Genomic DNA, 57671 nt, shown 5'->3' with positions numbered 1-57671 from the left:
CTTGCACCATTCTTACAATATCTTGTTTCTTCGTAATATCTCCTTGAACAATGTGAATTCTATCCACTTTGTTACTCCAGCGTTCCTTTAATCTCTCAACAGCATTTTTGTCGCTACGAAAATTAACTGTCACAGTATAATCATTTTCTAAAAAGTAATCAGTAACCTTAAGACCCAACCCTTTAGCTCCAGATGTTATAAAGGCATGACGCATAGCGATTCTCCTATCTATAGCGAAATAATTTATGTATTCATTCATTTCTTTCTTGTTTATGATCTTACTATTATTCACTATGATAGTAAAAAAATAAGCACACAAGTTTTTGTGTGCCCGTTATCCTTGCTTAATTCTCTTCTACTTCGTTTGATTCATTATTTCTATTATCACTAATGACTCCAACCCGATAAGAATCCATCAATTGTTCATGGACCATCATTTCTCCCTCAACATCATAAATCGTCCCGTGAAGTTTATGCTCTTTCACCATAAGTCCCCCTAATATATTTTGTAAGTCCAGCTTATTATTAACAATTTATGAAATTGTATGACAAGTACTTATTTTTGTCATAATATTCATGCTATAATAGCGTTATAGACATACAAACATATTACCTTAGGGGGAGTGAAACACAATGGAAAAAAACTACAAAAATATTCTAGTTGCTGTTGATGGTTCTGACGAAGCGAAAGTAGCGTTAAAAAAAGCATTTAATGTAGCAAAGAAAGAAGATGCAACACTTGTCATTGCGCATATTTTAGATACAAGAGCATTTGCTACTGTAGAACAATATGACCGTACAGTTGCAACTCGCGCTGAAGAATATGGTAAAGAACTTCTTGAGCAATACAAAACAGATGCAGAAGAAGCAGGTGTTTCAAATATCACAACAGTACTTGATTACGGCTCTCCAAAGGTGAAAATTCCTAGAGAATTAGCAGACAAACACGAAATCGATTTAATCATTACTGGAGCTACTGGTTTAAATGCTGTAGAACGTATTTTAATCGGAAGTGTATCTGAGTCTATCGTACGTAACTCTAAATGTGACGTATTAATTGTACGTCAATAATTAAATTTATATAAACAAGCTCTAGCTCAAGAAATCAGCAGTGTTGATTTCTTGAGCTTTTTATTTTATTACAAAAAACACTGAAAAAAGTTCAGTTTTCCCTTTTTTCAGTGTTTTACTTTTATGCCAATGTCTTTTCAATCTTTTCTTCTGCTAAAACTAATGCTTTCTTTACCTGTTCAAACCCTGTTCCACCAGCGCTATTTCTTCTAGCTACAACTGTTTTTGGTTGAAGAACTTCGAAAATATCCTCTTCAAATAGTTCGCTCGCTACTTTATAATCAGCAAACGGTAAATCTAATAAGAAGATACCTTTCTGGATGCATTGAAGAACTAATTTTCCTACTACTTCATGAGCATCTCTAAATGGCATTCCCTTGCTAGCTAAGTAATCAGCTAGTTCAGTTGCATTTGAAAAATCAGAGTGTGTCGCTTTCTCCATCACGTCTGTATTTACAGTCATCGATTCAATCATACCTGTAAAGATTTTTAGAGATCCTTTAATCGTCGTTACTGTATCAAACATACCTTCCTTGTCTTCTTGCATATCCTTGTTATACGCTAGAGGAAGACCTTTTAAAGTTGTTAATAACGAGAATAAATTTCCGTATACACGGCCTGTTTTTCCTCTGATTAACTCAGCCATATCAGGATTTTTCTTTTGAGGCATAATACTGCTTCCTGTAGCAAATGCGTCGTCTAATTCAATAAAACGGAACTCCTGTGATGACCAAAGAATGATTTCTTCACATAAACGAGATAAGTGCATCATCGCAATAGAAGAACTGCTTAAAAATTCAAGAATAAAATCACGGTCGCTTACAGCATCTAAGCTATTTTCATAAATTCCATCAAATCCTAATAGTTCCGCACTATAATGACGGTCAATTGGGAATGTTGTACCAGCTAGTGCACCTGCACCAAGTGGTGAAATATTCACACGCTTTAACCCGTCCTCTAATCGTTCATAATCACGCTCAAGCATCCAGAAATATGCTAATAAGTGATGAGCAAATGATACAGGCTGTGCACGTTGTAAATGCGTATATCCTGGAATTAATGTCTCAACATGTCCTTTCGCTTGCAATACCAATGCTCTTTGTAAGTTTTTAATCTCACTTAAGATTTCCTTCACTTGGTTGCGTAAGTAAAGGTGCATATCAGTTGCTACTTGGTCATTACGACTTCTTCCAGTATGTAGTTTCCCGCCAACAGGACCAACTTCATCAATAAGAAACTTTTCAACATTTAAATGAATATCCTCATTTTGAATGGAATATTCTAATTCACCTTTTTGGGCTTTCTCTAGGATTTTTTTTAACCCTTCAGTGATTTTGTTCACATCTTCGACAGGGAGAATTCCACACTTACCTAGCATTTTCACATGTGCCAAACTGCCCTCGATGTCTTCTTCAACTAGATTTTGGTCAAAGCCGATGGAGGCGCCGAATTCATCGACCCACTCCTCGGCTGTTTTTGTAAAACGACCTCCCCAAAGCTTTGTCACAGTTTTACCCCCTTCTTGTTAACTAAGCTGTGAACTTTTGTAGGTAATCCCCAAAGCTTAATAAAGCCAACAGCAGCAGCATGATCAAATTCATCTTCTGGTGTGTAAGTTGCTAGCTTTTCATCATATAAAGAAAACTCTGATTTACGTCCTTCTACAATAGCATGCCCTTTAAATAGTTTTACACGTACTTCACCTGTTACAGATTGTTGTGTTTCTTTTAGGAACGCTTGTAATGCTGGTTGTAATGGAGAGAACCATAATCCGTTATAGATAATTTCAGCTAACTTTTGACTTACTACTGGTTTAAAGTGAGCAACGTCTTTCGTTAACGTTAAATCTTCTAGCTCTTTATGTGCTTTAATTAATGTCATTGCACCAGGACACTCATATACTTCACGAGACTTGATTCCAACAAGACGGTTTTCTACATGATCAATACGTCCGATCCCGTGTTTACCTGCCATTTTATTCATTTCTAAGATTAGCTCATGTAACTCATATGCTTTACCATTTAATGTAACTGGAACACCTTTTTCAAAACCGATTTCCACATATTCAGCTTCATTTGGTGCATCCTCAAGTGCCACTGTCATTTCATATGCACCTTCTGGAGGAGTTGCCCAAGGATCTTCTAATACTCCACACTCATTTGCTCTTCCCCAAAGGTTAGCATCCACTGAATAAGGATTGTCTAAATCGATTGGAATTGGAATATTATTTTTCTTCGCGTACTCAATCTCCTCATCACGAGACCAGCCCCACTCACGAACAGGTGCTAATACTTCTAAATCAGGATTTAATGATTGAATAGCTACTTCAAAACGAACTTGGTCATTTCCTTTACCAGTACAACCATGTGCCACAGCATCTGCATTCGTTTCTTCAGCAATTTCTACTAACTTCTTTGAAATCAACGGACGAGATAAAGCAGATACTAGTGGATACTTTTGCTCATATAATGTATGTGCTTGTAATGCTGGTAAAACAAATTCTTCAGCAAATTCTTTCTTTGCATCAATTGTATAAGATTCAATCGCGCCAACATCTAATGCTTTTTGTTTAATAAAGTCTAAGTCCTTACCTTCTCCTACATCTAGACCAACAGCGATTACATCCCAACCTTGGTCCCCAAGCCATTTAATTGCTACTGATGTATCAAGTCCACCTGAATACGCTAACACTACTTTTTTCTTACTCATTTTAATAATTCCTCCTATAGGCTAGTGAATATAAATACTAGATTAATAATTTTTATACATTGCTATTAAATATAAAAGAGGTATAGCTCCTCTTTAGTTTGTGCATAAATTTAACTTTAAACTAATTAATATTCATACTTTATCAACTATCTGACTATTTGGCAATACCCTATTAAAAATTTTTTAAAAATACTTTCCAGTATGTTTAAAACAACTGCTCTATTCAAAGTTATAGCTTATTTGAATAGGAGGGTCTACTTGTAAAAAGTATACTTAAATTTCGTAATATTTGTGTGTTGCCTCTATACTTAATGAAATATTCATCCACATACTATGCAAAAAAGCTTAATAACTTTACAAAAAAAATAGCAACTCAAAAACTATTGAATCATGAAGCCATTTATTTTTGTTTCCAGTGTGCAAATCTGTTCAAATATTTGTCACTTTCATGTACAATAATAGAGTGGGGGTGTGAGAAGTGAATTTTGAATTTTTATATAACGACCGCCTAGGTATTAGTATTCCCGTTCTTCATAATGAATGGGACGACATAGAAACTGATACTCAAGCTAAGATTATTTTTCAATGGGAGCAAATTCGAGGTCAAATACCTGAAAGAATCTCCAATATAGAAACGATAATTAATAGAAAACAAGAACAACTATACAACGAAGATAACTTCCAACGCTCATGCGAATTAAATCGTGAAATAGCCGAGCATGCATCGATCATTAATGACCTATGGATTTGGTATCGCAAAAGTGAAGAAGTAACAGCTAAAGTACACCAATAAAAAAGATCCTATGATTTTATTTAAGAAATCATAGGACCTTTTTTTAATGCTGAATTATGGGTTATGAATGCTTAATTTCAATTCAAAACTCATCACTCATAATTTATAATTCCATTACTTGCTTTATCTAATAAAAATCTCTTCTGATAAAAATGATGTGCTACCTCAGTAACTTGTCTTGTAAATTGATAATTCATTGTTGCACCGAAAGCCATTCCAATTAGAGGTACTCCCTGTATAAGCTTCTTTCTTAGCATGACAATTCCAAGTGCTTTAAGCATTTGTCGAATCGGTTGTTGGAGCCATGATATATCTGTAACTTCCTCACTTCCACCATAGAACCACTCTTCTTGCTCTGTTGCCACATCATCAAATAATTGATTCCAAGCTTGATGCTGTAAATCTTTAGGTAATGATGATGCATGAAATACTTTAAGTGCAATCATCATTTCAGAGGGGTGTTTTAAATCATATCCGTATGTCAGCGCAATTTGCTGTATCGCTCTCATATTTATTGCGAGCATTGCAGGAAGATCAATTCCGAGTAAAAGAACTCCTCCCATCCCAGATAAACCACCTTGTCCAAAAGAAAACAACCTCTGTTTTGCCATCTGTTGAGATGCAATATAGTTTAGTTGCTCTATTGAAAGTTTTTTCATATCCAGAATATCCGTTATTTCCCCATTGAATACTCTCGCTTGTGACAATAAACGGTTTCTAGAATCTTCATTAAAGCGAGAATTTTGGATCAATGCATGAAGGTGAAACAATACATTATCAACAAAATCTAGTAGCTTTTCTTGTTTCTTTTCTCCTAGCTGAAGTAAGCCTGTTTGAAGCCATTTTTGATACGTCATTTCAAAATCTGTTGGTTCATAGTTAAAAAACTGTTGCTCCCAACTTTCTATCTCAATCCATAGCTTTTCTTCTCTTTCAGTCAACGCCACTTTCTATCACCTCACTATACTTTCTCTTTAGCAATGACCTTCCCTCTACGAAAAGTTGATATCATCGTATGTAATCGTTTCTCAACACGATGAAAAACAGTCCCTTCTTCAAACTTACCTAATTGGTCACGCTCTCCAGCTGTAATCCCAGTAAGAATTTCAATTCCTTCACTAATCGTACTTACAGCCCAAATGGTAAACAGTCCTTTTTCAATAGCTTCAATAACCTCATTGCGTAACATTAGGTTTTTCTTGTTTTGAATTGGGATGATCACACCTTGGCCCCCTGTAAATCCTCTAGCTTTACATGTATAGAAAAATCCTTCAATCTTTTCGTTCACTCCACCAATTGGTTGAATTTCTCCCCACTGATTCACAGAACCTGTTACGGCAATCCCTTGTTTAATTGGAATATTTGATAGTGAAGATAATATTGCATATAACTCAGTACTTGAAGCACTATCCCCATCAATCATGTCATACGATTGCTCGAACGTAATACTAGCAGACAATGGTAAAGGTCCATCTTGAGCAAACTCCCCTTGAATAAAGCCTGTTAATATCATTAAGCCCTTTGCATGGATAGGGCCACTTAAATAAGATTCTCGGTCAATATTAACTATTCCCTTCGGACCTATATATGTTCTTGCAGTAATTTTATTGGGCTGTCCAAATGAATAGCCACCTGTATTTAAAACAGATAAGCCATTAATTTGACCGACAACTTCCCCATCTGTTTTAATCATGATTGTGCCATCATCAATCATTTCTTTAATCTTTTCTTCAATTAAATTATTACGAGTAAAACGTTCTTTTAACGCTTTACGTACATGAGACTTCTCGACAAACTGACTATTTTCTTCATCTGCCCAGAAGTTTGCCTCAACTAATATCTCCGTTACATGATGAAAGCTAGTTGATAGTTTACTTTGATCCTCTGCTAGTCTTGTACTATAATCAATTACTCTCGCAAGTGCATCTCTAGTAAAATGACGTAAATCATTATTTGCACAGTATGAGGCAACGAATGAGGCATATTTCATGCAATGCTCCACGTTTCGCTCCATCTGTACATCAAAATCAACTTTCACTTTAAAATATTTTCCAAAGTCTTCATCATACTCGGATAAAATATGGTATAGCTGATGCGTTCCAATTAGAATTAGTTTTGTTTGGACTGGAATCGGTTCTGGTTTTAGGCCACTTGTTGCTGTAACTCCTGTTTCTTCTAATGGATTTTCTATTCGTAATTCTCCAGTTTTCATCATTCGTTTCAGTGCAAGCCATGAATATGGGTTACTAACTAGCTCCGATGCTTGGATAATACAATATCCACCTGCTGAAATATGAAAAGCACCTGGCTTCATTAATGTAAAATTAGTGACCACAGTTCCAAATGAGCCTTTATATTCAAACTTTCCAAACAGATTTCCATAAGTAGGGTTACTCTCATGAACGACAGGCGCTCCATCTGTATTGTTATGGTTGACAAATACATTCACTTGATATCTATGCTCGTCCTTCTTTTCCTGCTTTGGAGAAAGTAGAGACATAAGATCCTCTTCTTCCTTCTCTTGCTCATGAAAATCATTTCTACTGGCAATTACATCTTTTTCAACCTCTGTTAAATAGGCTACAACCTTCTCATTGGAAGCGTACTCATCTTGTAGTTCCTTTACAAGAAAATGAATATTTTCGTAAACGGATGACTTCTCTAATTCTTCTAGCTTTTCATCCAAAACCTTCTCTGCTGATTGAATAGCTCGTACAATCGTACTTAATTCTTTATTTAATTCTCGCGTTTTCTCTATTATCTCTTGCTGTTCTTCCTTAGTTAATTTGTGATACGATTCATCATCATGTGGTTCTTCACGGTCGTTTAAAGGAATTGCAGCAATACCAGTTTCACTTTTTTCAATTAAGAAACGTTCTTTATAAGCTATCTCTTCTAAGTATTCCCACTTTTTATCTACTTCTTCCCCATGTAATTGGATTAAATCAGCTTTTTGAAACTCATATTGCTTACTAGTTAAGGCTTTATCTATTTCTATAGTAATTTCCTCTAACAAACGTTCCATATGTCTTTGAAAAATAACCCCTTTACCTGGAGGAAGAGGAATTGCTATCGGTCTATCTGGAGTTTGAAAATTATATACGTACACCCAATCACTTGGTGTCTCTAATTCCTTTGCATGTTCTAATACCTTTGAATGAGCATACGTCGTTTTCCCTGTACCCGTTGGTCCAACTAAGAAAAGATGGTATCCCTCTTGTTTAACCTTTAAACCAAAATTCATTGCACGAACTGCTTTATCCTGCCCAATAATTTCTGCAGTCAGTTTTTCTACTTCTGCAGTTGTTTCAAATGGAAACTGGTTGCTATCAAATCTAGTCGCTAGTTCATACGTTTGTACTTTCGTTTTATGTGCCATGTCTAGTTCCCCTTTTTATTAACAGAAGAGGACCGGCTACTAAAAAACTTTCAAAAAAGATTCTAGGAGACAGCCTCTATCATCATTTAATTCATTTACTCTTTAGGATTTTGTTCTTTAAGAAAAACTCTACGTTTCAGCATTGGTGAATAGCTCCATCCGTCCTCTGCACTATCTTTGACTTGTAGTAACGCATTCATCTTTGTATCAAGCTGGTCAAGTTGAGAGAAAAAAATTGCTTCAGCAGTTTTTCCTAAAACTGTCCCCCCTAACTCTTCTCCATTGTCGCTATAATGACATAGCATACAATGCTTTACTGCTACTACTTCTTCATTGTTTGTCGAAATTCCTGCTTCATAAGCTGCCTCATTTACCATTTCTATCCCTAACACAACATGGCCAACTAGTTCTCCTTCAGTTGTATAATCAGGAGCAATCGGATCTGACAATGCTTTTGTTTTCCCTATATCATGAAGGATACAGCTAGCAAGAACACAGTCTTTATCTACATGTGGATAAAACGGTAATAATTGCAATGACCCTTGACACAAACTAACAATGTGCTCCAGTAACCCGGCATAATAAGCATGATGGTATTGTTTCGCCGCTGGAATCGTCGTCAACGAGTCCCGTACTTCTTTTTTTGCTAAAATGCTCTTTATCATACGACTTAACACTGGAGATTGGATTTCCTCTATACACATTCGAAGCTCCACCCATAAATCTTCACGAGATATATTCCCAGAGATTAATAAGTCTTGCACACGAATAGGATCTTCATCTGTTGCAAGACGAATTCTTTGAATCGTCAATTGTTTTTGATTTCGGTACATGGTAACTGTTGCATCAACTTTTACGACCGAACGCTTCATAAAAAGTTCCTTTTGCTCAGCTGACACATCCCAAATTCTAGCTCTTATAGTTTCCGAACCTTTCCCTAACGTAAAGGAGATATATTCACTTCCATTTGAGGCAATACTGACTTCCCTTTCTTTAATAATAAAGAAGTCAACCATACGCTCTCCTTCTTTTTTCTCTAACAAACTCGCCATTCCCATTCCCCCAGTTAGAGTTGATACTACCATTGTATGCAATACAAACTAAATAATAAAGGAAACTTAAAAAAACCTGACTTATGGATTTTACCGTTCCATAAATCAGGTTTATACCGCTCTATATCCTCTTTAGCTTGATAATCTCACTGTATCACGGGCAATCATTACTTCTTCATTTGTTGGAATAATCATCACTTTAACTGGTGAGTGAGGATAATTTATAAATGCTTCCTTCCCACGTACTTGGTTTAATGATGGATCCCAATAAACACCCATAAACTCAAGGCCACGAAGAACACGTTCTCTTATTACATCACTATTTTCACCAATTCCTGCAGTGAAAATAATTGCATCTACACCATACATACGTGCAGCATAAGAACCAATGTATTTATGAATACGTGAAGCAAAAACTTCTAAAGCAACCTCTGCTCGTTCACTTCCAGAATCCGCTTCCAGTTCAATATCACGCAAATCACTAGAAAATCCAGTTAATCCTAGTAATCCACTTTCTTTGTTTAAAATGTCAATAACCTCATATGCGCTTTTCCCTGTTTTTTCCATGATATATGGTATTAACGCAGGATCAATATCTCCCGAACGAGTCCCCATTGTTACCCCTGCTAAAGGTGTAAAGCCCATTGATGTATCAATTGATTTGCCATTTTCAATCGCAGCTATACTTGCACCGTTTCCTAAATGACAAGAAATCAAACGAAGCTGTTCAACCGGACGTCCTAATAGCTTTGCTGCACGAGCAGATACGTATTTGTGGCTCGTTCCATGGAAGCCATATTTACGTATTCCATAATCAGTATAATAATCATACGGAAGACTATATAAAAATGATTGCTCCGGCATCGTTTGGTGAAATGCGGTATCAAAAACAGCTACCGCTGGAACGTTAGGTAGCACGTCTTTAAATGCTTTAATCCCTACAATATTTGCTGGGTTATGAAGTGGCGCTAATTCTGACACCTCTTCAATCCCTGTTAATACGTCATCTGTAATCAATACAGAATCATTGAATTTCTCTCCACCATGTACTACACGATGACCAATTCCTTCAATCTCATCAAGAGAAGCAATAATCCCTTCGTTTGTTAGCTTTTCAAGTAATGTTTTTACTGCAAAAGCATGATCAGGAATATCAAATGTTTCCTTTTTCTTTTTTCCATTTACCTCAATTGAAAAGATACCATCTCCTAAACCAATACGCTCTACTACCCCTTTCGTTAAGACTGTCTCAGCTGGCATTTCAAGCAACTGAAATTTAAGAGAAGAACTACCTGCATTAATCGCAATTATTTTTGACATATTACGTATACTCCTTTATGTAAACAATGATTGTAAAATTCGTATGATCACCTTACCTATTTAAGCACCTGAAGTAGGGAATATCAAGCGTATTCAATACACTTTTTTATTTCTAATTGAAGTCTATCTATTCTGACAAACCTTCAACATACACCCTTCTTTAATATAACCAATCTTAAATTATTTACTTAAGAGTTATTTTAATGGCTAATTGCAAAGCATGAACGTTAAAGCAACTTTAATTAAGCATTAGGTTTTCAATTCATAATTCATAATTCATAACCCATAATTCATAATTATAGTTCGAACTCCTCTTTAAACCATTTATCGATTTGACGAATCATATCTGTTAGTGCTTCTTGTTTAGAAAAAGATGGTAGCTCTGCAAGTAACGCTTGCCTTGGTTGTGTTACACCTTCACCTTTTTTCTGTAAAAGAAAGATACTTTTCCCGAATTCTTGTGACTTAAACATAGAAGATGGTAACTGTAATAATCCTAATATATTCGTTTTCGTTTTTACATACGCTTGTAACTGGGCAGCCTGTTCACTTTCAAAAAGAAAGTTAGGAACCAGAAAGAGTAAGTAGCCTCCCTCTTTCGTTTGCTCTATTGCCCTTTCAATGAGTAAATGATGAGTAAAAGACTTCCCTTCCTCAGCCTTAAGAGTATAACCATTAGCAATTTCATCGTTAGGATAATAGCCTACTGGCAAATCTGATACGACAACATCAAATGTAGGCAATTTTATTGGTTTAATACTATCTTCATGGAAAAATTGAATTTCTTTCTCCTGTAAGTTCGAGCTGACAAATGCCAAATTAAGAAGTGTTTCATCTACTTCAAATCCATAGCTTGAAATGGTTGATTTTGATTGGTTTAAAATCGCAGCCAATAAATTCCCAGTTCCCACTGCTGGATCTAATAGACTAAAAGCTTTGTCATTCGCCTTTAGTTTATTAACTAAGTAGCTCATAAAGACGGCAACTGCATCAGGTGTAATTGCATGATGCGCTTGTGTCCCTTCCTTCATCCCCTTTAAAATTGCAAGCTGAAAGGATTTACGGATTCCTTCGGGAGCGATTGCTTGAACATCTACACTTTCTATTCGTTTCAAAAGCTCACTTTTTACTGATTCATCCACTTCTTGCTGTACAGTTCCTTGAAATAGATTTTCTCCTGCCTCAACCAACGCTTCTAAGTAGGTCATATTAAGCGTCTCTTTTAAAAGTTCCGCACTATCATCTAACGCCATAAAGAGCGTTTCTACATCTGTTCTTCCTTCCATTCCAATTCCTCCGTTCTTCACCTTATAATCTATCTATTACTACTATAGACAAAACTAATAGCATCTTACACTCATTTTCAAAACTTTACGCAATAGATAATTATAGTGGAAGGGAGAGGAGAAATGCAAATTATGAATGTAGGGATAGAATTATGAATGCTGAGTTATGAGTTATAAATTGTTTCATAATCCATAACTCATAATTCAGCATTAACGAAAAAAAGCCCCTAAAGGCTTTTTTTGAAAGTATTATTTTGCTGCTTTAACTGCTTCAATAGCTGCTTCGTAGTTTGGATGATCTGTTGCTTCTGGTACGTACTCTACGTATGCTACTTTATCATTTGAGTCGATAACGAATACAGCACGTGTAAGTAAACGTAACTCTTCAATTGCTACTCCATATGCTTTACCGAATGAAAGCTCACGGTGGTCAGAAACTGTTTGAACGTTTTCGATACCAGCAGCACCGCACCAACGTTTTTGAGCGAATGGTAAATCTACACTCACCGTTAATACTTTTGCTCCACCTAAATTACTAGCTTCTTCGTTAAAGCGTCTAGTTTGAGCGTCACACACACCTGTATCAACAGATGGAACAACACTGATTAAACGAACTTGACCTTTTGAATCTGCTAAAGTTACAGGAGATAAATCGTTTGCTAATACTGTAAAATCAGGTGCAGTGTCCCCTACTTTTACTTCGCTACCTAATAGAGTTATTGCGTTTCCTTTAAATGTTACATTTGCCATTTTATAATTCCTCCTAGTAAAAAGTGTTAATCACAAAATAAATACTATATGTATAGTGTTAAGATTTCAACTATTTACACTTAAAAAGTTTTACAGTTTCTACTTACCCCTTTTTGTCAGGTACAAACCTCTGTTCAAACTTAATAATTCCCATAAAAAAAGGGCAAATGTCTCTACATAAGCCCTTTTCCTCTATTTATTAAATTGGAGGATTGTTGTCCGTTTGATTAAACTGTTGATTCATAGGGTTTGTATTATTTGTAGTTGTCGTAGTCTTTATATTATTATTATTAGTTCCGCTCACCATTTGTTGTATTTTATCTACAACCTGTGGGGCAAAATCCATTAGTTTTTCATAAAGATGAGTGTTACCATCTAAATGAACCATCTTGATACCCGATGCACTCACAATTAGAAAAGCGATTGGTGTGATTGACACTCCACCACCACTACCTCCTCCAAATGGATGCTCAGTTTCAGTTCCATTGGTACCTTTCGTTTCAACGATAAACTCGCTACCACCCGCAGCAAAGCCAAAACCTACTTTAGAAACAGGTAAAATTACGCTACCGTCAGGCGTCTCTACAGGATCACCAACGATAGTATTCACATCAACCATTTCTTTTAAATTTTCCATTGCTGTCTTCATTAAACCTTGAATAGGATGTTCAGACATTTTTGATTCCTCCCTCTAGCATTTATAGATGCTCTTCTGCAGTTTTTAGATGAATTGGTCTTCTCTTCCAGTGTTTAACGATCAATAAACCTGCCTTTATAGCATGCCCTATGCGAAAAGAAATAATACATTTTAAATCAGTTTTGGAAATCATTGCCTGAAAATGTGGTTGTATCATAATGATAGGCTTTTCTTTTATTTTCATATAATTCCCTACAATACCTACAATACCACCCTTTAATGACCAGACAACGCCCGCTACAATCCCGGTATGAGAAGCATCGCTTACACCAATAAGGCTTTTCCATTCAAACTTGTGCACAGTAATATGTCCCAAAAACCTACGTACAATTGTATGAAATCCAACAACATGCTCAAGAAAGTCTCTCATCTTCCTTATTTCTTTTATAATATAATCTACTGTTATCTTTACCTTTTTTTCCTGTTCTACACTTCCTATTTCCTGTTCTTCCTCAACAATGATCGATGGAGAATTTTCATCAATCTTTATAAGAGGTGCTGAAAGTTTATAAAGACGGATTCCCCAAGCTTTAACGACGATATTTAATAAATCATCATCTGCATTATGAACATATGAAATAGTTACTGTAATTTTTGTTATGGCTAGAAATAGTAAAAGAAAAAGTATAATAGCAGCACTAATCCATATCCAAGTCATTCCATAACTCCTTTTTTATTACCATTATCGTCATAAGAATATAAAAATAAACCTGCTAGCAATAGCTAGCAGGTTTATTTTTATTTATTCCTCATGAACAACATACGTGTCCGCAATCATATCATGGATCCCTTGTTTATCTTTAGAAAATGCCACGACAAGATAAAGGAGATACATTAGAGCAAATACCTGAATAATAAAACGTCCAATCCCTTCTCTGAAAATGATAGCAGACCATGAGAGCCTCTCACTATCTTTTCCTATTACTTTAAGCCCTAAAACTCTTTTGCCTAGAGTTTGTGAAAAATACTTAGTTAACAGCGCAAAGTATAGGAAGGCAACCAAGCCTGTTAACACACTATTCACAGAGAAAGCCCAAACTGTGCTTTCCATTAATCCTAGCATACGAAGGATTGGATAAACGAGAATGCCATTCAAACTAAATACGACAATGCTATCTAAGGAGAACGCCCAAAACCTCATCCAAAATCCAGCATAGCGATAACGTACAGTTTCTTCTTTTTCCTGATCTTCTCTCTCTTCATAACGTTCTTCCTCAAGTAACTGATTTTTCTCATCATAGGTCATATCCATCAATTTCTCACCTCACTTTATCTTGTATATAAGTACATTAATGTAGGTGAATTCGTTCTGTTTAATAGCTCTTTAATCCCCAGTAAATCATGGTCTGCCGTTAACCATTTTTCAGCACTCATCATAAAAAATGAATTAAAACCAAAGGGGGTTTCATAACGAATTACATCTAGTCTTCCTCTATCAATTTCCTCCACGAGAAGGTCAACAGTATCATCAAAGCTTCCAATTTCATCAATTAAGTCTAACTCTTTTGCCTGTAAGCCACTATAAATACGCCCGTCAGCTAACTCCCTAACTCTCGCTTCAGATAGATTTCGTCCTGATGCAATTATTCTTACAAATTCATCATATGATTCATCTAGCATAGATTGAAGAATAGCTCGTTCTTCATCTAACATCTCTCTAGTTGGTGACATAATATCTTTATAAGGACCACTCTTAATTGTCTCTAACTTTATTCCATATTCATCAGCTAATTCAGAAACGTTAAGGCTTTGGAATATGACACCTAGTGAGCCAGTAATAGTCGAAGCATTTGCTACAATTTTATCAGCAGGTGCCGCAATATAATATCCACCTGATGCCGCCATACTGCCCATCGAAATGTAGATTGGTTTTTGGAATTCCTCTTGAACTTCAATAATTTTATCATGTACCTCTGCACTTTCTACCACTCCACCACCAGGAGAATTAACTCTAATAATAATCCCTTCAACATTCGGATCTTCTCCAGCATGTTCTAGCATTGAAAGAAATGTACGATGTCGGTAACTACTTGTATCCATGAAAAGTGGCGCATCATATGTCTCTTGAATTGTTCCATTTACATTTAATACAGCAATTTTCCCAGTTACTCCTGGATCCCCTTTTTCAATAACATGCTCAGACCACCTTGTATCTTCCTCTTCAAACATGGAGCCAAAATTAGTAAAGGCAGCCATTGAAAGCGTATTAATTGCTAGTGAACCTACCAATAAAACGAAAGCAACTAACAAAGCTATCCATCTTTTTGTACTCATTCGATTTCACTCCTCTTCTCTCTTCTTACAAAAACGAAAATTAAAAACAAAAGTATGTATTGACTAAACAAAGGTATGATAACATAAAAAAGCTTGATTAATCATCTAAAGTAACTAATTATAACAATTTTGTAGAAACTAGGTACTTCATTCACAAAACTACTATCCTAAGGGACAAAAGGATAAATTTAGAAAGGGTTGAGTTAACATGCCTCATCGTAACAAAATATATTTTTTCTATAAAGCCACTTCCACTTTTGAACAACAGATACATCCACTAAAACAATTAGCTAGAGATAATGGATTTGTTGTTGTGGATGATTACCTCGAAGCTGACATTATTGCAAGCGTTGGTGGAGACAATGCATTTTTACAAGCAACTCGTAAAACAGATTTTAGAGAAGACTGTCTTTATGTCGGTGTGAGTACTGATCACTTAGGTTTTTACACTGACTTTACGTTAGAAGATACAACTCAAATGATAGATGCGATCAAAAGTGACGATATCGAAGTTCGCCGTTATTCAACAATTGAAGTTACTCTTGATAATGAAAAGCCGTTCTATTGCCTAAACGAATGCTCAATTCGCTCAAACATTATTAAAGCATTTGTCTTAGATATCTTTATTGATGATTTACACTTTGAAACATTCAGGGGAGATGGAGTAATCGTATCAACTCCAACAGGAAGTACAGCCTATAACAAAAGCGTTCGAGGTGCTATTGTAGATCCTCTTCTTCCATCATTACAAGTAAGTGAAATTGCTTCTCTAAACAATAACGAATACCGCACTCTAGGAACTTCATTTCTATTAGGTGAAAATCGCACATTACGGATACAGGTAGTCCAAGACGGAAATGACCACCCGATTATCGGTGTAGATAATGAAGCCCTTAGTATTCGACATGCCCATGAATTGAAGTTGAAATTGTCTGGTAAAAGCATTAAAGTACTTAAGTTAAAAAATAACTCATTTTGGCATAAGGTACAAAGAAATTTCCTATAAACTAAAAGCTAGTTGATTCAATCTAATCAACTAGCCTTTTATTTCTATCTCTCATACATAATTGTATTATCAACAACTGTTTTTACTACCTTTGTATCTAATATTTCATCTGGCTCAATAGAGAAAAGGTCCTTATCCAAAAGTGTAAAATCTGCTACATAGCCAGGCTGAACTTTCCCCATTTTAGCTTCTTTTCCAATTGCATATGCACTACCAGTAGTAAAGAGGCTAACCGCTTCAAAAATTGATAGCTTTTGTTCAGGTAAGTATCCTTCATGGCTTTCGCCTGGCTTCTTTCTTGTAACTGCTGCATGGATACCTAATAACGGATCGACTGGCTCAATCGGCGCATCTGACCCACCTGCACAATGAAGCCCCTTGTCTAACAATGTTTTCCAGGCAAAAGATAATGGTAATCGTTCAAAGCCTAACCGTTCTTCGACCCAAGGAAAATCCGCTGCAACAAAACGGGGCTGGATATCTAATATCACTGGTAAATCAAACATTCTTTCAAGTAAGTCCTCTCGTGCTACTTGAATATGAATCAGTCGATCTCGTATTGTGCTGTTATTAGGATGAGTTTCAATTGCCTCAATTGCATACTCGAGTGCTAAGTCACCTATTGTATGAATCGCTACAGCCATTTTTCTTTCTCTTGCTGATCTTACCATTTCTTTTAATTCATTTAATGGATGAATCGCTACACCAGATGTCTCAGGTGCGTCATTATAAGGCTGACTCAACAATGCTGTTCTTCCACCAAGAGCACCATCTGCAAAGATTTTCATCGGTCCAAGTTCAATAAATTTACTATGCTCTCCAATTTTATATCCTCTAGTAAGTAAATCCTCGACAACTGTATGATGAACAAGCATATGAGTTCTTAGCTTTCTCTTCTCTCCATCAATAACCTTCTTAAACGTTTGTAGGGGACGTTCTACGTCACCATAATAACCTAAGTCTTCCGTGTGCCCTCCTACTAATCCAAGTGAAAACATATCATCAACAGCAGTTGTTAACGCCTTTTCTAAATATGCCTCTGTAACTTCTGGTGCTACTTCCTTAACTAACTCCTGTGCCGAGTCAAGTAAATAACCTGTAGGAGTCCCTACTCCATCACGGACGATCACACCACCATCTGGGTCGGTTGTCGTTTTATTAATTTTTGCCGCATCTAATGCTGTGCTATTGACGAGAACAGCATGTCTACAAACTCTCGTTAACATCATTGGATTATGAGGAGCAATTTCATCTAGCTCTTCTCGATGAAAAATTTTTCTGTCTGGAAAATTATTTTCATTCCAGCCTTCACCATAAATCCATTCTCCAGGTTGTGCATCACTTGATTTACTAACTAATAAGTCCTTCATTTCTTCTGCACTTGTGACATTAGATAAATCAAGTCGAATAAGCTTTTCTCCATGTCCAACCATATGTAAATGACTATCGATAAAACCTGGAAAAGCATATGCACCATCTATATCCCTCTGTTCCTCTATCTCATCTTTATATGTCTCTATTATTTCTTTTTCAGTTCCAACTGCTTTAATATATCCATCTACAACATAAACAGCTTCAACTGATTTACCTGGCTGCTCCATTGTATAAAAAGTACCACCAAACCATAACGTACCCACATTACCCCTACTTTCAACTCTTATTTTTCTCCTCCTTTTATCATAAAAGAAATTGTGGCCAATGTAAAAAAAGAGGTTAATCCAAGCTCTTACTCTCTCTTGGATCAACCTCTATCAACATCCTACCTACGTATAAAAAGTCCTTTATTAATACATTCTATTACTGTCTTAAATGGAATAGTCCTATTTTTATAACGAGCGCTCAGTCGTTATAAAATTGGAAAGAGCAACTTATGCCTGTAGCTCTTTCTCTTGTTGGCGAAGTTCCACTCGACGAATCTTCCCTGACGTTGTTTTCGGTAAGTCTGTTACAAACTCAACACGACGTGGATATTTGTATGGTGCAGTTAGATTTTTTACATGCTCTTGTAAATCAGAGATTAGACTTTCATTGTTTTTATCTTCTTCGTTACGAAGAACAATAAATGCTTTAACAACTGTTCCTCGAACTTCATCAGGACTCCCTACAACGGCACATTCCTTTACAGCCGGGTGCTTAGTTAACGCGTCCTCAACTTCAAACGGTCCAATTGTATAGCCTGAGCTAATGATAATGTCATCACTTCTTCCTTCAAACCAGAAGTAACCGTCCTCATCCTTCTTCGCTTGGTCACCAGTAATGTACCAATCACCACGGAATGCCATTGCTGTACGCTCTGGATCCTTATAGTACTCTCTAAATAAAGCTGGTGCACTCTTATGAACTGCGATATCTCCTACTGAACCTACTTCAACTGGATTTCCATCTTCATCAATTACTTCTACTTCATTTCCTGGTGTTGGTTTCCCCATTGAACCTGGTTTAACTTCCATACCTGAGAGAGTACCAACTAATAAAGTGTTCTCTGTTTGACCATATCCATCACGAACAACCACATTGAAATGCTCTTTGAATGTATCAATAACTTGACGATTAAGTGGTTCACCAGCAGAAACTGTACTACGTAATTGTGGCAATGAGTAATCAGCAATATTCTCGACCTTTGCCATTAAACGATACTCAGTTGGCGTACAACAAAGTACATTGATTTCATGATCTTGTAGTAACTGTAAGTACTTATTAGGGTCAAATTTGCCATGATGAACAAATGCGGTCGCACCTACACCGATAGTTGATAAGAACGGACTCCAAATCCATTTTTGCCAACCTGGTGCAGCTGTAGCCCATACTTTGTCTCCTTCTTTTACATCTAACCATTTTTTTGATGCTGTTTGTAAGTGGGCAAAAGCCCAACCATGTGTATGAACGACAGCCTTTGGATTTCCTGTTGTTCCTGATGTATATGGTAAAAATGCCATCTCACCACGTTTAGTCTTAGCTCCTTCATAGTAATCGCTTTCATTTTTCGACAACTCATCTAAAGGCGACCAACCTTCTGCCTTTCCTCCAACAATTAATTTGTCAGTTAGGCTCGGCATCTCTCCCGAAATTCCATTAACTTCTGAAATATATAAATGATATGAAATAACAGCTTTAGCTTCAGAATGATTGATGCGATAAGCTAGATCTTTTGAACGTAACATTTCTGAACAAGGGATAATAACTAGTCCAGCTTTTAAACAAGCTAAATAAGTAAAGTAAGCTTCTGGTAAGCGAGGTAGAATTAAAAGAACTCTGTCACCTTGTTTTAAACCTTTTGATAGTAATGCATTTGCTATTTTATTTGTTTGACTTACAAGTTCGGAATATGGAACATCTCTTTGCTCACCGTCTTCGCTAGTCCACATAATCGCCAAGCGATTTGTTGTCGCATACTTTTCCACTTCTTGTGACAAATTGTAATATTCAGGTGCAATTAAGTCTTCTCGTTTCATGTTCTTCCCCCTTATGTATAGTAGTTAAGTTTCGCCTCAATTTCTATTATACAGAAAAGATATACTTTTTTGAATATTATTTTTTCAAAAAAAATAAAGAGAACGGTATAAACCGTTCTCTCGATAGCCATTATATGATTGATTATTGTTGTTGGTAACCACTCATTTGTTGTTCAGCCATTTGTACTAAACGTTTAGTGATTTCACCACCGACTGAACCGTTTGCACGAGAAGTCGAATCTGGACCTAGCTGTACGCCAAACTCTTGAGCGATTTCATACTTCATTTGGTCTAACGCTTGTTGTACACCTGGTACAACTAATTGGTTTGAACTGTTGTTGTTTGCCATGTTGTTTCACCTCCTTTGTTACCTATAGACTTTGTTACAATCGATTGTTTAATACAAAATAAAGAATGGTAATTGTTTCATAAGTTAGAGTAAAAAGGTTGTACTTTACCTTTTGCTCTTCTTTGAAGTCTTCAATATCTTTCAACCCAAACAAAAAAAAGACCATAACTTGCTTAATAGCCAAGTCACAGTCATTAATCTTTTTATAGTAAGTCATCAAGTTGCTTTTCCAAATCTGTTGTTGATGATGTAGCTGTAATTGTTACTACTTCCGTTCCTTTTACAGCTTCTTCAACAGAACCTTCAATATCTATATATTGTTCGAACTTATTCGAATGATCTCTTGTCGGTTTTGTTTTTGACTCTGCTGGAAGGAAAATAGTACAACAATCTTCAAAAGGTAAAATTGAAATATCATACGTCCCAATTTTATTTGCAATATCGATTACCTCGAGCTTGTCCATTGCAACTAGTGGTCTTATAACAGGTAAATTTGTAACCTCATTAATCGCATTCATGCTGTGCAATGTTTGACTTGCTACCTGTCCTAAGCTTTCACCAGTGGCAATAGCGAGCGCTCCATTTTCTTTAGCTATGCGGTCACTAATTCGAAGCATCATTCTTCTCATAATCGTCATTTCATAGTTGGTGGGCATATTATCATGTACCATTTTTTGAGCTTCAGTAAATGGAACTAAGTGTAATTTAATGTCCCCTCCATACTCCGTTAGTACTTTCGCTAAGTCCTTAACCTTCTGCTTTGCACGTTCATTCGTATAAGGTGGACTATGGAAGTGAATTGCCTCAATTTCCACTCCACGCTTCATTGTTAAATACCCGGCAACTGGACTATCAATTCCACCAGATAGAAGTAGCATTACTTTACCACTTGTACCTACTGGTAATCCACCAGCTCCTTTAATAACAGCACCGCTTATATACGTCGCTGATTCACGTACTTCTACCTTTAACTCAATATCAGGATTATGAACATCTACAGTAATTCCATCAGTATTTTTTAGAATGTAACCACCAATTAAATGATTAAGTTTTTGAGAATCTATAGGAAATCGCTTAAATGCTCGTTTTGTCGTTATTTTAAACGTACGAATGGGTCCATCTGCTTCATTGATCGTAGCTAGTGCACCAGCTTGCATCGCTTCTAATTCTGTTTCTACTCTTAAAGCAAGACTAAAAGAATGGATACCAAATACCTTCTGAAGCTTCTTTATCACAGGCTCTTCCGGGGTATCATTTAACTCAATTGCCAAGCGACTAAATGTACGAATGAATTTTAAATCAGTAAACTCTTTTAACGCTTTTTTTATGTTACCAACAAGAGCTCGTTCAAACTTTGTACGATTTTTACCTTTTAGTGATAACTCACCATAACGAACTAATATATGATCATATTTCATCTTTTCTACCTCATTACTTTTAGAAATTCTGGTACAATTTTTTCTAACTCATTAATAAACTCTTTAATTTCCTTTTCTTCATTTTCAAAAGAAAAACTGACACGAATACCACTAAGGGCTCTCTTTTCCCCTAATCCCATTTCCATTAATACTCTGCTTGGTTCTGCTAATTTAGATGAGCAAGCAGACTTTGTTGAAACAAAAATGTCTTTCTCTGCTAACGCTTGGATTATAACCTCTGGTTTCACACCCTCAATCGAAAAGTTTATGATGTGAGGAGCTGAGGTATTAAAATCACTATTTATTTTCACTCCATCAATCGTTTCTAACCCATTGTACATTACAGCTTTTAACTGTTGGAGTTTATCAATTTTTTCAATTCCGTTTTCAAAGCTCAGTCGTAGCGCTTTTGCTAATGCAGCTATTCCTGCAACATTTTCCGTACCTGCTCTAATATTTAACTCTTGAACTCCGCCGTGAAATAAGGGTAATAGCTTCAAACTATGACGGACATACAAAACCCCTGTACCTTTCATGCCATGAAACTTATGCCCAGAAATTGTAGCAAAATCGATTTTAGCTTTCTTTAAATTCAAAGGTACCTTTGTTACACCTTGAACATGGTCAACATGAAAATAAAGCTTAGGATACTTGTGTAATAATTGACCTATTTCGTCAATTGGTTGAATCACACCTGTTTCATTATTTACATGAATGCAGGAAACTAATACCGTATCTTCACATATCGCTTCCTCTAACTCTTTTAGTGAAATAAGCCCTTCTGCATCTACGGATAGATACGTTACACGATATCCAATCGTTTCTAATTGTTTGTAGCTTTCTAAAACCGACGGGTGCTCTATTGTAGACGTAATGATATGGTTTCCACGATTTTTATGGGCACTCGTTATCCCCTTAATAACAATATTATTACCTTCTGTACCACCAGACGTAAAAATGACTTCTTTTGACTCCACTCCAAGAAGGCTTGCAATAAGTTCCCTTGATTTTGTCAAAATTCTCTCAGACTCAATCCCTAGCCTGTGCATCGATGATGGATTGCCAAAAAAAGTTTCTGATACTGTCATGAATGTATCAAGAACTTCCCGATATGGCTTTGTCGTAGCACTATTATCAAAATAAATCATTGCTTTACGACTCCTTTTAGTAAGTTGCATCAGTATATCTTAACATATTTATCATACGTATTAGAAAAAAATCTTTCAAAATAAATAAGACAAAAAACACACTCCGTTTATTTTAACCGATGTGTGCCTTTAATTGAAGTAGATATAATTCATACGTACTCTTTGCTATTAGTTTAGGATGGTTCCTCAATAATCTCCAATAATTCTTCCACCGAAATAATTCGATTTGGAGCTAGCTCTAAACCATCATGCCAATCTATTCCTTGTTGTCTAAACCGTTCTTGCAATGATTCTTCTCTATATACTAGTTCACTTTGATCTGTAATCAGTGGCTTTTCAAATTCAATGATTTCATGCAATTCCTTTGTTGGGTGAGTGGTCGCAGGTTCATTTACTGATACTAAATTCCAAATTATGATTGACCATACAGCAATGCAAGACATAGAAAATACAGCAAGTAATACTATTTTCATTTTACTCATTCTGACCACTCCTAACAAAATCGCTCTCTATAGCTACATTTTACCATAGAATCTAAGTAAAGTAGTTAGGTAAAAATTAGTAAAGAGAAGGCCTAAACCTTCTCTTCAACCGGGACTGCATTTAGTTTTTCAATGACATTTGGCTCATATTTTTCAATCGTACTTATAGCTATTTCAATAGCATCTTCGTAGTAAAAATTGCGGAAGCATTGTTCTGCCTCACCTAATTGTTCCATCACTCGTTCAGAACGGCTACGATAACGATTACCATATTGAATTAATCTTTCAGCTAAATCAGCCTTTTCAATCGTATCAAAAATTAACTGATTACTTGTATTCACATGTTCTTTCGCTTCTTCAACTTTCTCGTTCACTACTACCATTTCGAGAGGAATCTCTTCGATTTTTTCAGCAGCTTCAACTAACTTCTGTTCCCCTTGGACAATTTCATCAAGAACAGACTGAGGTAATCCAGGAATATTACTCTTTTGAATCATTCGTTTTCCTTCAAGAATCATTCCTTTTAGACCTTTTAATGTTTCTTTTGCTTTTAACTCGTCCTGGCGAAGTGTATCTAACGTCGTTTGACAGCTTTCAATCTCTAAGTGAACCTTTTCGAATTCTTTCTTAAAATCGTCTATTAAAATACGAATCGATGTGAACGATTGTTTATTATTTTCAGACACATCTACAATAACACCAAGCTTTAACTTTAAATCACTAAGTTGTTTTTCAATTTGCTCATGAAGTCTTAATTCCTCTTCTGAAATGCGGTAACTTTGCTGGACAGTTTCAGTTTCCTCCTGCAAATCAAGAAGTCTTTCTCTCGTATTTTCTAATTTTTCATGTAGAGGCTCAATGCTTTCTTCAACAACCTGTTTTGATTTTACTTCTTCTTCAAGTAGGTCATATAAGCCTTCGATTTCGTTTTCAATTTCAGTTGTTTTCTCTTTTATCCCATCTAATTGAATCTCTTCAATATCTTTCACTAATTGAGCACATTCATTTTTAATACGTGTTATTTCCTTTTCAAGGTTAAAATCTAAAATAACATAGCCTGCTTCTTCCATATCCTTCATTCCAATTTGAATATCCTTCAAATCTGCCGTTATATTTGTTTGTAATTGAACAAGCATTTTTGGAATTTCTGTCATTAAGCTATGCTCAGTTTCAAGTTCCTCCTTCATTGATAAAAGAAGTTCCCTGGCTTTAATATAGTTTCCTTGTTTTGTTGCTTCTTCAAAGGTAGAAAACCCACTATAAATAGTATCAAGTCGCTCATCGAAAGCTGTTGCTGTCTTTCCTAAGGAAGCACGATGAGTATTAAAGTATTTCTTCGTTTCACTGTAAAGCTTTCGAACATCCCCTATTTCCGTTCGATTCTGCTCTTCACTTTCTATTAGATGACTAACATCATCTAACATAGTTTTAAGACGTTCCTCTATTTCCTCTAGTTCTTGATTGACTTCTGTCGTAAGTAGTTTCGCCTTTTTGAATCGGTACTTGTTTGCATACTCCTCTATATCAAATAAGCCTTCTTCAATATCAGGTAACTTAACTCCAACAATTTCATCCCATTCTACTCGCCAATCTTCGAACTTTTCTTCAGTTTCCCCAGACATCTTCAAGCCTTTAACCCGTCCAATTTCATCTGTAATTGGTCGATTCAAGATGTCCATCTTCCATTCTTCTAAACGGTCAACTTCCGTATATATTCTTTTTCGCTGAATTGATCCGAAAATAAATAGAATAATAACGAGAGCGATAGCTGCAAATAACAAATACATCAGAGGTCTCCCTTCTCTTCATGCATTCCTTCAATATTTTGTCATAAGTATACTAAATTCTCTAAAATTTCGATAATTCCTTTAGTTTTCTACATTTTTTGCTATATATTATGATACCATGGAAAAAAGATTTTTGAATCATTTTTTGACATAACTACAGTAAGAATTATTTTTTTACTATAAGAGGTTGTGCAAAAAGGTTGGGTTTTACCTTTTGAACAACCTCGAAGCAATTAGCGTAGCCGCTGTATTCTTTTAAAAGCCTTACTAGGAGTGGTATCCTCCTATCAAGGCGCACAGCGTGCGAAGCCATTGCCACTACTTTTTGAACATGCTCTATAAGCTTTGGATATAACAATTTTTATTGCATTAACCATTATATATTTCCAAGAGGATGTGATTAATTTGATTACACATGATGGTCATATACATACACCTTACTGCCCACACGGAACAAAAGACGAGATGAACCTATACGCTGAACAAGCAATAAAAAAAGGGCTCCATTCGATTACATTTGCTGAGCATGCTCCTTTACCGAAAGGATTTATCGATCCAACACCATTGCAAGATAGTGCTATGAGTTTGAAAAATTTATACCCCTATCTAGAAGAGGCTCACAATTTAAAAGGAACTTATAAAGGCAAACTTAACATTTTAGTTGGATTAGAAGTTGATTTTATAGAAGAATATGAGAAGGAGACGACCGAACTATTAAATGACGTAGGTCACTTGCTAGACGATAGTATATTATCAGTCCATTTTCTAAAGAGGAAAAACTCTTATTATTGTCTAGACTACAGTCCTGATACATTTGCAGAGATGATCGATGAATGGGGTTCGGTTGAAAGTGTCTATCGAAAATATTACGAAACTCTTATGCAATCTTTACTAGCAGATTTAGGTCCTTACAAACCAAAAAGAGTGGGTCATATGACGTTAGTTCATAAGTTTCAGAAGAAATTTCCTTCATCATACAATTTCAATAAAGAAATTGTCGATATCCTTGAAACAATATCAAATAATAAAATGGAGTTAGATTATAATAGCGCGGGTGTGATGAAGCCATTGTGCGGAGAACCTTATCCATCCGAATCAATAGTTAATAAAGCAATTAATAAAGGAATCCCTCTCGTCTATGGGTCAGATGCCCATAACGCAAAAGGTATTCTACAAGGAGTAGAAAAAATTAAACAAGACGTTACCTTCAAAAAGTAAAATAAAAGTGGAGACTGACTCTACTTAACGAGACGGCCTCCACTATGAACATTTTTTATACGGAAACATGGACTTGTTGATAACCTCCCTGACAAAGGTCGTTATCAACCCACATAGTCAAATAGTTAAGATAATGCTTTAAAAAGTACGGTTCATGCGGAATAAGATGATAAACCTCACGAATATATTGAGGGTGTGTATATGGCATAGTCAACATTCCTCTTAATTGGATAATCATAAAATCAATCGGTTGGCGCTTAAATTCTCCACGTTCAATTCCCTTTTTAATAATCTGATAAAACATGTGCTTTTCTTTCATTAAATACGTACTCATTAACTCTCTAACTAAAACCGTATCTAACGTAATTTCCCGATGAACAAACCTGGCAAGATGATGATGTTCCTGTTGATATAGAAGAGTTTTGTTAAAAGCAGAAATTAAACATTCACGAGCTGATTGAGAAGGGAGCTTCATGACCTCTTCTTCTATCACTTTTACATACCCCTCTAAAAATGACGTCATGAGTTGTTCTAGTAATCCTTTCTTACTACCAAAATAATAAGATATTAATGCTCCATTCACATTAGCCCGATCAGCTATACTTCGAATTGACGTACCATTATAGCCTTGAACATTAAATAATGAAATAGCCGCATCCATAACCTTACTTTTCGTATTATCTACTGCACCGTTCTTCCCCATTGTAGACACCCCTTTTTGGTCTGGTATCTATTAGGTTCTTCTTTTCAATCTTTCCTCCTGTTAGAACCTCTCGACATTCAAAGGAAATGTTTCTACAAGAAGCGATAGTGTGTGATATGTTATACTATTTTTATCGCGAAGAAGGGAGAATTGATATGTTTAACGTCGAGTTATACAACGGAACAGCTGAAGAAAATTACAAAATGTTAATAAATCAAATCAAAGCTTTAACAGAAGATGAGTCAGATCAAATTGCAAACTTAGCTAATGCTACTGCCCTTCTAAATCAATTTCTGAATGAAATCAATTGGGTAGGCTTCTATCTACATAAAGAAGACGAACTAGTTTTAGGTCCGTTTATCGGATTACCAGCATGCGTACGAATCAAAATGGGAAAAGGTGTATGCGGAACAGCAGCAGCCGAACGGAAAACACAAAGAGTTGCTGATGTTCATCAATTCCCAGGGCATATTGCATGTGATGCTGCCTCTCTATCAGAAATTGTAATTCCGATTATTAAGAACGACGAATTAATCGGAGTATTAGATATAGATAGTCCCATTAAAGACCGTTTTACAGAGCTTGACCAAAAATATCTAGAGGAGTTTGTAATTCAACTAACAAACTCCTTATAAATAATCCTCTAAAAATTGTAAAGGACCGAGTCGCTAAACTCGGTCCCGATCTATAGCTAGTTAGTTAAACTGCTCTGCATTATGACTTGATTCTTACCAGACTCTTTCGCCACATATAGCCCTTCATCTGCAATATTAAAAAGAAGCTTTAACGTTTTCATGTTATCCTTTTGATTCCAATAGGACACTCCACAAGAAACTGTTACACGAGGACTTGTTTCTTGAGCTACACTTTTGACAATTCTTTCTGCTACTCTATAACCAACTTCTGGTTCAACCTTAGGAAGATATACCGCTAACTCTTCCCCACCCCAGCGCGCTGCGATATCATGATCTCGTATACTTCTTTTCATAATATTTGCGACCTGAATAATAATGTCATCACCAACTTGATGTCCATACGTATCATTAATTTGCTTAAAGTTATCAATATCTAGTAATAGGAAACAACCAAAAGCGTCTGTCTTCATCGATTCTTGTATGCATTGGTCCAAATAATTTCTTGAATATAAGCGAGTTAAATGATCAGTAATGACGAGCTTTTCTAACTCTTCATGTAACATTGAATTTGTAAAGGCAAGAGTTGAATGATGAATTAAAGACTGCAATAATTTAAAATTTTCAAAGGTAAAATGATAAGGTTCTTGGTGCATTACTAATACCATACCCTTTAGTTCACCTGACTGAACCATAGGAACAGCTAAAAATGAGCGAAACGGCTCAAGGGAATAATCATCATCCGCTTCTGCGTCTCCAATAAATAATGGGTCCTTTTCACGCTTAATCTTATCACTTAAAGGTGTAATCGCTTTACGTGATTCTTCCATATCAAAAAACTCTGTACTTCCCTCAAGGACAATTAAATCTCCATTTGAATGGAACATAATAAAGCCTACTTGCTCAGCTTTAAAAGACTCCTTAATCTGGTTAGTCATAAACTTAATTGTTTCTGATAACCGTAAATTTGAATTTAATTGATGAGATGTACTATTAATTAACTGTAAATCATTAATTAATTCTCTAGACTGTTGATAAAGCTCTGCATTTTCTAATGCATTCCCTCCGATATCAGCTAGCATCTCAATAAATTCAATCTCATGTTTAGGGAACATCATAGATGTCGGTGACTTTATTTGCATGACACCATATACACCTTGTTTCCCTCTTAACGGCGCAAATAAAATTGAACTTTTATCTTTCACAACATCTTGAATTTGAATCTTTCCAGTTAAATATACATTTTCAGCTACACTATTTTCAGCACCAGCCCCGTATTGCATCTGCTTAACTGGCAAGTGCTCACTCACTTCCCACTCGTGACTTAGAAGTAAATGCACATTAAAGGTAGGATACATTTCGCTTAATGCATAAATAATCTCTCCTAGTACTTCTCCAACATCCATAGACGAGTGAAACTTCTTAGTAACTTGTAAAAGTAATTCTCTTCTTTTTCTTTCTATTACTTTACGGTTATTATTGTACGCCTTGAAAAACAACCGACTTAATTCTTTAATTAAGAAAGAAAGCTTCTCTAATTCCTTCTTCTTAAAATCTCCTTTATCATAGAAGAACATCACAAGCCCAAATGGCTTCTCGCCTTCTAAACATAATGGAATAGCAGTAAAGTTTGGAACCTGCTTCTGCGCTAGAAATAACTGCTTATCATCAGTAAGCATCTCATTAGAAGTAATCGTATTAATTACTAATTTCTCATCTGCAGAAATGACATACTCATGGAACTGACTATAAAGCCCGTCATCCGAGGCTTCAATTGGCACAAACTCCTGACCTTGCTTACCATATAGTAAAATCGCTACTTCACTACTTTCAAATAATGGCTCAACATAGGTGATAAATGCTTTTGCTAGCTTTCTAAAATCTAATGTATAGTCCGTATCTTTCAAAATTGTTGTAATCACTTCGTTTATATTCTCAAAACTATCAAGCATACTTGACGCCTGATTCGTAAATAATTGTTTTGCTGTAATAGTTACTGCATACTGAAGTCCCCGTAAAAAAGGGCGAAGAACTTCATCGTTTACATACTCCTCTTCAACAATAATCCCTAATAAACCATTCCATTGGCTATTGTTATATGTTAATCGAATATTAATAAAATCAATTATGCAACCATTCCATTCAAAAGGAAACTCATTCTCAAAAAGATTTTGCTGGATTAATGAAACTGCTTCAATCATTTTAGAATTAAATCCACCAAACTCCCTAATTGTAACAATATTTCCTTCTTCATTAGCTAAAAATAGAATCGAAGATTGGAAATGTTCATCGATGATTTGACTATCTTCTATAGCGACATGGAGAAGTTTTGAAAAATCAATGGTATTTCGTTTATTATTCTTTATATTTTTCATCTTTGCACCACCATACGTTGTTACTAATTAGCCTTCTTAAGTCGCTTTGTATCCTTACTAAATAACTTACCTGTTCAATTTTTTCATATATATACATTATACTGGAAAAGAACATAATTTACTACATCCTTGCGACCAATAAAGAGAAATACTTATGAACAATTCTCTTCTTAGACAATACAGGAATACTTGACATCTACACCTTACGATCATATAATGATTTTTGTGTGAAATGAGACAGCCAAGGTAAACTTGATGTGTACCCTTATCATTTTGTTCCTCATTAATCGGCTGCTACAAAAAATGAGGTGCATCGTGTAACTTCTAGCTGTCGAAGCGAAGATGCATGAAAGCAAAATGAGCATGTCAAAGAGATTGCCATACGGTTGTTATTTTGCAACATCAAAATAACAAAGGAGGAGTCATTCATGGCTCGTTATACAGGTCCATCTTGGAAATTATCTCGTCGCTTAGGTATTTCATTAAGCGGAACAGGAAAAGAATTAGAAAAACGCCCTTACGTTCCAGGTCAACACGGCCCGAACCAACGTAAGAAAATCTCAGAATACGGTTTACAATTACAGGAGAAGCAAAAGCTTCGCCATATGTTCGGTATCAATGAGCGTCAATTCCGCCGCATCTTTGATGACGCTGGTAAAATGCCTGGTATCCACGGTGAAAACTTCATGATTTTACTTGAGTCTCGCCTAGATAACTTAGTTTACCGTATGGGACTAGCTCGTACTCGTCGTGCAGCTCGTCAGCTTGTAAACCATGGTCACGTAACTGTTGATGGAGGTCGCGTAGACATCCCTTCATACCGTGTTAAGCCTGGTCAAGCAATCGCTTTACGCGAAAAATCTAAAAATCTTTCTGCTGTAAAAGAAGCAATCGAAGTAAACAACTTCGTACCTGGTTATGTAACATTCGACGCTGAAAAGCTTGAAGGTTCATTCTCTCGTTTACCAGAACGTTCTGAGCTTCCAGCTGAAATCACTGAAGCATTAATCGTCGAGTTCTACTCTCGTTAATCTTCAATTCAAGGATGTCCATTTTATGGGCATCTTTTTTTATACCTTTTATTTTCACATCCACGTTTTAATCATATTCTTACTTACTATTTATATTCTAAAGTAACAAAAAAAGAACGGCAAATGCCATTCTTTAATAAACTAACTCAAAACAAATATAGTAGTAATTTAAAGGAGACCGCTTCTTTCACTGCACGTCAAACGTCAAGAAACCACATGACGTTTGACATCAAAACAAAGCAACGACTTCGCACATAATATTTACTAACCTTTACGGTGCATCGTTAGTATTTAATTAAGAAGTACTTCTTCTTCCCTCTTCTGATAATTGTAAATTGACCCTCGATACGATCTTCCGAAGTCATTTGTCGATCTAATTCTATACAACGTTCGCCATTAATGTAAATCGCTCCGTTTTGAATATCTTCACGACCTTGACGTTTAGAAGGAGCAATTTTTGATGCTATTAATAAATCTAACAAACTGATCTCTTCTTCTTTACATTCATATGATGGAACATCCTTAAAACCTTGTTTTATTTCTTCTGCCGATAGTGAAGAAATCTCTCCACTAAATAGAGCTCCTGAAATTCTAATCGCTTGTTTAAGTGAATCTTCACCGTGAACCAACTTTGTTACTTCTTCTGCTAAGCGTTTTTGTGCCGTACGCTTCTCTGGTGCTGTTTCCAATTCCTTTTCTAACTCATCAATCTCAGCCGGAGTTAAGAAAGTAAAGTACTTTAAGAACTTAACGACATCGCGGTCATCAGTATTGATTAAAAACTGGTAGAATTCATACGGACTTGTTTTCTCAGCATCTAACCAAATTGCGCCACCCTCAGATTTTCCAAACTTTGTTCCATCACTTTTGGTTACCAATGGAATTGTAAAACCAAATGCTTTTGCTTCTTCTTCTGTTGATTTACGAATTAATTCAAGACCAGCCGTAATATTCCCCCACTGGTCACTTCCACCTATTTGTAAACGGCAATTTTCATTTTCGTAAAGGTGAAGAAAGTCATATGATTGTAAAATCATATAGCTAAATTCCGTAAATGAAATCCCTGAAGTAATCCTTGATTCTACAGAGTCTTTTGCCAACATGTAATTTAATCCGAAGTTTTTACCAACATCTCGTAAGAACGTTATAATATCAAGCTTCCCAATCCAATCAAAGTTATTAACAGCCTTTGCTGCACTTTCACCTTCAAAATCTAAAAATTGAGAAAGCTGTCCCTTGATACGATCACTCCATAATTGAACGATTTCTTGCTCATTCAATGTACGTTCTGCCTTTTTCCCACTAGGGTCCCCAATTAGCCCAGTAGCACCGCCGACAAGAGCCAATGGTTTATGACCAGCAAGCTGGAACCTACGTAATGTTAATACAGTAAGTAAATGCCCAATATGTAAGCTATCTGCTGTTGGATCGAAGCCACAGTACAAAGTCATTTGCCCTTCTGATAATTGCTTTTCAAGACCATCAGCATCTGTTACTTGGTTAATTAATCCACGGTATTCTAAATCTTTTAATAATTCCATGTTTATCTCTCCTTTTTTTATAACTTTATAAAGCTTTTTGATTTTTTACTAGGTCCAGTAATCCGTTAAATATTTATCCCATCTGTTCATTTCATCTAGCTAGTTTACTTTGAGGAAATTAAAAAAAGCCCTCCAAAAAGGGACGAGAAATCTCGCGGTACCACCCTTCTTGAAGAACTATTATCTTCCACTCAATATGATAACGGTATAAGACCGTCCCTTACTACGAATTGAATATAAATCAATCTTCGTAAAGAATGCTCCAGGTTGTATTTCACAGCTTTTTTGTACTAGTTCACAGCAACCACTAGCTCTCTTAAACAGGGAAAAGCTTATTACTTGTACCTATCCTCGCATATTTTTCAATTGTTATATTTTTAACATATTCGTTATATGATTGTCAATATTCACCTAAAACAGATTCCGATTAGTTATAGGATGTTTCGACATGATATGCTATAATACTTCTATGTTTTAGGAGGTTCTTTATGAAAAATAAACTTGAAGAATTTAGGGCGAAACTTAAGAACGTGACTGACAAACTAGAAGAAAAAAATATATTCAAAGGTTTAGGTATTACATATCAAGTATTCTGGAATTTATTACTCGTATTTGTTGTTCTTGGGTTAATGGGTACCTTCTTTGTTGGTGGAGCTGGCGCAGGCTTTTTTGCATCCTTAGTAAAAGATGAACCATTACGACCTTATGAAGAAATGAAGAAAGACATCTATGACTATGAGGAAATGAGTCAAATCTATTTTGCCAACGATGTCTATCTTGGAGAACTTCCATATGAGTTAGAAAGAAGAGAAGTAAAGCTTGAAGATGTAAGTGAATATTTAGTACAAGCAATTATTGCTACTGAGGACGAATACTTTTATGAGCATAACGGAATAGTTCCTAAAGCAATAATGAGAGCTACACTTCAAGAAGTAGCTAACTCCTCAGTTCAAACTGGAGGCAGTACACTTACACAACAACTTGTTAAAAACCAAATATTGACAAGTGATGTTTCCTTTGACCGAAAAGCAAGAGAAATGCTTCTAGCAATGCGTTTAGAAACATTCTTTAATAAAGATGAGATATTAGAAGCCTACTTAAATGTTGTACCATTTGGACGTAATGCATCTCGTCGAAATATTGCCGGTGTACAGTCTGCAGCGCAAGGAATTTTCGGAGTTGATGCAAAAGATTTATCGCTTCCTCAAGCTGCTTACATTGCTGGTTTACCACAAAGCCCTTTTGGATATACACCTTTTACAAGTAATGGTGAAGTGAAACAAAACTTGGACCCAGGTATTAACCGAATGAAAACTGTTTTACGTAGAATGAAAGATTCTGGTTATATTACTGAATCCGAATACGAGAGTGCTTTGGATTATGATATCAGAGCTAACTTAACCACTAGAACACCTAGTTCAATTGAAGAATATCCATATTTAACAAACGAAGTGTTAAGACGTGCAACTGAAGTTTTAGCAAAACAAATGATGGTAGAAGATAATGTAATTGTAGATGAACTTGAAGGTGAAGATAGAGTTTCAACACTTACACAATATCGTGAACAAGCAAGACGTGATTTAAGAAGGAATGGGTATCGAATTCATACAACTGTCAATAAAGGAATTTATGATTCAATGCAGGAAACCGTTAAGGATGACCGCTATTTTGGGCCTGATCGTGAAGGTGAAAAAGAAGAAGTTGGTGCCATTCTAATCGAAAACCGTACAGGTGCTATCATAAGCTTTGTCGGTGGTCGTAATTTTGAAGAACAAGAATTAAACCATGCTACTCAAGCTTATCGCTCAAACGGCTCAACAATGAAACCGATTTTATCCTATGCTGCTGCAATTGATATCGGGGCAATTCATCCAGCATCAATTATCCCTGATACTCCTGCAACATATCCAGATGGAACACCTTTTGGGAACTTTGATAATAGCTATAGAGGTTTGATAACTGCTCGAGATGCGCTTAAGTATTCTCGAAATGTACCTGCAGTAAGAGCTCAACTGAAGATTCCTCATGAAAAGGCAAGAGAAACACTTCTGAAATATAACTTTAACCTTGAGGAAGGAGAACCATATCCTTCAGCATCTTTAGGTAGAACTAGAAACGATGTAACAGTTGAACAAAACACAGCTGCATACGCAACGTTCGCTAATGATGGAAACTTTGTTGAGTCCTACATGATAGACAGAATTGAAACAAAAGAAGGAGAAGTTATTTTTCAACATGAAATTAATCCAGTTGAAGTATTTTCTCCACAAACTGCATATTTAATGGTCGACATGATGAGAGATGTATTACGTAGTGGTACAGCGACTTACCTTCCTGGTAGAATCAAGTTCAAATCTGATTGGACTGGTAAAACAGGAACTTCAAATGATTTCCATGACGCTTGGTTTGTTGGCTTAAATCCGAATGTAACGATGAGTGTTTGGATTGGATATGACACACCTAAGTCTATTCAACAACGAGGTGTTGCTGGATTAAGCTACAGTCAACGTACTCAACAAATATGGGCAAACTTAATTAATTCTGCTTATGATAGTAACCCGGAATTAATTGCGTCACAAAGTAATTTTGAAATGCCAAATGGAATAGTTAGACGTTCAATTTGTGGTATCTCTGGACTTCTTCCTTCTGACTTATGTCAAGAGGCAGGACTAGTTAGATCAGATTTATTCAATGCACAATTTGTACCTACAAAAATTGACGATAGTCTTACTAGAGTAAAGTATGTACTTCTGAATGAACAACCTTATATAGCATTAGATTCAACTCCTGATGAGTTTACTTATACAGGTGTTGCAATCAAAGAAGAGTATATTCAAGAAAATCAACTAAAGGACTACTTACCAGAGTCATTGAACAATGTAATTCCAGATAGATTAGCACAAGAAAACGGTAAACAACCAGACCAAGTTTCAAATGTAGCACTCTCAGGCTCACAGCTTACATGGTCTAAGCATCATGAAAATGATATTGTTGGCTATCGTATTTATCGAACTGCAAGTGGTAGTTCAGGTTTTAGCTTAGTAGGAAGTGTACGTACTGGTAGTTATAGTTTCAACGTCAATAATGCCGGATTTGCCTATTATGTAACAGCAGTTGATGTGGCAGGTAAAGAATCAGCCCCATCTCAAACTGCAAAAGGTCAAGGCTGGATTGTCGAAGAAGATAATGATGAAGATAAAACAGAAGAAGACGACTTATTAGAATTACCAGAGAATAATAATGGTGAAAAAGAAAAAGAAAATGAGAAAGAAAAAGAAGAAAAAAAGAATGAAAATGATAATGGTCGTAAAGAAGATGACCAAAAGCCAGAAAATAGTAATAGGGAAAATAATCAATCATAGCAGTATCAAAAAGGCTGACAGTACCGGTACTGTCAGCCTTTTTTTGTATTTAATTAAACTCTAAACACCGAAAAGGGTGTCCCAAAGGTTGTATTTTACCTCTTGGGACACCCTCTTATTTCACTCTATTAGTCTTCCATTGTAGATAAGTCACCAGTTGGTAGGTCTAATTCCCAAGCTTTTAATACACGTCTCATAATTTTACCACTACGTGTTTTTGGTAGCTTATCACGGAATTCGATCTCACGTGGTGCAGCATGTGCAGCTAAGCCTTTTTTAACAAAGGTACGAATATCTTCTTTTAGCTCATCCGAAACTTCATAACCATCACGTAATGCTACGAATGCCTTAATAATTTCACCACGTACTGGGTCTGGCTTACCAATTACACCAGCCTCAGCTACTGCTGGATGCTCTACAAGCTTACTTTCAACTTCAAATGGACCAACGCGCTCACCAGCTGTCATGATAACATCATCGATACGTCCTTGGAACCAGAAGTAACCTTCTTCATCCATGTACGCTGAATCACCCGAAACGTACCAACCATCAATTTCAAAATAGCTATTGTATTTTTCAGCGTTGTTCCATACAGCTCTCATCATTGAAGGCCAGCCCTTCTTAATTGCAAGGTTCCCCATTCTGTTCGGAGGAAGAATATTCCCTTGATCATCAATGATAGCAGCTTCTACTCCTGGAATTGGTTTACCCATTGAACCTGGTTTGATTTCCATACAAGGATAGTTACAGATAAGCTGAGCGCCCGTTTCAGTCATCCACCATGTATCATGAATGCGTAGATCAAATACCTTTTTACCCCAACGAACTACTTCTGGGTTAAGCGGTTCACCTACACTTAAGATATGGCGTAATGATGATAAATCATAATCCTTAACAAGCTCGTCACCAGCACTCATTAACATACGGAATGCAGTCGGCGCACTATACCAAACAGTTACATTATAACGCTGTAACGTTTCATACCAATCTGTCGGGCTAAAACGTCCTCCACGAACTACATTTGTAATACCTGATAAAAATGGTCCGAAAATACCATATGATGTACCAGTTACCCAACCTGGGTCAGCTGTGCACCAATAAACATCATCTTCTTTAAGATCAAGTACCCACTGTGCCGTTTGGTAATGTTGAAGCATTGCGTTATGAACATGCAATACCCCTTTTGGTTTACCAGTCGAGCCAGATGTATAGTGAAGAATTAAACCATCTTCACGTTCAACCCATGTAATATCTAGTTCAGGGCTTGCTGTATTTAATTTTGTCATATAATCAATGTAAGGTCCTTCTTCTTTCACATTCTCTCCAATAACTAGAACCTTCTCTAGTTTCGGTAAGTCAGCTACTGGCACACGCTCTAATAGGTCAGGAGTCGTAATTAATACCTTAGCTTCACTATCTTCTAGACGGTCGCGCACAGCACCTTCCATGAATGCTTCGAATAATGGCCCTACAATAGCACCTAATTTAATAGCACCTAATACAGAGAAGTATAACTCTGGAGAACGTGGCATGAAAATAAATACACGGTCACCTTTCACTACTCCAGCATCTTTAAGTACATTACCTGCGCGGTTTGTCATTTCTTTCATTTGTTGATAAGTATATTTTTCATCTCTTGTTGCGTCACTATAATAGAGGGCTACCTTGTCCTTTTTCTCAGAATCAGCATGACGATCGATTGCTTCATACGCCAAATTAATTTTCCCTGTCTCACTCCAAGAAAAAGCCTTTTCTACAGTAGTCCAATCAAATGATTTAGCAATTTCATCATAACTTTTTAAGTTGTAATCTCCGTTTACTGTTGGAAGCGCTTGCACATTCATTTCACATCTTCCCCTCTTATGTAATTTCTTTTCGTAACTCATTATAATATATTTAGAATATTTCTTCAATTTAAAATTTAAATTTGTATTAATTTTACATGAAAAAACTTGGAAAAAGGCTTATATACTTGCTTTTTAAAATATTAAAAAATTTTGTGTACTTTTCATTTTACTTTAAAATCGGCCCACTAACTAGTGTATAATAAACTGAAAATAAACCTTTACTTTAAGAAGGGGATTACATTTACAAATGAAACACAATAAATCTTATTATAAGAAAGAATTACCCTATGAAGACCGAACAATAATTCTGGAAGGCCCTGTCACAGGGGCAGAAATCGAAAAGCTAGAGTATGACGAAGGATTAGTTGCCTTCCGCAGACCGAAAGAACAAAAAAAAGCCTTAATTGAAATTGCTGATTTACCAGAGGGTAGAATTAATATTGTTCGAGATGGTAACCGTATTGTAGGTTACGTAACATTTCTCTACCCTGACCCAATGGAAAGATGGTCAGAAGGGAACATTGAAAACCTAATTGAGCTCGGTGCAATTGAAGTATCTCCACAATATAGAGGAATTCAAGTAGGTAAAAATCTACTTAGACTTTCTGTTATGGACGATGCATTAGAAGATTATATTATAATTACAACAGAATATTACTGGCATTGGGATTTAAAAGGTAGTGGATTATCTGTTTGGGATTACCGTAAAGTTATGGAAAAAATGATGAATGCTGGCGGACTTATTTGGTATGCTACAGATGACCCTGAAATTAGTTCCCATCCTGCTAACTGCTTAATGGTTAGAATTGGTAAGCGAGTTAATCAAGATTCAATCGAACGTTTTGACAGACTTCGCTTACAAAACAGATTTATGTATTAAATCTTCCAGAGCAATCGCTCTGGAAGATTATCAAGTTTTACTAGTTCCCTACTCTAGTAAGGCTTACAGTCGCAATTATTGAACAAATTCTATTTTATAAGGATGTAAGGAGAGAGGTTAAATTGATAATCGAAGAAATTATGAACAGTGATACAATAACACTATCCGCTGACACATCCATCAAAGAAGCATCAGACGTTTTAACTAAACACCGTATACGTCATATTCCTATTGTAGATGAAGAGAATCATGTAATTGGAATCATATCGGATCGTGATATTCGCGATGCAAGTCCATCAATTTTTCACTCGGATGAGCATAAAGAAGATTTATTAAAGCCTGTCAGTACTATTATGATTAAAAACGTCTTGACAGCACACCCTCTTGATTTTGTAGAAGAAGTTGCAACTATTTTTTATGATAATAATGTTGGTTGTTTGCCAGTAGTTGAAGATGACAAGCTAGTTGGAATTATTACAGAAACTGATATTCTTCACACACTTGTAGAATTAATGGGGGCACACCAACCTAGCTCACATATTGAAATTAAAGTAGAAAATATCACAGGAAAATTAGCTGATATTGCTGCCATCTTTAAGAGGAAGAAAGCAAACATTACAAGTGTTCTTGTCTATCAGCATAAAGATCCAAACTACAAAATTCTCGTTTTCCGTATTCAAACAATTAATCCAATGGGAGTCATTGCTGAAATTGAAAAGGAAGGCTATCAAGTATTGTGGCCCAATATGCCAGGGATGACAGATGAGTAATAAGCCTAAATTTGTCTACTCTCAAGACCAAATGTCTTATCGGTTTAGCAATGACCATCCCTTTAATCACCAACGTTTAAATTTAACATATGATTTATTAGCATCCATAGGAGCTATCGAAGAGTCACAAATAGTGGCTCCTCGAGTTGCTACTGATGAGGAAATCGCTCTTATCCATGATAAAGCCTTTATTGAAGCAGTTAAAACAGCTGGCGAAGGTAAACTAAGCATCGGGATTGCTAACAATTACGGTATTGGAACTGATGACACACCTATGTTTAAAAATATGCATGAGGCAGCAGCATTGCTTGTTGGCGGAACACTTACAGCTGTAGATTTAGTAATGGAGAATAAAACTGATCACGCAATTAATCTAGGTGGAGGTTTACACCACGGATTTCGTGGTAAAGCCAGTGGCTTCTGTATTTACAACGATAGCTCGATTGCAATTGAATATATGCGACAGAAATACGGTGCAAAGGTACTTTATGTTGATACAGATGCACATCATGGTGATGGCGTACAATGGGCGTTTTATGATGACCCTGATGTTTGTACACTGTCTATTCACGAAACAGGTCGCTACCTCTTTCCTGGAACAGGTAATGTAAATGAAAAAGGCTCTGGCAAAGGATATGGTTTTTCTATTAATGTTCCAGTAGATGCTTTTACTGAGGATGAATCTTTCTTAGAAGCCTATGAAACTTCCATTCGTGAAGTAGTAGAATTTTTTAAACCAGATGTGATTCTCACACAAAATGGAGCAGATGCACATTATTATGATCCACTTACACACTTGTGCTCAACAATTAAAACATTTAGAGAAATCCCACGAATAGCCCATGAGATTGCCCATGAATATTGCGATGGACGGTGGATAGCAGTTGGTGGTGGAGGTTACGACATTTGGAGAGTCGTTCCAAGAGCTTGGTCTATGATTTGGCTTGAAATGACTGAAAAGTTAGACTTAGCTCAGGGGAAACTTCCAGAAGAATGGATCAACAAATGGAAAGAAAAGGCTGGAGTTGAGCTTCCTATGATGTGGGAGGACCCACCCGGAATATATCCTCCTATTCCAAGAAAGACAGAAATTAGTGAAAAGAACGAGAAAACACTAAACAAGGCCCTGTACCATATCCGGACAGAAATGAAAACGCAATCATAAATCTATGTGTTTATATAAACTAAAGAGGATGGGACATAAGGTCCGTTTTTGACCTTTTGTCCCATCCTCTATCCATTTATAAGTGTTTAACCATTTCTTTTACAATAAGATAAGATTGCTTAGCAGCCACTTCTGTAAATTCTGTAAAGCTCATAGTTGCTTCACCATTTGCTTTATCTGACATTGAACGAATAATAACATATGGAATATCATTTAACATCGCAACCTGTGCAACAGCAGAGCCTTCCATTTCAACACATTTCCCTCCAAACTCACTATGTAACACCTTTACCGTTTCTTCATTAGCAATAAACTGGTCCCCACTAACAATACAACCTTTTATTGATGATACACCTTCTAGTTTGGAGGCTGCCTTCTCTGCAATAGAAACGAGAGTAGTATCTGCCTCAAATACTGACGGATGTTCAAACATTGGAATTTCCCCTCTTTTAAAACCAAGTGGACTAGCATCTATATCGTGCTGTAATGCAGTTGTTGAAATGACAATATCACCGATTTCAAGTATCGGATCTAGGGCCCCAGCAACACCAGTAAAAATAATACAATCAACCTGAAACTTATTTACTAAAACTTGAGAAGTAATTGCAGCATTAACCTTGCCGACTCCTGATTTACATAAAACAACCTCCTTACCCTCAAGTACCCCTTCGTAAAAGGAAATTTTCGTTGTGACAGTTGTTTGTTTTAATTTTAAATCTTGCTTCATTAACTCAATTTCTTCATTCATTGCACCGATAATGCCTATTTTCATTTTAAAACATCCTTCCGAAAGTTCATTAAAAACAAAAATCACCCTAGAGGTGGTATAACCTCTTAGAGTGATTTTTATAAGTAGAGTTTATACAACGAGTAGTATGGTTAAGCTCCCTTTGATTGTCTAGAGATGCCTTTATATAACCAACTTCTAGTACGTTTCTCCATCTTCATATGTTGGATCAGAGATTACTAGAACAACTCTTCTATTCAACTGCAGGTTTTCAACTGTTGTATTAGGCACTACAGGTCTTGTATCACCATAGCCAGTTGCAACAAAGCGTTGTGGATCTAGGTTATGATTTGTTGTTAAATAACGAATCACACTACTTGCTCTGGCACCTGATAACTCCCAGTTCGACGGATAACGAAATGTAGAGATAGGACGGCTATCTGTATGCCCTTCTATTTTAACCATATTTGGAATTGCCGATAATAAAGAGCCTACCTTATCAAGAAATGGTCTTGCATCTGTTAATAAATCCGCTTCAGCGGTCTCAAACAGAGTACGTTCCTGAAGAACTAGCACAACTCCTCGGTCATCCCGTGTGGCTGAAATTAACTCTGTCATTTCATTAGTCTCTAAAAATTCCTGTACTTCTTCTAGTAATTCATCCATATCATCAGTATTCGAGCCTTCATCTGAATCATCAAAAGGGTCCTTACGTTCGTCTCCTCTATCGTCTCCAGGGGCCTCAAATTCTATTGCTGATGGCATGAAATCTAGTACCTGACGTTGATTAAATGATTCTGCAATTGCCCTAAATTTCTCAGCATCTACAACAGACATCGAAAAAAGTAATATAAAGAATACTAGGATTAAGGTCATTAAATCAGAAAAGGTTACCATCCATTTCGGTGCACCTTTTTCCTCTTCACGTCGCTTACGCTTCAACATTAGCATCCTCCGCCTCTTCATTTCCTTTAGCTTTTGAATTCTTAGGAACAAAGGCACTTAGCTTTTCTTCTAGTATTTTAGGGTTTTGACCTGATTGAACTCCAATAACACCTTCAACTACAATTTGTTTTACGAAAACTTCTTGTTCTGTTTTATTTTCAAGCTTTGAAGCCATTGGAATAAAGACAAGGTTTGCTAATACTGTTCCATATAAAGTAGTTAAAAGTGCAACTGCCATATTTGGTCCTAACGTAGATGGATCATTTAGGTTCTGTAGCATTAATACTAGTCCAATTAATGTACCAATCATTCCCCATGCAGGAGCATACTCCCCTGCCTTCATAATAATCGTACGTCCTTTACGGTGACGCTCTTCCATTGCCACAACTTCAGCCATCATGATATCCTTAATGACGTCTGGCTCAATTCCATCAACCGCAAGTAATACCCCTTTGCGAATAAAAGGGTCCTCTACATCCTCTATTCCTGCCTCTAATGCAAGGAGACCTTCACGACGAGCTCTCCCTGAAAGGTCCACAAATGTTGCAATTAACTGATCTAAGTCATGGTCTTCACGGCGAAATGCTTCTCTAAGTACCTTGGGAAGTAATTTAATATCTTCTAACGAAAAATTAATGACAATCCCAGCTGATAGCCCCCCAAGAACAATCAGAATAGAAGCAATCTGAATAAAGAATACAACACCAGATGGGCCTGCATTACTAAAAATAGCTAGTAATAATACAGTAACACCGAGGAACAACCCAATTGGTGTGAAAATATCAAACTTTTTCATAACTCTCTCCCTAACTACAGTTCACTATAGGTTATAGATCTTATCTCTATCTCTTTTGACTATAATGAGCATTATTTTACTGTGTTGAATTACGAAACTCGATACGATGCGGTAAAATGACAATATGCTCACTTACTTCTTCCTTATTCATATACTTTGTTAGCAAACGCATTGACACTGCACCAATATCATACATCGGTTGAACAACTGTAGTAAGTGTAGGTCTGACCATAGTGGCTAAACGCGTATTATCAAAACCTATCACTTCAAAGTCTTCAGGTACTTTATAACCTTTATCCTGAGCTCCGTGTATAACTCCAAGTGCCATTTCATCTGTAGACGCAAAAATAGCTGTTGGCTTATCTTCTATTTCTGTTAAGCTAGCCATTGCTTCTATTCCTGAATCATACGTATAATCCCCAATAACAACATAGTTCTCGTTAAATTCTAGACCTGCATCATCTAATGCTTGACGATAACCTGAATATTTTTGATAACCATTCACAGGGTCTTCAAGAGAACCTGAAAGCATAGCAATTTTTTTATGGCCACCCTCAATTAAAGCATTAACAGCATCATAAACGGCTTGCTGATAATCAATAATAACTGACGGAATTTCCTGCCTTGCATCAAGAGTTGCAGCTAATACCACTGGTACTGGTGCACGCTTAAATTCCTCTGCATGCTCTTCAGTAATCTGACCACCCATGAAAACAATTCCATCCACTTGCTTTTCAAGCAATGTATTAATCAGGTGAATTTCTTTGTCTTTGTTTTGATCAGAATTACATAGGATGATATTGTATTTATACATAGTTGCAATATCTTCAATTCCACGAGCAAGCTCAGCAAAGAAAATACTGGAAATGTCAGGTATAATAACTCCTACAGTTGTTGTTTTCTTACTTGCTAATCCTCTTGCTACAGCATTAGGGCGGTAGCCCAATCTGTCTATTGCTTCCATTACTTTCTTTCTTGTAGCTGGCTTTACATTCGGATTTCCATTAACTACGCGAGATACAGTAGCCATAGAAACTCCTGCTTCTCTAGCTACATCATAAATTGTTGTTGTATTCACTGTGAGCCTCCTCTAGTTTCAATATGTAACATTTTTTAATTACCTTTTTAAAAAAAATTGGGTATTTTAATAATGTTGTCGACAGTTGTCTCATATAATTGTATTGTTATCATACGATACATTAGGAAGGTCCGCAATTGCTTTACATTCCTTATATCGACAACTATTAGATTTTTTTTCAGTTATATTCATTAAATAATCTTTCCAATTTCTAATTCAATTAACATATGAAATAAAAATTTAACTCCTCCCATTAAATAAAAAATTCAACAAATGATTTGCAAACTCATTTAAACTTCTACGTAGAAAAGGGTGTGTCAAAAGGTAGTTTCTTACCCTTTGACACACCCTCTCTTATATTACTAGGGATTCTATTAGCCTACGTTTACTGATATTTACTCCTTGTATAAGCCTGATTCTTTTAGATCTTTTACAAATTTGTCGAATTGCTCAAAGTCCATTTGTTGAGCTGAATCAGATAATGCTACCGCAGGATCAGGATGTACCTCTGTCATAACAGCATCTGCTCCAATTGCTAATGCCGCTTTAGCAGTTGGTAACAATAAGTCTCTTCTACCTGTAGAGTGAGTTACATCAACAACAACAGGTAAATGAGTTTCCATTTTTAAAATCGGAACTGCTGAAATATCTAATGTGTTACGAGTTGCTGTTTCATACGTACGAATACCACGCTCACATAAAATAATGTTCTTGTTCCCTTTTGATATAATGTACTCTGCCGCATGGATGAACTCTTGTATCGTTGCAGATAGGCCACGTTTTAATAAAACTGGTTTATTTACAGAACCTGCTGCCTTTAATAATTCAAAGTTTTGCATGTTACGCGCCCCAATTTGAATTACATCAATGTAGTCTACAGCAACTTCAATATCCTCAGGACGAACAATCTCACTAATAACAGCCATGTCCTCTTCTTCAGCGACACGCTTTAAGATTTGTAATCCTTCTAGCCCTAAACCTTGGAAGTCGTATGGAGACGTTCTTGGCTTATAAGCACCACCACGTAATAGCTTTAAGCCTTTTTGCTTCATTTCTTTAGCAACTGCTGATACTTGCTCATAGCTTTCAACTGCACATGGACCAACAATTAAACGTTGTGTGCCATCTCCAATTTTTACTCCCTTAATATCAACAATTGTATTTTCAGGGTGCTTCTTACGAGATACAAGTAACGCTTTACTATTGTCATCTTCTTGTAGCTCTAAGCTAGCTTTGAATATTTGCTTGAATAAATGTTGAAGTGTTGAAGTCTCGAAAGGTCCTTTATTATTTTCAGCAATTAAATTTAGCATTTTTCTTTCTCTGACCGGGTCAAATCGATTAATTCCTTGCTTTGTCTTTACTTGACCAATCTCCTGTACTAAACTAGCTCTCTCATTAATTAAATCTAAAATTTGTAAGTTAACATTATCCAATTGGTCTCTTAACGTATCTAATTGTTCGTTACTCATAGCTCCCCACTCCTATTCTTGTTTAAAAGATTCTAAAATTATGGTACATTTCTAGTGATTAGGAATTATTATAAACGATTATATTCTGAATGTCACGAATTATTTCTTTATTAATTAAACGCTTTTAAGCACTAAAGTATTTTTGTATTAACAAATAAATCGGCATTACAGATAGGTTTTGATGATTGAGTGGAATTTCTCTGATTCTGTAGCCAGTCATATAACCATTTATGAATTCTTCCAAAAATGGATTTTAACTACCACTTTAGACGATCTTAAACATTTTTTCAACTATAATAAATGAGGTGTTTATATATGTCACTCGAAAACTCTTCTCCGATTTTCGCATTAGATATTGGTACTAGATCGGTTGTAGGTCTATTATTACAAAAAAATAAAACGAATTATGAAATTGTAGATCTGGAAGTGATTGAACATAATGAGCGTTCGATGGTAGATGGACAAATTCATAACGTATTATCAGTTTCAGAAGTTATCACCGAAATTAAGCAAATTCTTGAGCTAAGAAATGGACCACTCAAAAAAGTATGTGTTGCAGCTGCCGGTCGTTCACTAAAAACGAAAAGAGCCAAAGTCGACTTAGACATTTCATTAAAAACGATTTTTGAACCTAACGATATTCTTCATTTAGAATTAAGTGCTGTTCAACAGGCTCAATATGATTTAGCACTCGAACATGAAGATGATAAAAGCTTCAATTACTATTGTGTTGGTTATTCCGTTGTCGAATACCTACTAGATGATGAGCAAATAGGAAGTCTACTAGATCAGACAGGGAATAAAGCATCTGTTGAAGTCATTGCAACTTTTTTACCAAAGGTCGTTGTTGAGTCTCTAATTGCGGCTTTATCACGCTCTGAGCTCGAGTTAGAAGCACTGACATTAGAGCCTATTGCTGCAATTAATGTACTAATCCCACCATCAATGCGCAGATTAAATGTTGCCTTAGTTGATATTGGAGCAGGTACATCTGATATTGCCATCACTGACGAAGGAACAATTAAAGCTTACGGAATGGTGCCTATTGCAGGCGATGAAATAACGGAGGCAATTAGCGATCACTTCCTTCTCGATTTTCCAGATGCTGAAGATGTAAAAAGACAGCTTTCAACAAAGGATGAAGTGGTATTAACTGATATACTAGGCTTTGAGACAACTTATAAACGCGAGGAAGTGTTAGATGCTATTAATGTAACAATTGAGCAATTAGCAGCTGGAATTACTGAAGAAATCCTTCTATTAAATCAGCAATCTCCTAAAGCAGTTATGCTAGTCGGTGGAGGAAGTATGACCCCGGATTTAGCAAAACATGTTGCTCGATTTTTAGAGCTTCCAGAAAATCGCGTTGCTATTAGAGGCATTGATGCAATAAAATCTCTCGTTCATCAAGATAGAATTCAAGCAGGGCCAGAGCTTGTTACACCTATTGGAATTGCAATTGCAGCAAAAGAAAGTCCCATTGAGTATATAAGTATTACTGTAAATGATAAACCTTTACGACTTTTTGATATTAAAAAATTAACCATAGGTGATAGTTTATTAGCTAGTGGCATAGAGCTAACTAAGCTATATGGTAAACCTGGTTTAGCCAAAATGGTAACAGTAAATGGTCGCCTTATCTCCATTCCTGGAATGCATGGCCTCCCTCCAACAATACTTAAGAATGGTGAAGTTGCATCCCTTGATACTCCCATTTCATCTAATGATCAAATAACAGTTGAAAAGGGTGTCGATGGTGGACAAGCAAAAGCAACAGTTGGAGATATTATCGGAGAGGTTCCAGAAATAAATCTTACTATTAATGGCGATTCTATAAGAGTTCTAGCTGCCATTCATAAAAATGGTAAACAAACCCGAGTACAAGATATTGTAGAAGAACGAGACGAGATTACTGTAAAAGTTCCCGAAACGGTTCATCAAGTATTTGCAGTCCTACATCGTTTTGATGATATTGAAGCGTTAAAACCTTTCTATGTATACTTAAATAACAAAAAAGTTACCTTTTCAAAAGGAACAATACAGTTAACAAAAAATAATGTAGATGCTACTCTATCTACCCCTATTATTGAAGGAGATAATATCAAGGTTAATTCTAACATTATCGTAAAACCAACCATAAACGATTTAGTCGAGAAAGAAAAACTTCATGCAACGATGAGTATTTCAATATTCTATAATGATGAACCTCTAACCCTAGTAAAACCATTAATTCAAATTACTCGAAATGAAGTGCCTTTGTTGGAAAAAGAGCTATTAGTAAATGAGGAAAAGCTTTTATTAACCTATTACGAAAAGAGTCCTTTTATCTTTCAAGATCTCTTTAGAGAAGTGGATATAGATTTAACACCACAGCCAAATAAGAAGTTAGTCATTATGAAGAATGGCGCTAATGCCTCCTTTAGTGATGACATTCAAACAGGAGATAAACTAGAAGTCAAAATGATTCCTATCGAACCAACTCAGCAATCAATACTCTAGCTATAGTTCATAACAGAAAAAAGTCGCTTCTTTCAAATGAATGAAAGAAGCGACTTTTTTTATTAGTTACGGATTTGCCATTTTCCTGGTTTTCTGTGTGAGAAGAAGCTATTACGATTTTTACGATTTTCAATGCGCTCTTCACAGAAAAGATTCGCAGCTACACTTGTAGAAATTGATTTATTTTCAGATTGACGGTAAATTTCCAGCATAGTATTGTAGATTGCTTTTGTTTTTGTTAACACTCTTTCTTTGTTTGGCTCATATAACTCATCAGCTACTTGGATTAATCCTCCACCGTTAACGATGTAGTCTGGTCCGTAAAGAATGCCTTTCTCTTTTAACATTTCTCCGTGACGCATTTCAAGTAATTGGTTGTTTGCAGAACCTACAACCGCTTTTACTTTTAATGAATCCATAGTTTGGTCATTGATAATAGCTCCAAGGGCACAAGGAACAAACATATCAGCTTCCGCACTGTAGATTTCATCACCTTTAACAATTTTCACTGAACCATCTGATTGAGCTCCACGAGCTGCAATATCAGTTAGCGCTTTATCGTTAATATCAGTAACAATTAGGTGAGCACCCTCATCTAATAATGTTTCAGCTACTTTATAACCAACTTTACCTAATCCTTGGATTGTGAATGTTAAACCTTCTAATGAATCTGTTCCATTTAATACTTGATTTGTCGCTCTTAATCCGTAAATAACACCTGCTGCAGTTGGAACTGAAGAGTCTCCACTACCTCCGTAAGATTCAGGAATACCAACAATACAATCAGTTTCCATTTTTGCATGAACGAAATCCTCAGGTGTTGTTCCCATGTCAGTACCTGTATAGAAGCGTCCTCCTAAAGAACCAACAAACTGTCCAAACGCACGGAACATTTCTGGTGTACGGTCCTTCAGTGGGTCACCAATAATTACAGATTTACCTCCACCGAAATCTACATCAGCAGCTGCACATTTATAAGTCATACCTTTTGATAAACGAAGTACGTCCTCTAACGCTTCATCAACAGTAGCATACGGACGCATACGGCAACCGCCAAGAGCGGGGCCTAACGTTGTATCATGAATAGCAATAATTGCTTTTAATCCTGTTGCTTCATCATTACAAAATACTACTTGTTCATGCTCGCTAATACGTTCAAATGTCATCATTTTTCTGTCACCTCTAATTTTATTTTTCTCTCTGTGATAAAACCTCTATAATGCTCAAAAGCTTTCTAAATTAGTGCATTTATATATCTATCTCTTATTCTACTATTAAAATACACCTAATACATTTAAGAATACGATAATAATCGCTATTGGCGCAACATAACGAATTAATAGCAGCCATACTGCAAACCACTTCTTACCATTACTTGTACCGCTACTAATCTCATTAATCAACACATCTTTTTTAATTTTTAATGGAGCAAAGATAGCAATCAATAAAGCTCCTAATGGCATTAGTATGTTACTAACTAAGTAGTCAGCAGCATCAAAGATTGAAAGATTAAATATTAATACCTCTGACCAGATACCGAAAGATAATGCTGACGGAATACCCACTACGAATACTAAGATACCTGCAATCCATGCATTTTTCTTACGTCTGCTAGTTTCTCCTTTTGTTATTGAAGCAACGATAATTTCAAGCATTGAGAACGCTGAAGTTAATGTTGCAAATAAGAATAAGACTAAGAACATCGTTAAGAAGAATGCACCAAACGCCATTTGGTCAAATACTGCTGGTAAAACGATAAATAATAATGCAGGTCCTTCACCAGGCTCAAAACCAAACGTGAACACTGCAGGGAAAATAGCTAAACCAGCTAAAAGTGAAATAAAGATGTTCATTCCAACAATAGAAGTAGCCGACAATGGCAAGCTTTCTTTCTTAGATAGATATGAACTGTACGTTACCATTACTGATACACCGACACTAAGTGCAAAGAAAGATTGTCCCATTGCAAATAGGATTGTATCTGCTGTAACAGCAGAGAAGTCAGGCATAAGTAAGAATGAAATCCCCTCAGCTGCCCCATCTAACGTTAACGAACGAACGATAAGAATAAGGAAGAGGACAAATAGTGCTGGCATCATATATTTACTAGCTTTTTCAATACCTGATGAAACTCCTTTAGCTACAACGAAAATAACTAAAAGCATAAAGGCTAATTGTGCTAATACTGATTCAATTGGGCTAGAAATTACTCCTCCAAATATACCACCATATGCTTCATCCCCAAGACCAGTCAATTGACCAGTGGCACTTCGGAATAAGTAGGAGAGAACCCAACCACCTACTACACTGTAAAACGAAAGTAAAATAAAACATGTAACAACACCTAATCGACCGACTAAATGCCACATTGAACCTGGTGCAATCGTTTTATAGGCTGAAACCGCTTCCTTTTGTGTACTACGACCAATAATAAACTCAGCTAAAAGTAATGGTAAACCTACTAGTACCGTAAATAAAATAAAAATTAAAAAGAAGGCTCCTCCACCACTTGTTCCAGCAATATACGGAAACTTCCAAATAGCTCCTAAACCTATTGCCGAACCTGCAGCGGCTAGTATGAAGCCAAACTTAGACACCCATTGTTCCTTATTTTCCATGACGACCTCCTATTGCAACAATATTTTCTAAACCAACACTCTCAATCTCCTACTTTCTTCCCCCTTTGTTTCTATTAACACCCTTGTTGTTCTTTTGATGTTTTTAACAAAGTTAGCGCTTACATTAAAAAAGTAAGAACCTATTAAACTAGCAATTATGTGACGAGTATTTGTTCAAACGTCATTATACCGGTATATTAACACTCAGCTATATTAGTGTCAATTATTTGTCGTATTTTCACTATTTTTGCGTTAATGTTGTAAAATTTAGAATGTATGAATATTCAGATTAGTATATTCTGTGAATCTTTCGCCTAGGTAATAATGTCATCATATATTTCGCTCTTTAAATTATATTAATATATTTTTACCCGACAAAAAAAAGCGACATATTCGTTTTATTGAATACGTCGCCTTTCACTTACTTAGACCAGACTTCAGTTAATAATTTGCTTGTTACTTTCCAATGTGAATCATGCCATGATACAGCCCCATTACTAAATAATAGTACTTGTGGTGATTCATGTTTCACTTGATAGTCTTCTGCTATCTGATTTGAAAGCGGCCTAGCGTCTTGAACATTTAAGTAATAAAAGGTTTCCCCTTCATTCTCATCTGAGAATTTCTTGAACTCATTAAATGCTTCTGTACTAACTGGACATGTTGTACTATTTTTCAATAAAAATAATTTATTAGTACTTTCTACTAATTCCTTAAATTGTGTATAGTCATCTAACTTTACAAGTGACATTGTGTCTATCTCCTTCATTACGTATTACGAATTTCTTCCTGTTCAGAAATTGAATCATTTAGTTTTTGAATTTCTTCTCTAGCATTTTCTGCACTATCTATTGGATCTTCACTATTTGCAGAAACTTCAGGTGTTAATCCTTCTTCTACACTCTCAGTTTCTTCACCATTATCCCCACTTCTCACTGATTTTACCTTATCAACAACTTGAGAAGACTGATCAGACACAATCTTTACCCAATGTGAGGATTTATCTTTAGCAACAGTTGCTAATTCATTCCCTTTATTATACGCATTGTTTGTAAATTCAGATGTTTTATCTTTTGCCATTTGTGCTTGTTCATTTAAGTCGTGACGTAGTTCTTTTCCAGACTTAGGAGCCATTAGTAATGCTGCAGATGCCCCTACAATTCCCCCAATTAAAGATCCGATTAAAAAGTCTTTCGTGTTCATATCACTCATTTAAATCTCCTCCTTAGTTTGATTAACTACTACCTCTACTTCTTTATGTTTGTTTTTCTTGTGTTTCCATTTACTATACAAATCAATGGCAACATTTCCCCATTGAACTGCTTGAGCGATGTTATCAGAATTTTTTTCAGTTTGCTGAGAAACAGATTCAGATACATTACGTAAAGACTTATTCACTGTTTGAACAGAGTCCCCTAATTCCTTGACAGAAGAAAATATAGTATTCAATGATTCCGATTTAGCTTGGATATCTTCTGCTAGGAGATTAGATTTATGTAGAAGTTGTTCTGTTTCACTTGTTACACCCTGTAATTGTTTCTCTATACCATTCATTGTATTCGCAACATTATCTAGAGTACGAGTTGCCGCTTTCAATGTTTTAATTAAATAGCCAACAAGTACAGCGAATGCAATAGCAATTACAGCGACACTTATGTATATAATTTCCATATTAAAACACACCTCCCTTATATTTGTCTTGTTTCCCTTCTTCATGTGCTTTTAAACAGGAGATTGTTAATTACTAATTCTACACGGAAAGTCTAAATCCTTCCAAAAATTACGCTTTACTGTTATATTTTCTTGTTTTCGTATAGAATAATGGTGAATCTATGCTAGGAGGTTTCATCTATGAGAGATCCACGTATTTCAACATTGGCGAAAAACTTAATAAACTACTCAGTCAAGCTTCAAAAAGGAGAAAAGGTCCTTATTGAGAACTTTGGCTTACAAAAGGAACTTGTAAAAGCACTTGTTAAAGAAGCATACGAAGCAGGTGGCTATCCTTTCGTATCTTTAAAAGAACACCAGATTGACCGTGAATTATTAATGGGGGCATCAGAGGAACAGCTAACTATGACAGCTACCTTTGAAGCCAATGTCATGAAAGAGATGGATGCCTATATCGGTCTACGTGCAGGGGATAATATTGCTGAATTATCTGATGTACCAAGTGATAAGATGGCTTTACATGGTAAAACAGTAGGTACGAAAGTCCACCGTGAAATAAGAGTACCTCATACAAAATGGTGTGTTCTAAGATATCCATCATCATCTATGGCTCAATTAGCTAGCATGAGCACAGAAGCATTTGAAGATTTCTATTTTGATGTATGTAACCTTGATTACGGGAAAATGGACAAAGCAATGAATTCCCTAATGAACCTTATGAACAAAACAGATAAAGTTCAAATTAAAGGTGTAGATACTGACTTAACTTTCTCAATTAAGGATATTCCAGCTATTAAATGTGCAGGGCAATTTAATATACCTGATGGAGAAGTATTTACTGCGCCAGTTAAAAATTCTGTAAACGGGACAATTACATACAACACTCCATCCCCTTATCAAAGCTTTACGTTTGAAAAGATTTCATTCACATTTAAGGATGGAAAAATTGTAGAAGCCACAGCAAATGATACAGAACGAATTAATAAAATTCTTGATACTGATGAAGGAGCAAGATTCATTGGTGAGTTTGCTATCGGGGTTAACCCATATATTCAAAACCCAATGCAAGACATTTTATTTGATGAGAAAATTGATGGGAGCTTCCACTTTACTCCGGGTCAATGTTATGACGAAGCATCAAACGGAAACAAGTCTTCAATCCATTGGGACATCGTGATGATCCAACGTCCTGAATACGGTGGTGGGGAAATTTACTTTGATGATGTCCTTATCCGTAAAGACGGAAGATTTGTGATTCCAGAGCTAGAATGCTTAAATCCAGAAAACCTTAAATAACAAAACCGCAAAGCGCATTTTGTTGAAAGCAATGCGCGCAGTCGCTACATGTTTTTAAAGTTCAGCACCAGATGGTTTTCTTGTCTCTGTACGAGTAGTGTACGAATCCATTGTTCTTCTTTGAATATTCTTTCACTTTTACACATTGAAGTACTTTATAGTACACAAAGTAATCAAAAAGGAGTTGCCAACGCAACTCCTTTTTTCCTAATCTAACGTATCTTCGTACGCCTTTTGGAATTTTTGAATATCTCCTGCTCCCATAAAAAGCAATACGCTATTTTCATGTTTTTGTAATAACGTTACATCACGTTCTTTAATTAGGTCTGCATTAGGAATCAGTTTCTGTAGATCTTCAATAGTTAAGTTTCCTTCGTCTTCTCTAGCTGAACCAAAAATATCACATAAATATACCTTATCGGCAGGCTTTAGACTTTCAGCAAATTCATTTAAGAACGTTTTCGTACGCGTAAATGTATGTGGCTGGAATATTGCAATGACCTCTTTATCAGGATACTTTTGCTTTGTTCCTTGGATAGTTGCTTTAATTTCAGTTGGATGATGTGCATAATCATCAACTAAAACTTGTGTCCCTACAACCTTCTCACTAAAGCGTCGTTTTACCCCTTGAAACGTCTTTAATTGCTCTTGAATTACCTCAACAGATACATTTTCGTATTCACATAGGGCAATGACCGCCAATGCATTAAGTACGTTATGGTCTCCATAGCCTGGTATTGTGAACGTACCATAAAAATTATTTCGAACAAAGGCATCGAATGTTGTACCTTCTTTAGTTACTTGGACATTCCTTCCCTGGAAGTCATTATCCTCACCTAAACCGTAAAAGACAACAGGTACATTCGCATGTATGCCTTGTAATTGCTCATCATCACCACAAGCAACGATCGCTTTGTTTACTTGCATTGCCATTTCTTGAAAAGCAGAGAATACATCAGTAACATCCTTAAAATAATCAGGATGGTCATAATCAATATTTGTCATGATACAGTAGTCAGGCTTATAATTTAAGAAGTGGCGTCTATATTCACATGCTTCAAATACAAAGTATTTACTATCCTCTTCCCCTTTACCTGTTCCATCTCCAATTAAATACGATGTTGGATAAGCACCACCAAGAACATGGGATAAGAGCCCTGTAGTTGATGTCTTACCGTGAGAACCAGTAACTGCAATACTTGTGAATTTTTGAATAAATTCACCTAGAAATTTTGGATATAAATGAACATCAATATTTAATTCTCGTGCACGCTGCACTTCCTCATGCTCTTCAGTATAAGCTGGAGAAGAAATAATCGTCTGTCCTTGTTCTATGTTCTTTTTGTTAAACGGTAGAATAGGAATTCCCTTATTTTCAAGTGGTTTCTGTGTAAAGAAAGTTTTATCCACATCCGATCCTTGAACGGAAAGATTCATGTCATGTAGGATTTGCGCTAAGGCACTCATTCCAGACCCCTTAATTCCAATAAAGTGATATATAGTCATATGTTGGACCTCCATAGCCATTATGGTTTCAATCGTGTCCAAAACGATTTAATTTTGTTTTTGTTGTTCGTAAAAGTGGTGACCTTTATTGAACACTATTTGTATAGAAATGAGTCAATCACTACTTGCTGGACGAGAATTTGTAATGAAAAAAACGCTCATTTCTTCCTTTTTACTTTTATTAAGTATTATGTATTTAATATTATAAATCATGCATTTTCCTATTATAGCAGAAAAAAGCGTTGGCACCAATTGCTTCTTACTATTCAACAAAATATACTAAAGAAAGTGTAATCTGCTAAAGATAACATAATCAAATCTTACAAAGAGTAAATTTACACCTTCATCAAATAGTATATGTATAAAGAACAAGAAAAGACCCACCTTTTCAATAAAAGAGCAATTAAAAAGTCCAATCTAGACGATTCGAGAAGTGGTAATGGCTTCGCACATTACTTAAAAGCCGCTGAAAAAGTGAAAATCACACTTTTTTCAGCGGCCTCTTTCAATAAAGGTAGGTCTAAAATCTATGATTACATTTCTAATTCTAAACGTGGGTTACTTTTGTATTGTCTCCCTGCTTTAGCTTCTCTTTCACCATTCAATAATACATTATCTCCAGTAAACGCGATTGATATTTTTAAGAGACTGCTCCCAACACCGTATATATCTACGGGAACCTTCTTTTCTTCGTACTCAGAAATTCGCTCAGCATTAAATCCACCAGTAGCGATAATCTTTACATGCTCATACCCTTCAGAGTCCAACGCTTCTCTCAATGCAAATAAAAGAGTGGGATTGACTCCTCTTGGGTCAAATGCCCCCATTACCTCAGGGTTCCGACAAAAGTATTGATCGACCATCGTTCTAGATGTATCGACACGAACTCCTTTTAATTCCTCATTGAAGGCTCTAGCAACATGTAAGGAATCAGTAATGACATCGTTATTATAATCAACTAAAGCCATTATCTCGTCCTCAGGAAAGGTTTCTTGATATGCTTTAGTAGCTGCTACTACATCACCTTCAAACAACTGTAGTAAAGCGTGAGGCATCGTACCCATCCCTTTCTTCCCCCACCATTCAGACATTGCATGAGTAGCTTGAGCTTTTGAACCCCCTATATAAGCTGCATACCCATCACCTGATTGCTGAGTAAAGTGATCATCTCGGTCACCCATAAAAATAATAGGCTTCTGAATACCAGATTTCCTAGCTGCCTTCATTACATTGTATACATTTGTTGCAACCGATGTCCGGCGAGCAAAGATGCCATCAATAATCCCTTCTAAATATCCAAAATTTTGATAAGGACCTGTAATTGTTAACACTGTTTCATAAGGCTCAATCTTATCCCCATCTTTTAAAGAATGAATCACAAGATCATTAGGTTCTTTTGCAAAGGTCTTAATAAGGGCAATTACCTCATCAGTTCCACAAAGAATCGCATGAGTTTTCTGGAAAAATTGCATAGTTACAATATTATCTTTACATTGCCTTTCAATAATTTCACGAGTCTTCAAAAAATAAACAGCAGAAAACCATCCATCTTTTACTCTCTCGTCAAATTTGAATGTTTTATTCGTTAGTCTATTTATTTTCCCTTGCAATTTAAGCTCAATTTCTTTCATTCTCATTACTCCTTACCTTTTCTACCACTACTATTGGGTAAAAAGGATCGAGGCTGCTTCATAAGTCAACTTTCAACTTTTGAAGCAACCTCGTTTTTATCATGTTATTAATGAACGTATACGTCTTTCGTGTTCTCCATTATGACTGCCTCTACTATCTCTTTAAGATCTGAATCTGTTAAAGACGATTTGTTCCTCTTCAACACAATAGAGAAGGACTTTTCACTTCCAGTTAACAGAGATAGATAGTTTGAGTCTGAAGAAACTGACTCTAGTAAATAGGAAAGCTGAACCGTGTGCATAATCATCACCTCAAAGTAAACTGTATTTTTTACTTCCGATTCACATAAATCCTTATTCATCTTGTCATATTTCTTATCTAACTCACTTGAACAACTCCACTTAGAACTTTTTAAAGCGGAGCAATAGGAACACCTTACTCTATCTTTATCATATATAACTCTAAAAAAGAACACAAGGTTTGATTGCCTAATTATTCATTATTTAAAATTGTTTCTTCAAATTCACTCACCGTCATCAATACATTTCGAGGCTTACTTCCCATCGCTTCAGAAATAAGTCCCTTCGCTTCCATCATATCAATTAACCTTGCAGCTCGATTAAATCCAACACGGAAACGTCTTTGCAAGCTAGACGAAGAAGCTCCATCTTGCTCTATTACATAGTAACAAGCCTCTTCAAATAAGTCATCATCCTGTTCAATATGCTCTTGAACCTTTACTAGCTGTTCATTATCAATAAGATAATTCGGTGCTTTTTGTTTTTTTACAAATTGGATTACCGTTTCAATTTCATCATCAGAAACAAATGTCCCTTGAACCCTAATTGGTTTTGGCGAACCATTCTCATGGAATAGCATGTCACCTTTTCCTAGTAATCGTTCTGCACCGTTCATGTCAATAATAGTTCTTGAA

The 57671-nt window shown here is 36.0% G+C and carries 52 protein-coding genes and 1 other annotated feature (2 of these 53 running past the window's edge); of the genes, 12 read left to right on the top strand and 40 right to left on the bottom strand.

What is annotated here, in order from left to right; genetic code table 11:
* On the bottom strand, nucleotides 1–214 hold the start of the coding sequence (locus tag CD003_RS18335; RefSeq protein WP_096202689.1) for an SDR family oxidoreductase. Its footprint begins 545 nt before the window's first position; 214 of the gene's 759 nt are visible here — the first part of the coding sequence; the start codon lies at nucleotides 212–214; its stop codon lies beyond the left edge, outside the window.
* Nucleotides 215–344: 130 nt separating this feature from the next.
* Nucleotides 345–485, bottom strand: coding sequence for a hypothetical protein (locus tag CD003_RS22020; RefSeq protein WP_179295616.1), 141 nt, complete (start codon nucleotides 483–485; stop codon nucleotides 345–347).
* Between the two features lie 148 nt (nucleotides 486–633).
* Here CD003_RS22020 and CD003_RS18330 point away from each other — a divergent pair, with 148 nt between their 5' ends.
* A complete protein-coding gene (locus CD003_RS18330) occupies nucleotides 634–1071 on the top strand; it encodes a universal stress protein (RefSeq protein WP_096202688.1) in 438 nt (145 codons plus the stop codon).
* A 121-nt stretch (nucleotides 1072–1192) separates the two neighbouring features.
* Here the strand turns inward: CD003_RS18330 and argH are convergent, their stop codons facing one another.
* On the bottom strand, nucleotides 1193–2578 hold the full coding sequence (gene argH, locus CD003_RS18325; RefSeq protein ID WP_096202687.1) for an argininosuccinate lyase: 1386 nt from the start codon (nucleotides 2576–2578) through the stop codon (nucleotides 1193–1195).
* Entirely contained in the window at nucleotides 2575–3780 is a 1206-nt protein-coding gene (locus CD003_RS18320) for an argininosuccinate synthase (RefSeq protein ID WP_096202686.1), read from the bottom strand. Before CD003_RS18320 ends, argH begins: the two co-directional genes overlap by 4 nt.
* A gap of 478 nt (nucleotides 3781–4258) precedes the next feature.
* On the opposite strand from CD003_RS18320, the gene CD003_RS18315 reads away from it, so the two are divergent.
* Nucleotides 4259–4573 (top strand): hypothetical protein, encoded by a 315-nt coding sequence (locus tag CD003_RS18315; protein ID WP_096202685.1) that lies wholly within the window; start codon nucleotides 4259–4261, stop codon nucleotides 4571–4573.
* A 92-nt stretch (nucleotides 4574–4665) separates the two neighbouring features.
* Here the strand turns inward: CD003_RS18315 and CD003_RS18310 are convergent, their stop codons facing one another.
* The 10 genes from CD003_RS18310 to sppA form a co-directional block, all read right to left on the bottom strand.
* On the bottom strand, nucleotides 4666–5520 hold the full coding sequence (locus tag CD003_RS18310; RefSeq protein WP_096202684.1) for an EcsC family protein: 855 nt from the start codon (nucleotides 5518–5520) through the stop codon (nucleotides 4666–4668).
* A gap of 14 nt (nucleotides 5521–5534) precedes the next feature.
* Complete coding sequence (locus tag CD003_RS18305; protein WP_096202683.1) at nucleotides 5535–7952, bottom strand: Lon protease family protein; 2418 nt, start codon at nucleotides 7950–7952, stop codon at nucleotides 5535–5537.
* Between the two features lie 95 nt (nucleotides 7953–8047).
* Nucleotides 8048–9004 (bottom strand): 3'-5' exoribonuclease YhaM family protein, encoded by a 957-nt coding sequence (locus tag CD003_RS18300; protein WP_096202682.1) that lies wholly within the window; start codon nucleotides 9002–9004, stop codon nucleotides 8048–8050.
* Nucleotides 9005–9136: 132 nt separating this feature from the next.
* A complete protein-coding gene (locus tag CD003_RS18295; RefSeq protein WP_096202681.1) occupies nucleotides 9137–10324 on the bottom strand; it encodes an acetate kinase in 1188 nt (395 codons plus the stop codon).
* A gap of 296 nt (nucleotides 10325–10620) precedes the next feature.
* Nucleotides 10621–11610, bottom strand: coding sequence for a class I SAM-dependent methyltransferase (locus CD003_RS18290; RefSeq protein ID WP_096202680.1), 990 nt, complete (start codon nucleotides 11608–11610; stop codon nucleotides 10621–10623).
* A gap of 249 nt (nucleotides 11611–11859) precedes the next feature.
* Complete coding sequence (gene tpx, locus CD003_RS18285; protein ID WP_096202679.1) at nucleotides 11860–12360, bottom strand: thiol peroxidase; 501 nt, start codon at nucleotides 12358–12360, stop codon at nucleotides 11860–11862.
* A gap of 199 nt (nucleotides 12361–12559) precedes the next feature.
* Nucleotides 12560–13036, bottom strand: coding sequence for a GerW family sporulation protein (ytfJ, locus tag CD003_RS18280; protein ID WP_096202678.1), 477 nt, complete (start codon nucleotides 13034–13036; stop codon nucleotides 12560–12562).
* A gap of 22 nt (nucleotides 13037–13058) precedes the next feature.
* On the bottom strand, nucleotides 13059–13715 hold the full coding sequence (locus tag CD003_RS18275) for a DUF2953 domain-containing protein (protein ID WP_096202677.1): 657 nt from the start codon (nucleotides 13713–13715) through the stop codon (nucleotides 13059–13061).
* Between the two features lie 84 nt (nucleotides 13716–13799).
* Complete coding sequence (locus CD003_RS18270) at nucleotides 13800–14309, bottom strand: RDD family protein (RefSeq protein ID WP_096202676.1); 510 nt, start codon at nucleotides 14307–14309, stop codon at nucleotides 13800–13802.
* A 17-nt stretch (nucleotides 14310–14326) separates the two neighbouring features.
* A complete protein-coding gene (gene sppA, locus CD003_RS18265) occupies nucleotides 14327–15331 on the bottom strand; it encodes a signal peptide peptidase SppA (RefSeq protein WP_096202675.1) in 1005 nt (334 codons plus the stop codon).
* 208 nt (nucleotides 15332–15539) lie between these two features.
* Here sppA and CD003_RS18260 point away from each other — a divergent pair, with 208 nt between their 5' ends.
* Nucleotides 15540–16337, top strand: a complete 798-nt coding sequence (locus CD003_RS18260) for an NAD kinase (RefSeq protein WP_096202674.1) — start codon at nucleotides 15540–15542, stop codon at nucleotides 16335–16337.
* A 44-nt stretch (nucleotides 16338–16381) separates the two neighbouring features.
* On the opposite strand, the gene CD003_RS18255 is transcribed toward CD003_RS18260, so the two are convergent.
* From CD003_RS18255 to ezrA, 8 genes are all read right to left on the bottom strand, one after another.
* The gene (locus CD003_RS18255) at nucleotides 16382–17974 is read right to left on the bottom strand and encodes an amidohydrolase (RefSeq protein ID WP_096202673.1); all 1593 of its coding nucleotides are present in this window, start codon (nucleotides 17972–17974) and stop codon (nucleotides 16382–16384) included.
* 231 nt (nucleotides 17975–18205) lie between these two features.
* Nucleotides 18206–19789 (bottom strand): acyl-CoA synthetase MbcS, encoded by a 1584-nt coding sequence (mbcS, locus tag CD003_RS18250; RefSeq protein WP_096202672.1) that lies wholly within the window; start codon nucleotides 19787–19789, stop codon nucleotides 18206–18208.
* 142 nt (nucleotides 19790–19931) lie between these two features.
* The gene (locus CD003_RS18245; RefSeq protein WP_096202671.1) at nucleotides 19932–20138 is read right to left on the bottom strand and encodes an alpha/beta-type small acid-soluble spore protein; all 207 of its coding nucleotides are present in this window, start codon (nucleotides 20136–20138) and stop codon (nucleotides 19932–19934) included.
* 34 nt (nucleotides 20139–20172) lie between these two features.
* Nucleotides 20173–20355: a hypothetical protein gene (locus CD003_RS18240; RefSeq protein WP_096202670.1), complete on the bottom strand. Its 183-nt coding sequence runs from the start codon at nucleotides 20353–20355 to the stop codon at nucleotides 20173–20175.
* Nucleotides 20342–21556 carry a tRNA uracil 4-sulfurtransferase ThiI gene (thiI, locus tag CD003_RS18235; RefSeq protein ID WP_096202669.1) on the bottom strand — a complete coding sequence of 405 codons (1215 nt, stop codon included), beginning with the start codon at nucleotides 21554–21556 and terminating at the stop codon, nucleotides 20342–20344. Before thiI ends, CD003_RS18240 begins: the two co-directional genes overlap by 14 nt.
* Before the next feature lie 5 nt (nucleotides 21557–21561).
* A complete protein-coding gene (locus CD003_RS18230) occupies nucleotides 21562–22704 on the bottom strand; it encodes a cysteine desulfurase family protein (protein ID WP_096202668.1) in 1143 nt (380 codons plus the stop codon).
* Nucleotides 22705–22877: 173 nt separating this feature from the next.
* Nucleotides 22878–23186 carry a hypothetical protein gene (locus tag CD003_RS18225; RefSeq protein WP_096202667.1) on the bottom strand — a complete coding sequence of 103 codons (309 nt, stop codon included), beginning with the start codon at nucleotides 23184–23186 and terminating at the stop codon, nucleotides 22878–22880.
* A 92-nt stretch (nucleotides 23187–23278) separates the two neighbouring features.
* Nucleotides 23279–24973 carry a septation ring formation regulator EzrA gene (gene ezrA, locus CD003_RS18220; protein WP_096202666.1) on the bottom strand — a complete coding sequence of 565 codons (1695 nt, stop codon included), beginning with the start codon at nucleotides 24971–24973 and terminating at the stop codon, nucleotides 23279–23281.
* A 405-nt stretch (nucleotides 24974–25378) separates the two neighbouring features.
* Here ezrA and hisJ point away from each other — a divergent pair, with 405 nt between their 5' ends.
* Complete coding sequence (gene hisJ, locus CD003_RS18215) at nucleotides 25379–26191, top strand: histidinol-phosphatase HisJ (RefSeq protein WP_096202665.1); 813 nt, start codon at nucleotides 25379–25381, stop codon at nucleotides 26189–26191.
* A 55-nt stretch (nucleotides 26192–26246) separates the two neighbouring features.
* On the opposite strand, the gene refZ is transcribed toward hisJ, so the two are convergent.
* Nucleotides 26247–26894: a forespore capture DNA-binding protein RefZ gene (gene refZ, locus CD003_RS18210; RefSeq protein ID WP_096202664.1), complete on the bottom strand. Its 648-nt coding sequence runs from the start codon at nucleotides 26892–26894 to the stop codon at nucleotides 26247–26249.
* 155 nt (nucleotides 26895–27049) lie between these two features.
* Here refZ and CD003_RS18205 point away from each other — a divergent pair, with 155 nt between their 5' ends.
* Nucleotides 27050–27529 (top strand): GAF domain-containing protein, encoded by a 480-nt coding sequence (locus CD003_RS18205; protein WP_096202663.1) that lies wholly within the window; start codon nucleotides 27050–27052, stop codon nucleotides 27527–27529.
* Between the two features lie 56 nt (nucleotides 27530–27585).
* On the opposite strand, the gene CD003_RS18200 is transcribed toward CD003_RS18205, so the two are convergent.
* Nucleotides 27586–29901 carry a diguanylate cyclase gene (locus CD003_RS18200; RefSeq protein ID WP_257008383.1) on the bottom strand — a complete coding sequence of 772 codons (2316 nt, stop codon included), beginning with the start codon at nucleotides 29899–29901 and terminating at the stop codon, nucleotides 27586–27588.
* 428 nt (nucleotides 29902–30329) lie between these two features.
* Here CD003_RS18200 and rpsD point away from each other — a divergent pair, with 428 nt between their 5' ends.
* On the top strand, nucleotides 30330–30932 hold the full coding sequence (rpsD, locus tag CD003_RS18195; protein WP_096202662.1) for a 30S ribosomal protein S4: 603 nt from the start codon (nucleotides 30330–30332) through the stop codon (nucleotides 30930–30932).
* A 284-nt stretch (nucleotides 30933–31216) separates the two neighbouring features.
* On the opposite strand, the gene tyrS is transcribed toward rpsD, so the two are convergent.
* Nucleotides 31217–32473 carry a tyrosine--tRNA ligase gene (gene tyrS, locus CD003_RS18190; protein ID WP_096202661.1) on the bottom strand — a complete coding sequence of 419 codons (1257 nt, stop codon included), beginning with the start codon at nucleotides 32471–32473 and terminating at the stop codon, nucleotides 31217–31219.
* A gap of 135 nt (nucleotides 32474–32608) precedes the next feature.
* Nucleotides 32609–32834, bottom strand: a binding site (T-box leader).
* Nucleotides 32835–32961: 127 nt separating this feature from the next.
* On the opposite strand from tyrS, the gene CD003_RS18185 reads away from it, so the two are divergent.
* Nucleotides 32962–35835, top strand: a complete 2874-nt coding sequence (locus tag CD003_RS18185; protein WP_096202660.1) for a transglycosylase domain-containing protein — start codon at nucleotides 32962–32964, stop codon at nucleotides 35833–35835.
* 128 nt (nucleotides 35836–35963) lie between these two features.
* On the opposite strand, the gene acsA is transcribed toward CD003_RS18185, so the two are convergent.
* Entirely contained in the window at nucleotides 35964–37679 is a 1716-nt protein-coding gene (gene acsA, locus CD003_RS18180) for an acetate--CoA ligase (RefSeq protein ID WP_096202659.1), read from the bottom strand.
* A gap of 250 nt (nucleotides 37680–37929) precedes the next feature.
* Here acsA and CD003_RS18175 point away from each other — a divergent pair, with 250 nt between their 5' ends.
* The 3 genes from CD003_RS18175 (at nucleotide 37930) to CD003_RS18165 (ending at nucleotide 40497) form a co-directional block, all read left to right on the top strand.
* Nucleotides 37930–38562, top strand: coding sequence for a GNAT family N-acetyltransferase (locus CD003_RS18175; protein ID WP_096202658.1), 633 nt, complete (start codon nucleotides 37930–37932; stop codon nucleotides 38560–38562).
* A gap of 122 nt (nucleotides 38563–38684) precedes the next feature.
* The gene (locus CD003_RS18170) at nucleotides 38685–39332 is read left to right on the top strand and encodes an acetoin utilization AcuB family protein (protein ID WP_096202657.1); all 648 of its coding nucleotides are present in this window, start codon (nucleotides 38685–38687) and stop codon (nucleotides 39330–39332) included.
* On the top strand, nucleotides 39325–40497 hold the full coding sequence (locus CD003_RS18165) for an acetoin utilization protein AcuC (protein WP_096202656.1): 1173 nt from the start codon (nucleotides 39325–39327) through the stop codon (nucleotides 40495–40497). The genes CD003_RS18170 and CD003_RS18165 overlap by 8 nt, the downstream gene beginning before the upstream one ends.
* Nucleotides 40498–40573: 76 nt before the next feature.
* On the opposite strand, the gene CD003_RS18160 is transcribed toward CD003_RS18165, so the two are convergent.
* From CD003_RS18160 to CD003_RS18140, 5 genes are all read right to left on the bottom strand, one after another.
* Nucleotides 40574–41269, bottom strand: coding sequence for a 5'-methylthioadenosine/adenosylhomocysteine nucleosidase (locus CD003_RS18160; protein WP_096202655.1), 696 nt, complete (start codon nucleotides 41267–41269; stop codon nucleotides 40574–40576).
* A gap of 153 nt (nucleotides 41270–41422) precedes the next feature.
* Nucleotides 41423–42169, bottom strand: a complete 747-nt coding sequence (gene motS, locus CD003_RS18155; RefSeq protein WP_373558581.1) for a flagellar motor protein MotS — start codon at nucleotides 42167–42169, stop codon at nucleotides 41423–41425.
* Nucleotides 42156–42965, bottom strand: coding sequence for a flagellar motor protein MotP (gene motP / locus CD003_RS18150; RefSeq protein WP_096202654.1), 810 nt, complete (start codon nucleotides 42963–42965; stop codon nucleotides 42156–42158). Before motP ends, motS begins: the two co-directional genes overlap by 14 nt.
* Nucleotides 42966–43041: 76 nt before the next feature.
* Nucleotides 43042–44043 (bottom strand): catabolite control protein A, encoded by a 1002-nt coding sequence (ccpA, locus tag CD003_RS18145; RefSeq protein WP_257008382.1) that lies wholly within the window; start codon nucleotides 44041–44043, stop codon nucleotides 43042–43044.
* 395 nt (nucleotides 44044–44438) lie between these two features.
* Nucleotides 44439–45515, bottom strand: coding sequence for a bifunctional 3-deoxy-7-phosphoheptulonate synthase/chorismate mutase (locus CD003_RS18140; protein WP_096202653.1), 1077 nt, complete (start codon nucleotides 45513–45515; stop codon nucleotides 44439–44441).
* 315 nt (nucleotides 45516–45830) lie between these two features.
* On the opposite strand from CD003_RS18140, the gene CD003_RS18135 reads away from it, so the two are divergent.
* Nucleotides 45831–48014: a cell division FtsA domain-containing protein gene (locus CD003_RS18135; protein ID WP_096202652.1), complete on the top strand. Its 2184-nt coding sequence runs from the start codon at nucleotides 45831–45833 to the stop codon at nucleotides 48012–48014.
* Nucleotides 48015–48076: 62 nt separating this feature from the next.
* On the opposite strand, the gene CD003_RS18130 is transcribed toward CD003_RS18135, so the two are convergent.
* The 5 genes from CD003_RS18130 to CD003_RS18110 all read right to left on the bottom strand — a co-directional run bounded on the left by CD003_RS18130 (nucleotide 48077) and on the right by CD003_RS18110 (nucleotide 52303).
* The gene (locus CD003_RS18130; RefSeq protein WP_096202651.1) at nucleotides 48077–49183 is read right to left on the bottom strand and encodes a Leu/Phe/Val dehydrogenase; all 1107 of its coding nucleotides are present in this window, start codon (nucleotides 49181–49183) and stop codon (nucleotides 48077–48079) included.
* A 105-nt stretch (nucleotides 49184–49288) separates the two neighbouring features.
* Complete coding sequence (locus tag CD003_RS18125) at nucleotides 49289–50632, bottom strand: sodium-dependent transporter (protein WP_096202650.1); 1344 nt, start codon at nucleotides 50630–50632, stop codon at nucleotides 49289–49291.
* 421 nt (nucleotides 50633–51053) lie between these two features.
* On the bottom strand, nucleotides 51054–51383 hold the full coding sequence (ytxJ, locus tag CD003_RS18120) for a bacillithiol system redox-active protein YtxJ (RefSeq protein ID WP_096202649.1): 330 nt from the start codon (nucleotides 51381–51383) through the stop codon (nucleotides 51054–51056).
* A 17-nt stretch (nucleotides 51384–51400) separates the two neighbouring features.
* Nucleotides 51401–51844, bottom strand: coding sequence for a YtxH domain-containing protein (locus CD003_RS18115; protein WP_096202648.1), 444 nt, complete (start codon nucleotides 51842–51844; stop codon nucleotides 51401–51403).
* On the bottom strand, nucleotides 51845–52303 hold the full coding sequence (locus tag CD003_RS18110) for a DUF948 domain-containing protein (protein ID WP_096202647.1): 459 nt from the start codon (nucleotides 52301–52303) through the stop codon (nucleotides 51845–51847). It abuts the gene before it with no gap.
* Nucleotides 52304–52483: 180 nt separating this feature from the next.
* On the opposite strand from CD003_RS18110, the gene CD003_RS18105 reads away from it, so the two are divergent.
* Nucleotides 52484–53599, top strand: a complete 1116-nt coding sequence (locus CD003_RS18105; protein ID WP_096202646.1) for an aminopeptidase — start codon at nucleotides 52484–52486, stop codon at nucleotides 53597–53599.
* Between the two features lie 207 nt (nucleotides 53600–53806).
* On the opposite strand, the gene murC is transcribed toward CD003_RS18105, so the two are convergent.
* The 4 genes from murC to CD003_RS18090 form a co-directional block, all read right to left on the bottom strand.
* A complete protein-coding gene (gene murC, locus CD003_RS18100) occupies nucleotides 53807–55105 on the bottom strand; it encodes a UDP-N-acetylmuramate--L-alanine ligase (RefSeq protein WP_096202645.1) in 1299 nt (432 codons plus the stop codon).
* Nucleotides 55106–55638: 533 nt separating this feature from the next.
* On the bottom strand, nucleotides 55639–56736 hold the full coding sequence (locus CD003_RS18095; RefSeq protein WP_096202644.1) for a nicotinate phosphoribosyltransferase: 1098 nt from the start codon (nucleotides 56734–56736) through the stop codon (nucleotides 55639–55641).
* A 107-nt stretch (nucleotides 56737–56843) separates the two neighbouring features.
* On the bottom strand, nucleotides 56844–57098 hold the full coding sequence (locus tag CD003_RS21565) for a hypothetical protein (RefSeq protein ID WP_142302893.1): 255 nt from the start codon (nucleotides 57096–57098) through the stop codon (nucleotides 56844–56846).
* 131 nt (nucleotides 57099–57229) lie between these two features.
* Nucleotides 57230–57671 carry the final stretch of a DNA translocase FtsK gene (locus CD003_RS18090; protein ID WP_096202643.1) on the bottom strand. The gene runs 2114 nt beyond the window's last position, so only the last 442 of its 2556 coding nucleotides appear in the window; its start codon lies off the right edge, out of view; the stop codon is at nucleotides 57230–57232.

The organism is Bacillus sp. FJAT-45350 (assembly GCF_002335805.1).
Taxonomy (GTDB): Bacteria; Bacillota; Bacilli; order Bacillales; family NISU01; genus FJAT-45350.
This window is presented reverse-complemented; position numbering and strand designations above follow the sequence as displayed.

Excerpts from the sequence above, each read along its gene's own strand:
- motS (WP_373558581.1), bottom strand. The coding sequence starts at position 42,169 with ATGTTGAAGCGTAAGCGACGTGAAGAGGAAAAAGGTGCACCGAAATGG.
- ytxJ (WP_096202649.1), bottom strand. The coding sequence starts at position 51,383 with ATGTCACTTGTAAAGTTAGATGACTATACACAATTTAAGGAATTAGTA.
- CD003_RS18095 (WP_096202644.1), bottom strand. The coding sequence starts at position 56,736 with ATGAAAGAAATTGAGCTTAAATTGCAAGGGAAAATAAATAGACTAACG.
- CD003_RS18295 (WP_096202681.1), bottom strand. The coding sequence starts at position 10,324 with ATGTCAAAAATAATTGCGATTAATGCAGGTAGTTCTTCTCTTAAATTT.
- CD003_RS18160 (WP_096202655.1), bottom strand. The coding sequence starts at position 41,269 with ATGAAAATAGGCATTATCGGTGCAATGAATGAAGAAATTGAGTTAATG.
- acsA (WP_096202659.1), bottom strand. The coding sequence starts at position 37,679 with ATGAATGTGCAAGCGCTTCCAACAGTAAACGGAGATTACAACTTAAAA.
- tyrS (WP_096202661.1), bottom strand. The coding sequence starts at position 32,473 with ATGGAATTATTAAAAGATTTAGAATACCGTGGATTAATTAACCAAGTA.
- CD003_RS18245 (WP_096202671.1), bottom strand. The coding sequence starts at position 20,138 with ATGGCAAACAACAACAGTTCAAACCAATTAGTTGTACCAGGTGTACAA.
- CD003_RS21565 (WP_142302893.1), bottom strand. The coding sequence starts at position 57,098 with ATGAATAAGGATTTATGTGAATCGGAAGTAAAAAATACAGTTTACTTT.
- murC (WP_096202645.1), bottom strand. The coding sequence starts at position 55,105 with ATGACTATATATCACTTTATTGGAATTAAGGGGTCTGGAATGAGTGCC.
- CD003_RS18270 (WP_096202676.1), bottom strand. The coding sequence starts at position 14,309 with ATGGATATGACCTATGATGAGAAAAATCAGTTACTTGAGGAAGAACGT.
- CD003_RS18300 (WP_096202682.1), bottom strand. The coding sequence starts at position 9,004 with ATGGCGAGTTTGTTAGAGAAAAAAGAAGGAGAGCGTATGGTTGACTTC.
- CD003_RS18240 (WP_096202670.1), bottom strand. The coding sequence starts at position 20,355 with ATGACTTACTATAAAAAGATTAATGACTGTGACTTGGCTATTAAGCAA.
- CD003_RS18115 (WP_096202648.1), bottom strand. The coding sequence starts at position 51,844 with ATGAGTGATATGAACACGAAAGACTTTTTAATCGGATCTTTAATTGGG.
- ytfJ (WP_096202678.1), bottom strand. The coding sequence starts at position 13,036 with ATGTCTGAACATCCTATTCAAGGTTTAATGAAGACAGCAATGGAAAAT.
- motP (WP_096202654.1), bottom strand. The coding sequence starts at position 42,965 with ATGAAAAAGTTTGATATTTTCACACCAATTGGGTTGTTCCTCGGTGTT.
- CD003_RS18105 (WP_096202646.1), top strand. The coding sequence starts at position 52,484 with ATGAGAGATCCACGTATTTCAACATTGGCGAAAAACTTAATAAACTAC.
- CD003_RS18205 (WP_096202663.1), top strand. The coding sequence starts at position 27,050 with ATGTTTAACGTCGAGTTATACAACGGAACAGCTGAAGAAAATTACAAA.
- CD003_RS18230 (WP_096202668.1), bottom strand. The coding sequence starts at position 22,704 with ATGATTTATTTTGATAATAGTGCTACGACAAAGCCATATCGGGAAGTT.
- CD003_RS18260 (WP_096202674.1), top strand. The coding sequence starts at position 15,540 with ATGCCTCATCGTAACAAAATATATTTTTTCTATAAAGCCACTTCCACT.
- CD003_RS18225 (WP_096202667.1), bottom strand. The coding sequence starts at position 23,186 with ATGAGTAAAATGAAAATAGTATTACTTGCTGTATTTTCTATGTCTTGC.
- CD003_RS18185 (WP_096202660.1), top strand. The coding sequence starts at position 32,962 with ATGAAAAATAAACTTGAAGAATTTAGGGCGAAACTTAAGAACGTGACT.
- CD003_RS18200 (WP_257008383.1), bottom strand. The coding sequence starts at position 29,901 with ATGAAAAATATAAAGAATAATAAACGAAATACCATTGATTTTTCAAAA.
- refZ (WP_096202664.1), bottom strand. The coding sequence starts at position 26,894 with ATGGGGAAGAACGGTGCAGTAGATAATACGAAAAGTAAGGTTATGGAT.
- CD003_RS18140 (WP_096202653.1), bottom strand. The coding sequence starts at position 45,515 with ATGAGTAACGAACAATTAGATACGTTAAGAGACCAATTGGATAATGTT.
- CD003_RS18275 (WP_096202677.1), bottom strand. The coding sequence starts at position 13,715 with ATGACTTGGATATGGATTAGTGCTGCTATTATACTTTTTCTTTTACTA.
- CD003_RS18305 (WP_096202683.1), bottom strand. The coding sequence starts at position 7,952 with ATGGCACATAAAACGAAAGTACAAACGTATGAACTAGCGACTAGATTT.
- mbcS (WP_096202672.1), bottom strand. The coding sequence starts at position 19,789 with ATGAAACGAGAAGACTTAATTGCACCTGAATATTACAATTTGTCACAA.
- rpsD (WP_096202662.1), top strand. The coding sequence starts at position 30,330 with ATGGCTCGTTATACAGGTCCATCTTGGAAATTATCTCGTCGCTTAGGT.
- CD003_RS18110 (WP_096202647.1), bottom strand. The coding sequence starts at position 52,303 with ATGGAAATTATATACATAAGTGTCGCTGTAATTGCTATTGCATTCGCT.
- CD003_RS18130 (WP_096202651.1), bottom strand. The coding sequence starts at position 49,183 with ATGATGACATTTGAACGTATTAGCGAGCATGAACAAGTAGTATTTTGT.
- thiI (WP_096202669.1), bottom strand. The coding sequence starts at position 21,556 with ATGAAATATGATCATATATTAGTTCGTTATGGTGAGTTATCACTAAAA.
- CD003_RS18135 (WP_096202652.1), top strand. The coding sequence starts at position 45,831 with ATGTCACTCGAAAACTCTTCTCCGATTTTCGCATTAGATATTGGTACT.
- CD003_RS18290 (WP_096202680.1), bottom strand. The coding sequence starts at position 11,610 with ATGGAAGGAAGAACAGATGTAGAAACGCTCTTTATGGCGTTAGATGAT.
- CD003_RS18165 (WP_096202656.1), top strand. The coding sequence starts at position 39,325 with ATGAGTAATAAGCCTAAATTTGTCTACTCTCAAGACCAAATGTCTTAT.
- sppA (WP_096202675.1), bottom strand. The coding sequence starts at position 15,331 with ATGAGTACAAAAAGATGGATAGCTTTGTTAGTTGCTTTCGTTTTATTG.
- ezrA (WP_096202666.1), bottom strand. The coding sequence starts at position 24,973 with ATGTATTTGTTATTTGCAGCTATCGCTCTCGTTATTATTCTATTTATT.
- CD003_RS18125 (WP_096202650.1), bottom strand. The coding sequence starts at position 50,632 with ATGGAAAATAAGGAACAATGGGTGTCTAAGTTTGGCTTCATACTAGCC.
- tpx (WP_096202679.1), bottom strand. The coding sequence starts at position 12,360 with ATGGCAAATGTAACATTTAAAGGAAACGCAATAACTCTATTAGGTAGC.
- CD003_RS18175 (WP_096202658.1), top strand. The coding sequence starts at position 37,930 with ATGAAACACAATAAATCTTATTATAAGAAAGAATTACCCTATGAAGAC.
- CD003_RS18320 (WP_096202686.1), bottom strand. The coding sequence starts at position 3,780 with ATGAGTAAGAAAAAAGTAGTGTTAGCGTATTCAGGTGGACTTGATACA.
- CD003_RS18330 (WP_096202688.1), top strand. The coding sequence starts at position 634 with ATGGAAAAAAACTACAAAAATATTCTAGTTGCTGTTGATGGTTCTGAC.